48 protein-coding genes are annotated in these 52,488 nt (G+C 53.1%); 15 read left to right on the top strand and 33 right to left on the bottom strand.

Annotation, left to right across the window (positions count from 1 at the left end):
• Positions 1-48: 48 nt before the first annotated feature.
• Genes BLS94_RS14925 through BLS94_RS10980 form a run of 3 tightly spaced genes read right to left on the bottom strand, consistent with a single transcriptional unit; the run spans position 49 to position 1,746 of the window.
• Positions 49-330, bottom strand: coding sequence for a TraB/GumN family protein (locus tag BLS94_RS14925; protein WP_090960913.1), 282 nt, complete (start codon positions 328-330; stop codon positions 49-51).
• 9 nt (positions 331-339) lie between these two features.
• A complete protein-coding gene (locus BLS94_RS10985; RefSeq protein WP_090960910.1) occupies positions 340-1,032 on the bottom strand; it encodes a phosphoribosyltransferase in 693 nt (230 codons plus the stop codon).
• Positions 1,033-1,746 (bottom strand): dienelactone hydrolase family protein, encoded by a 714-nt coding sequence (locus tag BLS94_RS10980; RefSeq protein WP_090960907.1) that lies wholly within the window; start codon positions 1,744-1,746, stop codon positions 1,033-1,035. It abuts the gene before it with no gap.
• A 313-nt stretch (positions 1,747-2,059) separates the two neighbouring features.
• Between BLS94_RS10980 and BLS94_RS10975 the strand changes: the two genes are divergently transcribed.
• Complete coding sequence (locus BLS94_RS10975; protein WP_090960905.1) at positions 2,060-3,643, top strand: LodA/GoxA family CTQ-dependent oxidase; 1,584 nt, start codon at positions 2,060-2,062, stop codon at positions 3,641-3,643.
• Between the two features lie 170 nt (positions 3,644-3,813).
• Here BLS94_RS10975 and BLS94_RS10970 read toward each other — a convergent pair whose 3' ends face one another.
• The 17 genes from BLS94_RS10970 to BLS94_RS10890 form a co-directional block, all read right to left on the bottom strand.
• Positions 3,814-5,175 (bottom strand): sigma 54-interacting transcriptional regulator, encoded by a 1,362-nt coding sequence (locus BLS94_RS10970; protein WP_072766752.1) that lies wholly within the window; start codon positions 5,173-5,175, stop codon positions 3,814-3,816.
• A 13-nt stretch (positions 5,176-5,188) separates the two neighbouring features.
• Positions 5,189-5,707 carry a dihydrolipoamide acyltransferase gene (locus BLS94_RS10965; protein WP_256325395.1) on the bottom strand — a complete coding sequence of 173 codons (519 nt, stop codon included), beginning with the start codon at positions 5,705-5,707 and terminating at the stop codon, positions 5,189-5,191.
• A 5-nt stretch (positions 5,708-5,712) separates the two neighbouring features.
• Positions 5,713-7,218, bottom strand: a complete 1,506-nt coding sequence (locus BLS94_RS10960) for a sensor histidine kinase (RefSeq protein ID WP_090960903.1) — start codon at positions 7,216-7,218, stop codon at positions 5,713-5,715.
• Positions 7,219-7,599: 381 nt separating this feature from the next.
• On the bottom strand, positions 7,600-8,010 hold the full coding sequence (locus tag BLS94_RS10955) for a hypothetical protein (RefSeq protein ID WP_072766750.1): 411 nt from the start codon (positions 8,008-8,010) through the stop codon (positions 7,600-7,602).
• 188 nt (positions 8,011-8,198) lie between these two features.
• Positions 8,199-8,552, bottom strand: a complete 354-nt coding sequence (locus tag BLS94_RS10950; RefSeq protein ID WP_072766749.1) for an arsenate reductase family protein — start codon at positions 8,550-8,552, stop codon at positions 8,199-8,201.
• Positions 8,553-8,673: 121 nt separating this feature from the next.
• Positions 8,674-10,377, bottom strand: coding sequence for a cation:proton antiporter domain-containing protein (ybaL, locus tag BLS94_RS10945; RefSeq protein ID WP_090960900.1), 1,704 nt, complete (start codon positions 10,375-10,377; stop codon positions 8,674-8,676).
• A gap of 355 nt (positions 10,378-10,732) precedes the next feature.
• Positions 10,733-11,665 carry a matrixin family metalloprotease gene (locus BLS94_RS10940; protein WP_090960897.1) on the bottom strand — a complete coding sequence of 311 codons (933 nt, stop codon included), beginning with the start codon at positions 11,663-11,665 and terminating at the stop codon, positions 10,733-10,735.
• 64 nt (positions 11,666-11,729) lie between these two features.
• The gene (ald, locus tag BLS94_RS10935) at positions 11,730-12,842 is read right to left on the bottom strand and encodes an alanine dehydrogenase (RefSeq protein WP_090960893.1); all 1,113 of its coding nucleotides are present in this window, start codon (positions 12,840-12,842) and stop codon (positions 11,730-11,732) included.
• A 240-nt stretch (positions 12,843-13,082) separates the two neighbouring features.
• Entirely contained in the window at positions 13,083-13,841 is a 759-nt protein-coding gene (locus BLS94_RS10930; protein WP_090960890.1) for a dienelactone hydrolase family protein, read from the bottom strand.
• 229 nt (positions 13,842-14,070) lie between these two features.
• Positions 14,071-15,450 (bottom strand): NAD(P)(+) transhydrogenase (Re/Si-specific) subunit beta, encoded by a 1,380-nt coding sequence (locus BLS94_RS10925; protein ID WP_090960887.1) that lies wholly within the window; start codon positions 15,448-15,450, stop codon positions 14,071-14,073.
• Between the two features lie 3 nt (positions 15,451-15,453).
• A complete protein-coding gene (locus BLS94_RS10920) occupies positions 15,454-15,759 on the bottom strand; it encodes an NAD(P) transhydrogenase subunit alpha part 2 (protein WP_025041967.1) in 306 nt (101 codons plus the stop codon).
• A gap of 108 nt (positions 15,760-15,867) precedes the next feature.
• Entirely contained in the window at positions 15,868-16,995 is a 1,128-nt protein-coding gene (locus BLS94_RS10915) for a Re/Si-specific NAD(P)(+) transhydrogenase subunit alpha (RefSeq protein WP_090960884.1), read from the bottom strand.
• 267 nt (positions 16,996-17,262) lie between these two features.
• Positions 17,263-20,814 (bottom strand): FAD-dependent oxidoreductase, encoded by a 3,552-nt coding sequence (locus BLS94_RS10910; RefSeq protein ID WP_072766742.1) that lies wholly within the window; start codon positions 20,812-20,814, stop codon positions 17,263-17,265.
• Between the two features lie 249 nt (positions 20,815-21,063).
• Entirely contained in the window at positions 21,064-22,347 is a 1,284-nt protein-coding gene (gene cysN / locus BLS94_RS10905; RefSeq protein WP_090960881.1) for a sulfate adenylyltransferase subunit CysN, read from the bottom strand.
• A 150-nt stretch (positions 22,348-22,497) separates the two neighbouring features.
• A complete protein-coding gene (gene cysD, locus BLS94_RS10900; RefSeq protein WP_072767051.1) occupies positions 22,498-23,433 on the bottom strand; it encodes a sulfate adenylyltransferase subunit CysD in 936 nt (311 codons plus the stop codon).
• Positions 23,434-23,567: 134 nt separating this feature from the next.
• Positions 23,568-24,308 (bottom strand): phosphoadenylyl-sulfate reductase, encoded by a 741-nt coding sequence (locus BLS94_RS10895; RefSeq protein ID WP_090960877.1) that lies wholly within the window; start codon positions 24,306-24,308, stop codon positions 23,568-23,570.
• Between the two features lie 31 nt (positions 24,309-24,339).
• Positions 24,340-26,442 carry a nitrite/sulfite reductase gene (locus BLS94_RS10890; protein WP_090960873.1) on the bottom strand — a complete coding sequence of 701 codons (2,103 nt, stop codon included), beginning with the start codon at positions 26,440-26,442 and terminating at the stop codon, positions 24,340-24,342.
• A gap of 323 nt (positions 26,443-26,765) precedes the next feature.
• On the opposite strand from BLS94_RS10890, the gene cysB reads away from it, so the two are divergent.
• On the top strand, positions 26,766-27,692 hold the full coding sequence (gene cysB, locus BLS94_RS10885; protein WP_072766738.1) for an HTH-type transcriptional regulator CysB: 927 nt from the start codon (positions 26,766-26,768) through the stop codon (positions 27,690-27,692).
• Positions 27,693-27,737: 45 nt separating this feature from the next.
• Here cysB and BLS94_RS10880 read toward each other — a convergent pair whose 3' ends face one another.
• On the bottom strand, positions 27,738-28,043 hold the full coding sequence (locus tag BLS94_RS10880) for a hypothetical protein (protein ID WP_090960870.1): 306 nt from the start codon (positions 28,041-28,043) through the stop codon (positions 27,738-27,740).
• A 103-nt stretch (positions 28,044-28,146) separates the two neighbouring features.
• Here BLS94_RS10880 and mutL point away from each other — a divergent pair, with 103 nt between their 5' ends.
• From mutL to BLS94_RS10850, 6 genes are all read left to right on the top strand, one after another.
• The gene (mutL, locus tag BLS94_RS10875; protein WP_090960867.1) at positions 28,147-29,964 is read left to right on the top strand and encodes a DNA mismatch repair endonuclease MutL; all 1,818 of its coding nucleotides are present in this window, start codon (positions 28,147-28,149) and stop codon (positions 29,962-29,964) included.
• Positions 29,965-30,111: 147 nt separating this feature from the next.
• Positions 30,112-31,251 carry a cupin domain-containing protein gene (locus BLS94_RS10870; protein WP_090960864.1) on the top strand — a complete coding sequence of 380 codons (1,140 nt, stop codon included), beginning with the start codon at positions 30,112-30,114 and terminating at the stop codon, positions 31,249-31,251.
• 339 nt (positions 31,252-31,590) lie between these two features.
• Positions 31,591-31,815, top strand: a complete 225-nt coding sequence (locus BLS94_RS10865; RefSeq protein ID WP_072766735.1) for a hypothetical protein — start codon at positions 31,591-31,593, stop codon at positions 31,813-31,815.
• Positions 31,816-32,283: 468 nt separating this feature from the next.
• The gene (locus tag BLS94_RS10860; protein WP_090960861.1) at positions 32,284-32,502 is read left to right on the top strand and encodes a hypothetical protein; all 219 of its coding nucleotides are present in this window, start codon (positions 32,284-32,286) and stop codon (positions 32,500-32,502) included.
• A 176-nt stretch (positions 32,503-32,678) separates the two neighbouring features.
• Positions 32,679-32,966 (top strand): hypothetical protein, encoded by a 288-nt coding sequence (locus BLS94_RS10855; RefSeq protein WP_072766733.1) that lies wholly within the window; start codon positions 32,679-32,681, stop codon positions 32,964-32,966.
• 189 nt (positions 32,967-33,155) lie between these two features.
• Positions 33,156-33,362: a hypothetical protein gene (locus tag BLS94_RS10850; RefSeq protein ID WP_090960859.1), complete on the top strand. Its 207-nt coding sequence runs from the start codon at positions 33,156-33,158 to the stop codon at positions 33,360-33,362.
• A 187-nt stretch (positions 33,363-33,549) separates the two neighbouring features.
• Here the strand turns inward: BLS94_RS10850 and BLS94_RS10845 are convergent, their stop codons facing one another.
• Both BLS94_RS10845 and BLS94_RS10840 read right to left on the bottom strand, forming a co-directional pair.
• Positions 33,550-34,317 carry an MBL fold metallo-hydrolase gene (locus BLS94_RS10845; RefSeq protein WP_090960856.1) on the bottom strand — a complete coding sequence of 256 codons (768 nt, stop codon included), beginning with the start codon at positions 34,315-34,317 and terminating at the stop codon, positions 33,550-33,552.
• A 231-nt stretch (positions 34,318-34,548) separates the two neighbouring features.
• Positions 34,549-36,804, bottom strand: a complete 2,256-nt coding sequence (locus tag BLS94_RS10840) for an EAL domain-containing response regulator (protein ID WP_090960853.1) — start codon at positions 36,802-36,804, stop codon at positions 34,549-34,551.
• Positions 36,805-37,454: 650 nt separating this feature from the next.
• Here BLS94_RS10840 and BLS94_RS10835 point away from each other — a divergent pair.
• Entirely contained in the window at positions 37,455-37,865 is a 411-nt protein-coding gene (locus BLS94_RS10835) for a phage holin family protein (RefSeq protein WP_090960849.1), read from the top strand.
• Positions 37,866-38,100: 235 nt separating this feature from the next.
• On the opposite strand, the gene bioD is transcribed toward BLS94_RS10835, so the two are convergent.
• Genes bioD through bioB form a run of 5 tightly spaced genes read right to left on the bottom strand, consistent with a single transcriptional unit; the run spans position 38,101 to position 42,793 of the window.
• Positions 38,101-38,775, bottom strand: coding sequence for a dethiobiotin synthase (gene bioD, locus BLS94_RS10830; RefSeq protein ID WP_090960846.1), 675 nt, complete (start codon positions 38,773-38,775; stop codon positions 38,101-38,103).
• Positions 38,776-38,788: 13 nt separating this feature from the next.
• Complete coding sequence (gene bioC / locus BLS94_RS10825; protein WP_083569880.1) at positions 38,789-39,679, bottom strand: malonyl-ACP O-methyltransferase BioC; 891 nt, start codon at positions 39,677-39,679, stop codon at positions 38,789-38,791.
• 7 nt (positions 39,680-39,686) lie between these two features.
• A complete protein-coding gene (bioH, locus tag BLS94_RS10820; protein ID WP_090960843.1) occupies positions 39,687-40,493 on the bottom strand; it encodes a pimeloyl-ACP methyl ester esterase BioH in 807 nt (268 codons plus the stop codon).
• A gap of 43 nt (positions 40,494-40,536) precedes the next feature.
• Entirely contained in the window at positions 40,537-41,706 is a 1,170-nt protein-coding gene (gene bioF / locus BLS94_RS10815; RefSeq protein ID WP_090960841.1) for an 8-amino-7-oxononanoate synthase, read from the bottom strand.
• Between the two features lie 55 nt (positions 41,707-41,761).
• Positions 41,762-42,793 carry a biotin synthase BioB gene (bioB, locus tag BLS94_RS10810; RefSeq protein ID WP_090960838.1) on the bottom strand — a complete coding sequence of 344 codons (1,032 nt, stop codon included), beginning with the start codon at positions 42,791-42,793 and terminating at the stop codon, positions 41,762-41,764.
• Between the two features lie 189 nt (positions 42,794-42,982).
• Between bioB and BLS94_RS10805 the strand changes: the two genes are divergently transcribed.
• Positions 42,983-43,663: a ComF family protein gene (locus BLS94_RS10805; RefSeq protein WP_090960835.1), complete on the top strand. Its 681-nt coding sequence runs from the start codon at positions 42,983-42,985 to the stop codon at positions 43,661-43,663.
• Positions 43,664-43,676: 13 nt separating this feature from the next.
• Positions 43,677-44,141: a tRNA (uridine(34)/cytosine(34)/5-carboxymethylaminomethyluridine(34)-2'-O)-methyltransferase TrmL gene (gene trmL, locus BLS94_RS10800; RefSeq protein ID WP_072766721.1), complete on the top strand. Its 465-nt coding sequence runs from the start codon at positions 43,677-43,679 to the stop codon at positions 44,139-44,141.
• A 40-nt stretch (positions 44,142-44,181) separates the two neighbouring features.
• On the opposite strand, the gene BLS94_RS10795 is transcribed toward trmL, so the two are convergent.
• From BLS94_RS10795 to BLS94_RS10775, 5 genes are all read right to left on the bottom strand, one after another.
• Positions 44,182-45,183 (bottom strand): NAD(P)H-dependent glycerol-3-phosphate dehydrogenase, encoded by a 1,002-nt coding sequence (locus tag BLS94_RS10795; protein ID WP_072766720.1) that lies wholly within the window; start codon positions 45,181-45,183, stop codon positions 44,182-44,184.
• Positions 45,180-45,665, bottom strand: coding sequence for an SH3 domain-containing protein (locus BLS94_RS10790; protein WP_072766719.1), 486 nt, complete (start codon positions 45,663-45,665; stop codon positions 45,180-45,182). Before BLS94_RS10790 ends, BLS94_RS10795 begins: the two co-directional genes overlap by 4 nt.
• Positions 45,666-45,667: 2 nt before the next feature.
• Positions 45,668-46,159, bottom strand: coding sequence for a protein-export chaperone SecB (secB, locus tag BLS94_RS10785; protein WP_072766718.1), 492 nt, complete (start codon positions 46,157-46,159; stop codon positions 45,668-45,670).
• Between the two features lie 175 nt (positions 46,160-46,334).
• Positions 46,335-46,592: a glutaredoxin 3 gene (gene grxC / locus BLS94_RS10780; RefSeq protein ID WP_072766717.1), complete on the bottom strand. Its 258-nt coding sequence runs from the start codon at positions 46,590-46,592 to the stop codon at positions 46,335-46,337.
• Between the two features lie 10 nt (positions 46,593-46,602).
• Positions 46,603-47,019: a rhodanese-like domain-containing protein gene (locus tag BLS94_RS10775; protein WP_072766716.1), complete on the bottom strand. Its 417-nt coding sequence runs from the start codon at positions 47,017-47,019 to the stop codon at positions 46,603-46,605.
• Between the two features lie 319 nt (positions 47,020-47,338).
• Between BLS94_RS10775 and gpmA the strand changes: the two genes are divergently transcribed.
• The 4 genes from gpmA (at position 47,339) to BLS94_RS10755 (ending at position 52,181) form a co-directional block, all read left to right on the top strand.
• Positions 47,339-48,088 carry a 2,3-diphosphoglycerate-dependent phosphoglycerate mutase gene (gene gpmA / locus BLS94_RS10770; RefSeq protein WP_090960832.1) on the top strand — a complete coding sequence of 250 codons (750 nt, stop codon included), beginning with the start codon at positions 47,339-47,341 and terminating at the stop codon, positions 48,086-48,088.
• A gap of 120 nt (positions 48,089-48,208) precedes the next feature.
• Positions 48,209-49,441: a murein hydrolase activator EnvC family protein gene (locus BLS94_RS10765; RefSeq protein WP_256325394.1), complete on the top strand. Its 1,233-nt coding sequence runs from the start codon at positions 48,209-48,211 to the stop codon at positions 49,439-49,441.
• 37 nt (positions 49,442-49,478) lie between these two features.
• Positions 49,479-50,909, top strand: coding sequence for a S41 family peptidase (locus tag BLS94_RS10760; protein ID WP_090960825.1), 1,431 nt, complete (start codon positions 49,479-49,481; stop codon positions 50,907-50,909).
• A 483-nt stretch (positions 50,910-51,392) separates the two neighbouring features.
• Positions 51,393-52,181: a HesA/MoeB/ThiF family protein gene (locus BLS94_RS10755; protein ID WP_090960822.1), complete on the top strand. Its 789-nt coding sequence runs from the start codon at positions 51,393-51,395 to the stop codon at positions 52,179-52,181.
• Positions 52,182-52,488: the final 307 nt, after the last annotated feature.

The following is a 52,488-nucleotide window of genomic DNA, read 5'->3' as shown; positions in this document are numbered from 1 at the left end:
TTACCATATCAAGGTCTCCTTTTCGGTAACCTTCAATATGGCGCAACGTTATTTCTCAGAATACCTTTCGGTTACATTTAATTCGGCGCAATTCGAGTCCGCCTCGACTGCGACAGCGTCGAATCCTTCTTCTACAATGAGATGCTTGGTAATTTCGGCGCGAATTCGATAAAATTCTGCAGTGCCGTGAGAAGCCTCTCCGAGCAGAACAAGTTTTTTGTTTTTTGCGGCATCAATCAGTGGACGGTAATCGTCCCCCGCAACCTGCAGAGATTGCGCATGCCGTTCCAGTACGGCGATCGAGCTGTGATGAGAATCGAGGTCAGGCATGCTGAACCCTCACAATGTTTTTTCGGGTTTTATCGGGGCGCTGCCCTGGCTTTTGGCGGCACTTTCCAGGAGTGCGAGCACGCTTTCGTCTGGCGTCTGTGAAAAATCGCTATACCATTGTCCTACACCGTAAAAAGGCTCCGGTGTATACAGGCAAACAAGCTCATCCGCCTCCTGCTCGATTTTTCCGCAGGTAGCCGCGGCGCCAACTGGCACAGCCGCAATAATCCTTGCTGCACCGGCATGGCGGAGGGAAGCAATCGCAGCGCGCATGGTCGCCCCGGTAGCAAGGCCATCATCGATAATTATGATTGTCTTTCCTTCAATATTGGGTGACGGCCTGCCTTGGCGGTAAAGCAGGTTGCGCCTTTCCAGTTCCGCCTGTTCCTTTACTATTACAGCCTCAATGGTAGTCCTGTCGATATTCAAGACGCTGATGATGTCTCGATTGAGGACGCGAGTATCATTTCCTGCTATCGCACCCATCGCCAGTTCTTCCTGCCCGGGCACGCCCAGCTTGCGGACAAGCCACAGGTCCATCTGCACAGCCAGAGTCTGGGCCACTTCATAAGCCACCGGCACGCCGCCACGCGGAAGTGCCAGAACGAGGACATCGGTTCTTCTAGCATAGCCGGCCAGTGCTTCCGCCAGCCTTTTTCCAGCTTCTGCCCTATCCGCGAAATAGTGAACGGAGCCTGCCATCTAAACCTCTTCTTCCAACGGTCCGGAATGGGTTTGAAACCATTGAGCCGCCAGAAGGGCGGCTGCCTCGAGCGTGCCGGGCTCTTCAAACAAATGTGTTGCGTTTGGTACGATGTCCAATCTGGACCGGCCATTGGGATTAAGCCGCGCCAAGGCCGATTTATTGAGTTTCAGGACCTCGAAATCGTTTTCACCTACGATAAGAAGCACGGGAGCCATGACTTCCGGCAAATAATCACCCGCCAGATCAGGCCGGCCCCCACGGGAGACCACCGCCATGATATTTTCCGGGCGCCTTGCCGCGGCAATCAACGCGGCACCGGCACCTGTACTCGCCCCAAACCAGCCTATCTTTAAATGTTTCGTGCGCGGTTCACTTTGCAACCATGCGGCAATATCGATCAGCCTGTTCGCCAGCATGGGTATATCAAAACGCAAATGCCGTGTCCGCATATCGATAACTTCTTCTTCCTCGGTCAAGAGATCGGCGAGCAGCGTGGCGAAGTGATACCTGTTCAGTGTTTCCGCGACATAACGGTTGCGGGTGCTATGCCGGCCACTGCCGCTGCCATGTGCGAATGCGACAATAGCTCTGGAATCCGAGGGAATAGCCAAGTCTGCGCTCAACGTGACATCCCCTGCCGGGATTCGTACGGCTGTCACCTCAGGGGGCCGGTCATGCAAGGGGTTGCCATATTTGTCTTCCGATAACATCCTCAGCGCCTCGCGTTAATAAAATTGATGTGCCTGATCCTGAAATAAGGAAATACGAAAGTACGGTTATTTTTATAGAGCATCGTTAACGATGTTTCCGTACGCTTCCGAACATAGGTTTTCAACAAGGGCTGGATGATGGTCGGAACTCTTCACTGGTATTTTTCCGGTATATACGAGCACGACAGCGAACACGACGTGAACGGCATGTTCCCAGGAAAAAATAGCCGGAAATATTTTTGGTGGAGGCTATGATATGGATGTGGCCAAGATTTTTTCGGGATGAATTAAACTGGCAAAGGAGAAAATGCCGATGAAAGCGATCTACCGGATTTACCCGGCAATAGGCGTTGCGCGTATAGGAAACAGCGAGACCGGTTATTTCCTGGGCCCGGAGTCTCCAGGGGTTACTCCCCCGGGGCCATATCGTGACGACTCGTCACCGGGAAAAATAAAGCCGCAAGCTGTTCGATTCCGCATTTATAAATTTATTCGTGACGATTTCGGCAAGGAAGCACTCGACAGCGAGATTGTTCTGGATGAGAAGACAAGAATCAGATGGAGCGTGCATCTGGTCAACCGTAAAGCAGCAGGTGGAAATTTTCCGCCGGGAGGTCCGTCTTCTACTTCGCTCAGAAATGCTGAATACAGCCGAGCGGGGTTAATCGCGGATGCCGGAATACAGTCCATATCGGGCAAAAACCAAGCGGGTGGTCTTCTCGCCGGAGAAATCAACTTCATCAAAGGTGGAGATGTCGAAGGCAGCGCAAAAATTGTGTTTGGACGCCTCCTCACGGACGAAGAAGGACGGCTGATCGTTGTCGGCGGTCCAGGTAAATCGGGCTCCCCTATTGGTCGAGGCCTCGATAATTTTGCGAATAATGATGGCTGGTATGACGGCGTTTCCGATGGGCCTGTAAGTGCTGTCGTAGAGGTGGAAGGTGAACAGCCCATCAATGCTGAAGGCGGCGCATGGGTTGTTGTGGCACCCCCCTCGTACGCCCCGGAAATTGAAAGTGTCACAACCTGGTATGACCAGGCGCTGAATGTTGCCGTGCGAAATTTCTCTCCGCGTCTTATAAAAAGTGTGCCGTCATTTACACGGGATATCTACCCGATCCTTAAGCGGGTGGTACTGATTCACTGGGTGGCGGAGCAAAGAAACCGCCATCACGGAGATGCGGGAAATTTCCTCAATCCCGAGCGGCTGAGCAAGCTGGCAGACAAGACGGAAAATGGGAAGTCCGCGCGTGAAACGGTTTTGAGGTGGCTGATGAAACCCAATACTCGCGTCGATCCCAATTCTCCCCCGCCCCGGGTTCCGCCCAGCATGCCGAAAGTGAATAGCGGCCTGGATCCCGACAATCTGGAACGAGGCGAATACACTGCACTGACGGAGTATCAGTACGCCATGATGGAAAAATGGTCGCAGGGCGAATTCCACGCCGACTGGGTAACCGAGCCTGTACCTGTTCCGTTCGATGAATTGCCGCTCGAACAAAAGCCCGATGCGCTGACGCGAGCGTCATTGGAAGGCTGCATCGGCGCGCCATTTTTCCCTGGTATCGAGGTAACGTATGTCATTGCGCAGGCAGTGACCTATGAAGCACCGTTCCGGATCAAACGTACGCTTTCCCCTGGCTTCCTGACTGAGCGAATGGCATTGCCCTGGCAGGCTGACTTTCTGGCTTGCGGCGAACTGTGGTGGCCGGCTCAGCGCCCTGTCGATGTCGTTACCGCCTCGGGGCAGATACAACCATTTTCACGCGGCATAGAAGACTATAGTGATATGGTCAGATGGTGGTCAGAGCTGGGTTTTATCGTAAAAAAAGGCGGCAAATTCGTAGAGGACGAGCGCAACCCCATAGAGGGCCAGTCTGACGTGGCGGTGATGTGAAGTTGATCGTTATTCTGAATCCAGCAGTTGACAATTCATTTTTCAGCTTATTTGCCAACTAAGCGCTATAACCGAAAAGGATTTTTCGTAGCCTGGAAGCTTCACCTTTTGGTGAGTTCGCCACGGGGCGGCTTGAACAGCTCACTCCACCCCGACTGCCGAATTCAGGATCATGCTTGCGCCTGCTTGAAAACAGAAGGATCGAGCTGGTACCTCTGGAGCAGTTTGTAGAATTCTGTGCGATTTCGCTTGGCCAGGCGCGCTGCCTGCGTCACGTTGCCGCCCGTTATCTTCAGCACGCGTACAAGATAGTCTCTCTCGAAACTTTTGCGCGCGTCCTCGAAAGAAACAAGCTGTTCCTCTTCCCGGTGCATGGCGTCATACACCGATGCGGCCGAGATGAGGGGTGCCGTACTCAGGGCAACACATCTTTCGATGACATTCATGAGTTGCCGCACGTTGCCCGGCCAGGACGCGCTAATCAGCATCTCCATGGCTTCGGGAGAGAATCCGTTGATATTTTTCTGGTATTTCTCGGAAAATGTACTTAGAAAGTAATTTGTCAGTAATGGAATATCCTCGCGCCTCTGCGACAGGGCGGGAATTGTCAAGGCCACCACGTCCAGTCTGTAATAAAGGTCTTCTCGAAAGGTACCTGCGGCGATTTCCGCTTTGAGGTCACGGTGGGTTGCCGAAATAATGCGGACATCCACCGGCATTGCCTGCGTCGACCCGACCGGCCGCACTTGTCGCTCCTGCAGGACACGCAATAACTTGACCTGGAGCAAAAGCGGCATATCACCAATTTCGTCGAGAAGCAGCGTCCCGCCCTCGGCCAACTGAAACAGCCCCTTGTGGTCCCGGACAGCGCCGGTAAACGCGCCTTTGACGTGACCGAACAATTCGGATTCCAGTAACTGTTCTGGAATTGCCGCGCAATTTATAGCCACAAACGGATGATCGCGCCGTTTGGATGCGTCGTGTATCGCGTGCGCGAATAATTCCTTTCCCACGCCACTTTCGCCATAGATCAACACGCTCGCGTCTCCCTCCGCTACAAGTCCCGCTTTTGTAAGAAGGTCCTCCATGACAGCGCTTTGCGTAATGATATTTTTGCGCCACGCCGCCTGCGATATCTCTTGCTGTGACAGGGCGCCCGGAACGAATCTAAGAGCCTGGCTAATGTTGGCCAGCAGGGTTTTGCTGTCAAAAGGTTTGGCCAGATAACCGAATACGCCTTGCTGGACGGCCGCAACCGCATCGGGAATGGTGCCATGCGCTGTAAGAATGATCACCGGCAACGTCGGTAATGCCCGATGGATGTGCTCAAATAATGCCATGCCGTCCATGCCGCTCATCTGCATATCGCTGATGACCAGTTGCGGCCGTGATACATCCAGATAATTCAGCGCGGCCTCTGCACTTTGTACTGCGTCCACTTTGTAGCCCGCAGCGGTCAGCCGGATAACAAGTAACTCAAGCAGATCCGTATCATCGTCGACGATGAGGATTTTGGGCTTGGCATCAAACATGATTGTGCATTATTTATAACTCTCTGAGAATGAGATTCTTTTCCATGCTTTTTATGGCATCGATCTGGTTTTGCAAGGTCTCGACGCGTTTTTGCTCGTCTTTGAATTTCTGCGACAATTCTTCCACACTGTGAGTTAGCCGCTGCTGCTCTGCAAGCAGGCTCGCGAGCAAATTTCTGAAACTTTGCAGATTGGTTGCTGGATTCGAATCCCGCGGCCACTCGTTGAGCAGGTAGACCGCTGAAGTGATGTCGCGAAAGGAAGTATTGGGCAGTATGAGAAGCAATACGAGCCTGGCTCGGTTTGAGTCGCTCTTGTTCTGTACGAAATTCTGTTTTACCTTGTCATATACGCGGGCAAGCTCTGCTGATGGTTGCTTGCGAATGGATTCATAAAACTCCATCATATCATCCATCTGGCCAGTGACGACGGGATCAGCTGGCATGACATATGGCTGATCTTCAGGCAAGCCTGCGCACGCAGCTACAAACGTCAACATTATTGCCGGCAGGATCCGCAATTTTTGACGCATGCGATTCATAGAGGCCGTTCGAGGTCACAAATAGGTATGGTGAGGCGGAAATGAGCCCCGGCACCAATTTTCGGGATAAGCTCAATATTGCCTCCGTGCGCTAGCGCATACTCTCGCGCAATGGATAGTCCCAGCCCTGTTCCCCTGACATGACTGTCGAGTATCCGCCGCCCCTGGTAAAACGGCTCGAATACTTTCTCACGGTCCGCTTCGTCAACGCCCAGCCCCGCGTCAACAATGTCCAGTTGAACCATCCCGGCTGTCTTACTCGTCCAAATGCGGATACAGCCGCCCGGCGGCGAAAATTTCACCGCATTCGACAATAGATTATCGATGATTACCTTAATTTTCTGTTCATCGCAGTCAATAACCAATTCCGGGCAAGATAAGTCAATTCTCAAGCCTTTACTCATGATAATAAGATTCTGGTCCTGCAACACCGCATCCAGAATTTTTGTCAGATTAGCCTCTTGCTTCACCAGCGCGGCTTTTTCGGCCTGAAGAGCGCTATAGCTCAGTAAATCCTCGATGCGCCGCTGGAGCTGGATGCTGTTGCTATGAAGGATCCTCGCAATACGCTGCTGTTCTTCGGTTAGTTTCCCCGCCACGCCTTCCGCTAGCAAATCCGCCCCTTCACGCATGGCGGTAAGCGGCGTCTTCAGCTCATGAGAAACATGCTGCAGAAATCGGGTTTTCTGCTCTTCCAGCTTCAGCAGGCGGCGACGCATCCAGTCCAGGCGCTCACCGAAATACACCAGATCCTGAGGTCCCTCCACACTGATTGCCTTGAATAGTTCACCTTGCCCCATATTTCGGATGGCTTCATCGATCTGGCGGATGGGACGTGCGATCCGCACCGAAAAAAAGAATGCCAGCAAAATGGCAAATGGAATCAGCGCGAGTAGCTGCCACCCGACGGTAAAGCGCGCATACCCCGCCATGTCCTGCATTTCATCCACCTCACGCTCGATCAACGTATAGCCAACCCACGAAAAGGTTCGGGCCGAATCCCGGAGGAGCACGAAATTACCGATGAGATCGCGAAGCTTTTCCGGGGATTGTTTTACAGCCGATACTTTCTTGAAAATCGAAGCTTCCGACGTTTGCAGGTGGCTCAGCAGTTGTTTCTGTTCGTCATGCAATGACAACTCGGAAAGGCTCGCCGACATGCTCTCGAATTTGTTGTGCGCGCGAAAATAACCTTCGAGCAAAGAGGTATCGCCCAGGATATGGGCCTGGCGCACAGCCCGCTCCATAGCGGCAATCTCATCAGCCAGCGCACGGCTACTGTGCGCAATTTGCGCCGCCTGATACACAGCCTTGCGGCTCTGATCCGCCAACCGGTCAATGGAAAAAGCACTGTTGATCAGCGCGATGATCAGCGGCAAGCCAACAAGCGCAAAACCGAGCAGGATCAATTTGAGGAACGACTTCGGATCGCGCCTTAGCCGGGACAAAGATCCGACGCTAATGCCGCTGTCCTGCTTGGCAATTTCTGCGCGAGCACTCATTTTTTCCCTTCGACAGCCCAGGTTCGGAACAATTTTATTTGCGCTCGCCTCATGCTCACGTCAACAGTTTCGTTTAGAAGACTCTACAGCAGGAGGATAATAAGTCTGCCGGTCTGCTGAAGACACTGCAGTAGAGACCTACGCGCTGACGTATTGTCGGGCGTAGCCCGACCTACTTTATCCATCTCCGTATGTTTTATAACAGCCGCGTATGTTTGATGCCAATCTCCTTACGCAGGGTCGAGAGGAATAACCCCCCATTCCGATGGACCTACTGTTACAAAACAGGCGGTAGGTCGGGCTACGCCCGACGTGGTTTTCCAACCTGCGTACCTGCCCAGGTATTTGCCCCGCTTTGCTGTCGAGTGTCTCCATTGATCCTTATTTCTTCCGGGGAAGGTGAGCACCATCAGTATTTGCCTTGCCTTCCGCAATGTAGGGCTTGCAATAATGTTTGGAAGGAAATTCCTTGTTTCGGCGCGAATTCATAATCACGTCGCCGCCGTTTCTTACACACTCCATGATCGATTTATTCACGCTCTCATAATGTTCGTTCGGCTCTGTATCTTTTGAAATCGCCGTTACTCTCTCTCTGATTTTAAGACAAATGTCCGGTTCATCCGCGACTGGCGGCGCATTTTTTTGGGGCGGCAGCGGACACAGCTTGCAGGGGTTCCCGGGGCAGAGGCATCCAGCACACTCTGCCTGTACAACCGTAGCAGACCCTCCCAGAAGGATAGCAAAGGCAAATCGAAGTATTAGTCGCAAAATTCCAACAGACATCATATTCATTGTCAATTTCCTGTACGTACATTCGAATGTCATTACGTTGTCATTGTATTTGACGTTCTATCAGCACCAGTTTAAACGCTTATACAATTATTTAAAATAGTGCCCTTGGCTGAACGAGTGCTTCAGAGGCCCAGCAACCGGAACCATATCGAATCCTATTCCTGTTCATCGCATTTTCGGGAAAATCATTACAGCAATTTCATCACGTTTTCCGGCGGACGGCACAGCATTGCCTCATCGCCGCGTACAACAATTGGGCGCTGAATCAAATCCGGATTTTCCACCATGATCCTTATCAGTTCTTCATCCGGCAACGCTCGCTCAGCAAGCTTGAGGCTGCGCGCCAGAGGTTCGTCGCCACGCAGCACATCGCGTACCGGCAAGCCAAGCTTATCGATCAGTTCGCGTAAGCGCTCGGCGGTCAAAGGTGTTTCATAATAATTGACAGCGTCAAACTCTTGGCCGCTGCTCGCAACAAGCTCGAGCGTAGCTCTGCATTTGCTGCATCCGGGTTTCTGATAAACGACAATCCTTTCACTCATTTCAATCCTCCTTGCAATCTCATACCTGGATCAGTTCGTGTGCCGGCATTCAAGCAATGCCGACCGACTTGCCCGTTAAACTCCCATACTACCGATGGTCCTGCATATGATGTTGATTTCTTCACTTATCACCCGCAACTTTTTCCAGTATGTGTCGTGCCATGCTCCGAGCGAGCTCGTGTTCACCCAGAAATACCGCTCCGCCGCTTTCCCTCCTGAGTAGCGCCGCCTCTTCTTCATTATGCGTACGAACAATGATCTCAACCGGGGGGTTAAGTATACGTGCTGTTTCGATCATTCGCCGGGCACGTAGCGTATCGGGAACCGCGATCACGAGCATTGCGGCTCGCGCGATATGTGCCTGTATCAGTACAGCGGGTTCGGCTGCATCCCCGGCTACGGCATGAATTCCACGCTTGCGCAGTCCTTCAACCAGCTCACGGTTTTGTTCCGCCACAACAAACGATAATCCCCGCTCGACCAATGTGTCACTGATGAGCCGGCCGACACGGCCATAGCCCACGAGCACGACATGGCTCGTGACATGGCTTGACGCAACGGTCATCGGCAGCTCAGCCAGTGGGTCGTCGGAACGCTCCAGGATACGCGCAAGGTTGGAACGGGAGCGTATCCAAGCCTGCGCCGGTTCGATTACCCGAAATACGAAGGGATTAAGTGTGATCGAGATAAACGCGCCCGCCAATATAAGGCTCTGAGCTTCAACCGGAAGCAGCCCGAGTGACACGCCTAGCGCGGCAAGGATAAACGAGAATTCACCAATTTGCGCAAGGCTGGCGGACACGGTTAATGCCGTATTCAGAGGATAACGGAAAGCAAGTACCAATAAAAAGGCAGCCAGCGACTTCCCGATGATGATGATTCCGAGCGTGGCGAGAACATGGAGCGGTTGTTCTACCAGTACGCCTGGATCAAACAACATTCCCACGGAAACAAAAAATAAAACCGAAAAAGCGTCGCGGAGAGGCAGGGACTCCTGCGCGGCTCGATGGCTTAGAGCGGATTCCCTCATCACCATGCCGGCAAAAAAAGCACCCAGAGCGAAGGAAACACCGAAGAGCATTGCGGAACCGTAGGCGATGCCTATCGCGACCGCTATGACGCTCAAGATAAAGAGCTCGTTCGAGTTTGTGCTGGCGACGTGCCAAAGCAACCAGGGGAACACGCGTTTCCCGACAACAAGCATCAGTGCAATAAAGACCGCCACTTTGCCGAAGGTGAGCAGCAAAGTCGTCAGCAAATGGATGCTTGATACTCCCTCAGAGCCGCCCGCATTGTCGCCCAGCCATCCGGCAAGCGGCGGCAACAGAACAAGAACCAGGACCATCGCCAGGTCCTCGACTACAAGCCAGCCCACCGCAATAGAGCCGTTAACGGACTTGAGCAAGCCGCGTTGCTCAAGCGCTCGCAGCAACACGACGGTGCTCGCCGTGGACAACGCCACACCAAATACAATACCAACGCCCAGGTTCCAACCCCAGGAGGTAGCAACCATGGCACCGAAAGCAGTCGCCACCACAATCTGGACGATCGCGCCGGGTAAGGCGATCCGCCGCACAGCCAGTAGATCATTCAACGAAAAATGTAACCCGACGCCGAACATCAGCAGTATTACGCCGATTTCCGCCAACTGGGCGGATAGCTCCATGTCGGCCACGAAGCCCGGCGTATTGGAACCCAGAATGACACCTGCAGCAAGATAACCAACCAACACCGGCAACTTCAATCGGTTGGCGATGAGCCCCATCAGCAGCGCAAGACCGAAACTGACGGCAATGGTGGTGATTAGAGTAACACTGTGGGGCATTTGTGTTGCCGCGTATTTGCGCGTAGACAACGGATTTACTAACCGCGACGGGCGTATCGTACCGTACCGCGTGCAGCACCCCCCGAGAACGAAACTACGGCTCGGATTGATGCATGCTGATAGCAAAGATGATTTTAAGAAATTGTGATAACCAGCAGGCTAATTAAATAACGCTGATATGAACCGGCCACCGAGCACCCTGTCGGACTTAGAAGGAAATCAGCTGCAAAAGCTCTGGCCGGTTCAAATTTCGCGACTTTTTAGGCCAATAAAATAACTATTGGCCTTCAAAATCCGCAAAATGTGCCCTCACCCGGTCATTTTTTCACTGCGATTCTTCAAGTCCGACAGGCTGCTAGCTTTTACGTTCACTTCTTATACGTTCAGAACGGCGCAAGCGCGCGCCGAGCAGCCCCAAGCCGGCAGCCATCAAGGTCCATGTTTCCGGCTCTGGTATCGGCGAAACCTGCCAACCTATGTCTTTCATGGCGGCGTAGTCAAGTTCCGTGAAATGGCTGCGCTGGTTGGTTGCAATGCTCGGATCCATCGCAGCTTCCTGTCCCTGATAACTGAGCTTCGCTGCCCAGTGGCCGTCGGTGGTCAAGGGAGGATTCGAACCATACAGGTCATGAACAGCGGCGCCGGTAAACACGCCGCCGGCGCTCAGGTTCTTGAACGATGGAGCGCCGCCGAAACCGAGTACATGAGCAAGCTCATGTACTGCTACTGAATAAAAATCATACTTGTTGGAAAAAGGCTCATCTGTCGTGATATCGGTGTCAAAGTACCAATTGGAATTGTTATTGAACGAAATAGCGCCGCCCCACGGGCCAAAATCTGTCTGCATGGGCAAAAGCGCTCCAGCCTGGCCTCTGCTTAACGCATTGTCGAGGAAGCCCGACGCTCCGCCGCCCGCGACTCCACCGGGACCACCTGATGCTAGCATTCCACCCATATTATAGCTTCCAACAAAAACCACGATCTGATCAGGCGCGACACTATAATTGGAAAGACGGGTGTTGATACCGGTATCCGGCTGAAAGAAGCGCGCATCGAATCTATTCGATCCGGAAGAGGAGATTGCGGTCAGGTTATCCTGAAAACGTGTCTCGAATACAGAAGCGGCTGCATTCAGCAGATTCTGGGGTGAACTATTTTCACCCGTAAAAAAGTTCGAGCTATCATACCGGTAATCAAAAGTGATATAGATATTGGCCAGCGCCGGCTGACTGATAGCGAATAATGGGGCAACCAGTGCGCCAAAAAGCACGGTGTGTTTGAATTTCATCTTTCTTACTCCTATGTCTTTGCCTGATTAGTCGAATTGTTTAAGGGGAGCAACGCGTTAACCGTTATGCATCCAGCGCCTTCAACGGTTCAATATATTGCATGCCAAACTCCCTCGCGACAGCGAGATAAGTTACTGATCCATGGTGCGTGTTAAGGCCATATTGTAGCGCCCGATTCTTGCGTACAGCATCCAGTCCTTCCTCGGCCAGACGGAGCGTATAAACAGCGGTCTGTATATTGAGCGCGAATGTACTGGTTCGCGGAACCGCGCTGGGCATATTGGAAACACAATAATGTACGACTCCATCGAGCTCATAAGTGGGGTCGCTGTGAGTGGTAGGCCGCGTTGTTTCCACGCACCCTCCCTGATCAACCGCCACATCGACGATTACAGAACCTTTCCTCATATTTGGCAACATCCCGGCTGTGATCAGCCATGGCGCGCGTCCACCGGGTATCAAGACAGCGCCAATGACCAGATCGGCGCTATAGACCACCTCTTCGATATTATATTCGTCGCTGATACGCGTCTGCAGTTGGCCGCGATAAATGTCATCCAGATATTTAAGACGATCATGATTGATATCCAGTACAGTTACCTGTGCCCCGCATCCCACAGCTACACGGGCAGCGTTCGTGCCTACGATACCCGCACCCAGGATCGCGACATTAGCTGGAGCGACACCCGGAACCCCGCCCATCAATACGCCACGGCCGCCGCGCGTTTTTTGCAAATAGGTTGCACCGATCTGGGTCGCCATACGCCCTGCTACCTCGCTCATCGGCGTCAATAGCGGTAATTTTCCATCTTCGGTCTGGACCGTTTCGTATGCGATGGCTGTGGCGCCGCTCTCCAGCAGAGCGTCAGTGAGGGGCCTGTCCGACGCCAAATGCAGATAAGTGAAAAGAATCATGTCCCGACGCAGGTAACGATATTCAATCGCGGCCGGCTCTTTGACTTTAACTACCATTTGCGCCGCCCAGGCATCGTCAGCATGAGGAACAATCGTTGCGCCCGCTAATTGGTATTCTGCATCGGAAATAAAGCTTCCATCCCCTGCCCCGCTCTGTACGAGCACGTGATGGCCACGCCGCGTCAAGGCTTTGACCGTGCTTGGTGTCAAGCCCACCCGATTTTCGTGGTCTTTGATTTCTTTGGGTAGTCCGATCCGCATGGGTTTATTTCTGACTGTCGATGAGCAGAACAGAACCTTTCTTTAAAGAAGATTAATGTGAAATTGAGAGAATATGGATAGCGATCGGCTTCAACTTGAAGGTGAAACGCTTACGCTCCTTTTGGCTGTGACGCCTGCAACTCGACTTTTTTTAAGTATACAACCCGATCCCCGAACCACAGAAAAAATTTATCCTGGTAGGTATCCACTAAACCATTATTGGATGAGTCAAGGAACGGACTATCCGGGATCGAGCAGTTGCGCTTGCAAATGCTCGAGCACCAGTTCTCGTGTATCGACTCCCCGGTCAAGCGCTTTCTGGTAATCGAATGTAAGTGTCGAATGCCCTTCCCCGGGCACGACCACAGAACGGAAGCGCGACCGGGCGGATCCTGCCGGACCTTGCAGCGATGCTTCCAGCCGCTCGAATCGAGCCGCAGGGCAGCGAAAGTCGTCCTCGAAACGCAGCCCGAGCAATGACATTGTATCGGCACGATTGGATGCGAACGTAAGTTTTTCCGGCTCGACGTCCAGCGCTCCGGATTGAAAAAATGGAAGACTTGGCTGCGCCGCTACCGGTGCAAGGAGGGATGCCTCCACCATCATCGCGAAAATAAAGCCGCCGGTATAACACATGCCCACGGCGCCTACACCCGGTCCGCCACGCTCAGAATGTATTTTCCGGCACAATGCGCGCAGTACCATCGTGATGGGGCTTGATCTCCCCGCGCTGAGATTGTTGAATTCCTTTCGAATGCATAGGAATGGGGACTTCAAAAGGCCGAGCATCGGATGCTGAAGCGGACGGCCGAACAGGAGCGGCATGACAACGTGAAAACCGTGGCCCGCAATCCACTCCGCAAACTCGACTGTGTCCTGGGTAAGACCGGGCAATTCATGCAGGAGAATAACGCCCGGCCCATTCCCTTTTCCGTAGAGCATTAGCGAGTGATTGCCTGTCGCGAACGTTGCCTCGGAAAAGCCCTTGATCGCGCTCATGTACGCAGTCCATTATTTTGATGCTCTATCATAATAATGAACTTAGCCCTTTCGTCTCCGCATCCTGTCTAATGCTGCCGACGCTTCGTTGGAATTCGCTTCAACAAAGAAGCGACTATCCATTTACTATTTTGAATAAATAGCAGCGAGCAGCTTCTGAGGTACTCCGGTGAACGAATCACCATCATCATAACAGGCGGAGTGTGTTCCGATTTAAGTACCTCAAAACTTACAAAGCCTTGACCATCTCCTCGACCACCTTCTTTGCATCGCCAAAGACCATCATGGTCTTGTCCATGTAGAACAGGTCATTGTCGAGGCCGGCATAGCCCGCTGCCATGCTGCGTTTCACCACCATCACCGTACGTGCCTTGTGGGCATCCAGAATGGGCATGCCATATATCGGGCTGCCGGGAACGTTGGCGGCCGGATTCACTACGTCGTTCGCGCCCAGCACCAGCACCACGTCCGTGTTGGAAAAATCGCTGTTGATCTCATCCATCTCGAGCACTTGCTCATAAGGTATTTCTGCTTCCGCCAGCAACACGTTCATGTGTCCGGGCATGCGCCCCGCGACCGGATGAATCGCGAAACGCACGTTGACGCCCTTTGCGTGCAGCTTTTCCGCCAGTTCCTTAACGGAATGCTGCGCCCGTGCCACCGCCAACCCATAGCCGGGCACAATGATTACGCTGTCGGCGTTGCCCATCAAGAATGCCGCATCTTCCGCGCTGCCGCTGCGATGGGTTTTCTGGGTGCCATCGCCCGCCGCCGCGGCGCCTGTTTCGCTGCCGAAACCACCGAGTATGACCGAAATGAAGGGCCGGTTCATGGCCTTGCACATGATATAGGACAGAATGGCGCCTGAGCTGCCCACCAGCGAACCTGCAATGATCAGCATGGGGTTGCCAAGCGAGAATCCTATTCCCGCCGCCGCCCAGCCGGAATATGAGTTGAGCATGGAAATCACAACCGGCATATCGGCGCCGCCGATGGGGATAATGATGAGAAAGCCGAGCACGAAGGCAATAGCCGTCATTGTCGCAAAAGCGGTCCAGTTGGTAGTCTCGCTAAAGAAGAACCACAGGCCGAATCCAACCATCACGATTGCAAGGATCAGGTTGACCATGTGCTGCCCGCCAAAGGTGATAGGCGCGCCGCTCATGCGGCCGGACAACTTCAGGAACGCGATCACCGAGCCCGACCAGGTCATGGCGCCAATGAACGTGCCGAGGAACAGCTCCAGCCTGCTGCCCATCGGCAGCGTTTCAGGCAAACCAAACGAAGCAGGATTATTGACAGCGGCGATAGCGATAAATACCGCTGCCAACCCCACGAGCGAGTGCATGAATGCAACCAGTTCCGGCATCGCCGTCATCTGCACGCGACGGGCAACGATCGCGCCAATGGCGCCTCCCACCGCAATACAAGCGAGTATCAGCGCCCAGTTGCTGGTGATCGTAAGCGTGGTGACGACAGCAATCGCCATCCCGACCATGCCAAACAAGTTACCGCGACGAGCGGTCAGGGGCGAACTTAAACCTTTTAGCGCCAGAATAAAGAAAACCGAGGCGATAAGATACGCGAGTGCAACCGAATTTACCGACATTTACTAGCTTCCTTTTTTATCTTTTTTTCTGAACATTTCAAGCATTCGCTGCGTAACCAGGAAGCCGCCGAAGACATTGATTGCGGCCAGCGTGACGGCCACGGCTCCCAACCATACGCCCCAGTCGGTTTCAGCCGGTCCGGCGGCAAGCATGGCGCCCACCAGAATAATGCCGGAAATCGCGTTAGTGACTGACATCAGCGGCGTATGCAGGGCCGGCGTCACATTCCATACAACGTGATAGCCTACGAACACCGCCAATACGAATACAGTGAGATTAATAATGGTTGGATCAACTTCGCCAATCATGGCTGCTCCTTCTAATACGTTGACTGTTACTGTGAATAATGATTTATCTTCAAAGAACGGAAGCGGTGAAAAGCGTATATTCGGTTTTCGGTGTTCGCCATTAACGCTTCAAGCTTTCCGGACGACTTCCCCCCCGATGCAAACCAGTGTTCCGGCGATCACCTCGTCTTCACGGTTCAGGTTGTATTCTCCGGTCTTCGGGTCAAGCATCAGATTGAGAAAATTCATCAGGTTACGCGCGTACAGTGCGCTGGAATCTGCCGCTACCAATCCCGGCAGGTTGGCGATACCGACGAGATGGACGCCATGCTTCACTACGATCTTGTCCAGTTCCGACAAGGGGCAATTTCCCCCGGCCTCTACCGCCATATCAACGATGACCGATCCCGGTTTCATGGCTCGAACGGTTTCTTCCTTGATCAATACCGGTGCCGGCCTGCCCGGAATCAATGCCGTGGTAATGATGATGTCGGCTGCCGCGGCGCGTTGGTGCACCAGCTCGCCTTGGCGCCGCTGGTAATCATCGGACATTTCCCGGGCATAACCGCCAGCGGTTTCCGCCTGCGCTTTTTCTTCCTCGCTTAGCGGAACCTCGACAAATTTGGCACCCAGGCTTTCCACCTGTTCTTTTGCCACCGGACGCACATCGAACGCTTCGATCACCGCGCCCAGCCGTTTGGCCGTGGCAATTGCCTGCAGGCCCGCAACGCCCGCGCCGAGAACCAGCACTCGCGCCGCCTTTACGGTACCTGCCGCAGTCATCAGCATGGGGAAGAATTTCTGATAGACGTTGGCTGCCATCAGCACGGCTTTGTAGCCGGCGATATTCGCCTGGGAGGACAGCACGTCCATGCTCTGGGCACGGGAAATGCGGGGCAGTTTTTCCATCGCAAAGGCAGTGAGGCCGTGGCGAGCGAGCGCTTCAATGCCTTCGGCGTGATGCGGAGAAAGCAAACCCAGCAGCACGGCATCCTTGCGCATCAGCGCCAGTTCTGCGGGTTCCGGACTCCTCACTTTAAGCAATATTTGAGATTGTCCATACAGCTCCGCTGCGCTGGCCACGATGCTTGCACCTTCCGCCTGATACGCCGCATCGGGAATGCTCGCGCCGGCTCCCGCGCCAGACTGTACCAGAACAGTATTCAGACCTTTGGCGGTAAATTTCTTCACCGTTTCCGGTGTGGCCGCGACGCGGGTCTCTCCCCCGCGAATTTCCGCGGGTATGCCTATCTGCATTGCTAATCTCCCTTATTTTTTTAACGTGCGCTATTCTTCAGCAAACTGAAGCCGGACCGTAATGCTCCCGTTCGGCCCCCTGTTCGTCACGAAGCTCGGATTATAAATGAACCTGGGCTGGATGCATTGTCCGGATTAAGGAAAAACAGCTCATCCGGTAGAACTTCCTGTAGAGGCAGACATTGAGCGGTTTTGGAAAAGACCGCCGGAATCCCCGCTTTGCAGGAAAGACAACGATCCTTTCTGATGACCGGCTCCACAGAAACTTCAGGCGCTAACCGGATTCACTTGTTTCAAACAATGTGTAATCCACCGGGTGGTGAGCTTTTCCTGGACACTATTCTGGCGTAAACGCGACGCCAGCCCGCCGAAGTCGACCTGATCAAGTGGCTGATCCTGATTGAAACATGAAAAAACATAAGTAATCTCACCCGTAACCGGATCCTTATGAGGTTGCAGGCACTGCGCGCAAATCTCTTTCATCATGCACTGCATGGGCGAATTGATCGAGCCGATGGCGAAATGATCTGTTTTCAGGTAAGGCCGAAGCTTGTTATGACGTGCAGCGCCGACCGCCGCCATCATCCGGTCGGAACCGATGGCAATGATACGGTCGGCGTCAGACAATCGAACTTTCTGAGGACCCAACGCGCCGCTTCCATAAGCTGCCATCGCTTCCACGATATTTCCGACATAGCTGAGATCGCCCGGCCGTGAGGGTTTGAAACCCGGCGACTCGTCACAGCACCACACCACTATGTCGGCTGCCGCTTCGATTTCCGCTACCTTATAGCGGTCGATCAGTTTCTTGTAACCGGCAAAATACAAAATTTTCGATCCCGCGGCTCTTGCTGCCGCACCGATTGAAAACAACACCGCATTGCCCAATCCGCCGCCGACCAGCACAACGGTTTCATCAGGCAGAATTTCGGTTGGCGTACCGGTCGGGCCCATCAGGACTACCGGATCGCCGGGACTGAGCCTGGCGCACAAGTCTGCTGACCCCCCCATTTCCAGGGCAATCAGCGATACCAATCCACGGGATACGTCGACCGAGGCCCCCGTAAGGGCGATGCCCTCCATCGCCAGCTTCGTATCGCCCGCGGTAATGGCAAGTGTTGCAAAGTTCTGGAAGCGGTAGAACTGGCCAGGATGAAAACGTTCCACCGCCATCGGCGCATGCACGACCACTTCTATAATATTTGGAGTAAGCCGCTCGACCTTGTGCACCGTAGCGCGTAACTGTCCATTCATTTCGGCAAAAAAGAGCCAGGCGGGTTTCGTGGATGCCGGAGCCAGATGTTCAAGCACTGCGCTTACCACGGGATAACCCTGCTTGGCGCTGGACATCGCTTTTACGACGTTGCCGGAATAGGAAGGATGCAAATCACCGAAGAAGCTGATGAAACGTCCATCTTCGTTACGGCTCATCAGTACGCTGGCCGTTTCAGGCTTGGGATTGGCCCGCGGCGGACTGACCGGATCGCCATTTTCATCGCAAGCCGCGAAATAGCGGCCGTTCAGCTTGAAATTCTTATCGTCTTCTCTGGCGAGCACGGTGTTGGGTTGAGTGCCGGCCGCAACCAGAACGGCCCGCGCCGGCAATATGGTTTGTCCTGTCTTTTGCCATGATCCGGTTTCATCGAGGACCTGTATCGCGAACTGCACCGCTTCTGCATGTTCCCATTTATCGATATCCACTCGAACCGGCGTGAGGCCCTCGGCAAACCATATGCCTTCCTCCAGCGCTTTTTCCACTTCTTCGTGATTAAGGGTATACGAGGGGCTGTCGATGAGCCGCTTGCGATAGGCAATGGTGGCGCCTCCCCACGATTGGAGCAGTTCCAGGATACGCGGCGCCCGTCCTTCCTTTTCCGCTTCCTTGCGCTCCGCGCGAATGGCGCGCGCATGGCTGAGGAATTCCTCGGCAATCACACGCTCTTCCTCATCCCATGCAGCACGTATCGCGGCATCCCCCTGCACGGCGGTCAGAATTTCGTAACGACGCAGAAATTTGTCCACCTGGACCGGATAATAAGCCAGCGCCTCGGTAGCTGTATCGATGGCTGTCAGTCCTCCACCAATCACTACCACGGGCAAGCGCAACTGCATATTGGCGACCGAATTAACCTGAGCCGCGCCGCTCAACTGCAACGCCATCAGGAAATCGGATGCGGCACGAACCCCTCGCGCCAGCCCATTGGGCAGGTCGAGCACAGTGGGACGCCCGGCGCCCGCTGCAAGCGCCACGTGATCGAACCCCATCGCAAAGGCATCATCGGCGGTAAGCGTACCACCAAAACGGATACCGCCAAAAAGGGCAAACTCCTCTCGCCGCTCCAAAAGCAAACGGATCAGCTTGAGAAAATTTTTATCCCAGCGCACGGTGATGCCGTATTCGGCAACCCCACCAAATCCCCCCGGCATGCGCTCATCCAGATCTTCGGCAATTTCGTCGGCGTTTCGGATGGCTCTGAATGGAACATGCTCTCCCTGCTGGTTTACCCCGGAAATTTCCGGTGACAATGGCTCGATCTTGAGGCCGTCGACGCCTACCACGGTATGGCCGTCATTCATCAAATGGTGCGCCAGAGTGTATCCCGCAGGTCCCATGCCTACGACAAGCACCTTCCGGCCTGTCGGCGCCTTTGGTACCGGTCGGCGCAGATTAAGCGGGTTCCAGCGGGTGAGAAGGCTATATATTTCGAAGCCCCAGGGCAGTTCCAGTATATCCTTGAGCGTGCGCGTTTCAGCCTGGGGAATATCGACCGGTTCCTGTTTCTGGTAAATGCAGGACTTCATGCAATCATTGCAAATGCGGTGGCCGGTGCCGGCGCACATGGGATTATCCACCACAATCATGGCAAGGCCGCCGATCGCCACGCCTTGAGTCTTGAGTTTGTGAAACTCGGATATACGCTCTTCCAGCGGGCAACCCGTCAGCAGGACACCCAACTGGCTTTTCTTGAAAGCGGGAATTTCGTCGGGCGTTTTCGCCTTTTCCTTCATTCCCTTCGAGCACGAATCCTTTCCTTGTTCGTGGCACCAGATGCAATAATTCGCCTCATCCAGAGCCCCCACCAGATCGGTTCCCGGATCGGTGAGCGAAAAACCTTCCCGGCGCCGTATATGATGCAGCTTATGGACGGTATAGCCCGCGGTGCTATCGATATCCGTCGACAAAAGATGCAGAAAATCGAGCTTGGCCGGCGCCTTGAATAATACTCCGTCCCGGTTACGCTCTCGCCCCACGGATGTCTTCAACGCCCAAGCTGCATAGAGCAAAGCAGCCCTGAGCCGTTCTTCGTTCGCGTCTTCATCCAATAACCATTGGGTGACTTTACCTGCAAAGGTCAACTCAGAGAAAGGCGCTCCGAATTCAGCAACCAGTTTCTCTTCCAGCGCAATCCCATCTACCGCCGCTGCCTCCGCCTCGCTTACCTTGCTCATCGCCTTGCGTTGAACGAATTGTCTTTTGCAGGAATAAAGCGGGGCAAGCTGATGGTGACGGGCGGCAAGTGCACTGACCTCTCTCTCGATACCGAACAGTCTTGCAATAAAATCTTCCATCCATGGGGCAACCTCGATCAACAGAGCCGCTTCCGCTTTCCGGTCCAGACTATCAGGATGAGCACGGGCATGATCCAGACGAATGCGCAGTCCGGCTTCTCCTTCATGCAGAAATTCCAGGAATGCCTGATCCAGGCGCACAAGCCCTTCGCGGCGATATAGATCGGCAAAAGCCATGCCGAATCCAAGCACGGGAGAAGCTGCGGCATTTTCCGGTACAGGGTGGAGCGCCAATTGTAAACTTGTCATGATAAAGTCATCAAAAGTAAAAAGTGAATCAAAAAAGAGATGAAAAAGTTATAATGGATTATTAGGACATACCGTATAAAAAGTTTTACAGCGCCCTAAAAACCCTTTTCATCTTGTGCTTTTGCGTGGCCAAAAAATACAAAAGCGGCAAGGCCTCCTCTCCACCTTGTCCGCCCTTTTCAGCAAAATGACTCCGCGCACTGAAGCGGCCCTTTGCGCAGCACCATCAGAATCGATTGAAATTACCAGCTAATCTTTTGCCGGGCAGATCATGCCTGCAGCAACGGTATTGTTGTTGACTTCGTCAATGACGATAAAACTCCCTGTGGCATGATTACGCTGGTAGGAATCGTATGCCAAAGGCTGCTGTACTTTTAGCGATACCCGCCCGATGTCATTCATTTTCAAGGTATCTACCGCTTCATGATTCAACGTATTGATATCGACACGATACTCTATTCGGGAGACCAGCGCTTTTACGGTGCGCGTAGTGTGCTTGACCAGGTATTTGCGCCGCGGGTCCAGGCTCTGCTCCGACAACCAGCACAGCATCGCTTCAAATTCCCTCCCGACCCGAGGAACTTCGAGCGTCTTAACCAGCATATCGCCGCGGGAGATATCCAGGTGATCTTCTATGGTCAGCGTTACGGATTGTGGCGCAACCGCATCGTCGACACTCCCGTCATAAGTGACAATCTCCTTGATATGCGAAGTCAACCCGGAAGGCAAAACCTTCACCGCATCACCAACACTGATGAATCCAGATTCGATACGCCCCATGTAGCCCCGAAAATCGTGTAATTCCTCAGTTTGCGGCCGGCATACCAATTGCACCGGGAACCGGAAATCTTCAAGATTGATGTCGTGATCGATGGGAACGCTCTCCAGCAAATCCATCAGCGCCATGCCTTTATACCAGTTGAGCTTGTCTCCACGCTCGACTACCATATCGCCGTTCAAGGCAGACATCGGAATGTATGCGATATTGTTCAGTTTGAGTCCTGCGGCGAAAGCCGCGAAATCCTTGCAAATTCGCTCGAATACTTCTCGGGAATAGTCCACCAGGTCCATCTTGTTGACCGCTACCACCAGATGAGGGATGCCGACCAGGCTGGCGAGGTAGGCATGGCGGCGCGACTGGGTAAGCACACCCTTGCGCGCGTCGATCAGGATGATGGCAAGATTGGCCGTGGAAGCGCCCGTAACCATGTTACGCGTATACTGCTCGTGGCCCGGTGTGTCGGCAATGATGAATTTGCGCTTGGGCGTCGCAAAGTAACGGTAAGCCACATCAATGGTAATACCCTGCTCACGCTCCGCTTGCAGGCCGTCGGTAAGCAGCGATAGATCGACGCTCTCCATCCCGCGCCTGCTCGAAGTATGGGTAATGGCGCTCAATTGGTCCTCGAAAATGGACTTCGAGTCATGCAGAAGGCGCCCGATCAGCGTGCTTTTGCCATCGTCCACGCTCCCGGCGGTGATGAAACGCAAAAGCTCGCTATGATCGAATGAAATACTATCAATGGCTGACATTTAATACTCTTATGGAATTCTGGTTTCCGAAATATGCTGGTAATCGCGTCGGTGAAGAGAAACGCGAAGAAGGTCAGGTATTACCAGCATTCTACAAGGCTGAATTCTTGAGAAAAGCGGTATCACAACCTTATGAGGGAAAGATACACGTCAGAAATAACCCTCTTTCTTGCGCAATTCCATCGACGCGTCCGACGTCTGGTCGTCCATGCGAGTGGCGCCGCGCTCGGTAATTCGCGTAATGGCGGTTTCAGCAATGATTTCCGTCACGCTGACTGCAATCGACTCCACCGGGCAGGTGCAGCTCATATCTCCCACCGTCCGAAAGCGCACCATGAGGTTTTCCACTTCCTCGCCTTCCTTGAGCTCAACCAGGTGGGATACCGGCAGAAGACCGTTACCACGCCGGATGACATCGCGTGTGTGGGCGAAATAAATGTGAGGCACCTCTAATTCCTCGCGAGCAATGTATTCCCACACATCAAGTTCGGTCCAGTTGCTGATGGGAAATACACGAATATTTTCGCCTGGGTGCACGCGAGTATTGTAGATATCCCATAATTCCGGCCGCTGGTTCTTCGGGTCCCATTGACCGAATTCGTCACGGAAGGAAAATATGCGTTCCTTGGCCCGAGCCTTTTCCTCGTCGCGACGTGCCCCACCGATACAGGCATCGAAGCCAAATTCAGCGATGGCATCCAGTAGCGTCACTGATTGAAATGGATTACGGCTCTGGTTCTCCGAACGCAACACCACCCTTCCCTTCTTGATGGAATCGTCCATGCTGCGCACGATTAAACGCTCTCCCAATTGTTTGGCGCGGCGATCGCGGAATTCGATTACCTCGGGAAAATTATGTCCGGTATCGACATGCAGCAGCGGAAATGGAAAACGCCCCGGCCGAAAAGCTTTTTCCGCCAAACGCAGTAGTACGATGGAATCTTTTCCACCGGAGAACAGCAGGGCAGGATTGGCGCATTCGGCCGCAACCTCGCGCATGATATGGATGGCTTCGCTTTCCAGCGCATCCAGATGACCCAGATGCCTTGCAGGGCGGCGTTTAAGCGCCGCCCCCTCACTCTCCATTGCAAAATCCGGAACAGGGGTAGCAAATTCTTGTTTATCGTTCAATATGAGATCCATCAATCATCCCTCACGGTTTCACAAGCACGGACTTGATAGACGCCCGGCCCATGCCCTCTCTTATCCAAAGTTTTGACTTAACCCGGTGCGGGTAGATCCGTTACCCCGCCAAAAGCCGTTGTAGCGTTGTTAATGCGCCGTTTGTCCGAATGCAGACCGCACTCTTTGTTTTCCGGATCTTCCCACCACCAGCGGCCGGCACGCACATCTTCACCTGGGGTAATGGCACGGGTACAGGGCGCGCATCCGATGCTAGAGTACCCTTTGTCATGCAATACGTTGTACGGCACATCGAACTGTTTGAGATAATCCCAGACATCGGACAGGCTCCAGTCCAGCAACGGGCTGATTTTTTGTAAACCATTTCCCGCATCGAATTCCGATACCGCCAAATCCTTTCTGGTCAGCGCCTGATCGCGGCGTACACCGGTAATCCATGCGCGCTTGCCGCTCAAAGCGCGCTTCAGCGGTTCCACTTTGCGAATATGGCAGCATTTTTTACGCAGCTCCACACTGTCGTAGAAGCCGTTGGGCCCGTTGCGCGCGGTATATGCCTCCACCGCGGCGGATTCCGGAAAAAACACCGGCACATGAACGCCATAACGATCCGCCACTTTTCTCATAAGACTGTAGGTCTCTTCAGGCAGGCGTCCAGTATCCAGCGTGAACATTGCAATACCGGGATAATGTCGCGCAATGAGGTCAATCAACACCATGTCCTCAGCACCGAAACTGCAAGCGAAGGTGGCCGGCGCATAGTCTGCCTGCACGTTATCCAGCAATGCTCTCACTTCCGCAATCTTGTGATCCAGGCTCATATTACCGGCTCGATATGTGCATCAAAATTTATCAGACCATAACGGATGGCTGCGCTGCCCCGGATGCCGGCGATTTGGCTGAAGCAAGCGGAAAGGGCAACGCACCCGTCAGATCAAGCTGGCGATCGAAACCCAGGCAAAACTCTGCAACCTCCATTGTCCAGGCATCCAGGTCGGAGAACCATTTGGTCAGGTCATCGTCGTTCAACGCCTCGGCCGGGCGCGCAAAGTCCTCCGCAAACTGGGCCAACGCTTTGGCCAGGCGCGGCTTGGTAGGAAACACCCGGCGCAACTCTTCCGCCTGCATTTTCAAATCTTCGTGCTTCTGGCCGCCAAGCAATTCGGCCAGACCCTGGCCGATCAAGCGGGCCATCTCCTCGGCACACTTGGCCGAATCTTCGAATTTTCGCTGAAACTTGAGCGCATCCCGGTAATTCCGCTCATGAGCCGCTTCAAAGAAGATTGTGCCGATCTTTACCTGGCTCACCCCGGCGCACTCGCCCCCGCCCAGTTGCAGCACCTTGAAATCATTGTTGTTGCCATGATCGCGCAAGACCGACGCCAATTCTTCAGGCTTGACTTCCACCAGGTCCGCCAGCAGATCCGCGAAATAGGGTTTGTCCATCCGGTGTGCCCAGGAATAGAATGTTTCGCCCGATTCACGATTAGTATCAAAAGCGGACTGCACTCGCTTGATTGCCTCTTCGATGCGCGCGGTGGGTATGGACGGGCCTTTAAACGCCAGCGCGCCACGCGCCATGGCATTGCCGCCGAAATGCAGCTGATAATGCGGCACAAGCTTGCCGTGCATGCGCTTGCCTTCGCCGTATACGCCAATATCTCCAGCCTCGGGTTGGGCACAGCCGTTATGACACCCAGATACACGCATTTTAAGGTCATGCTTGCCGCCGCTTAGCTTGGGTCCGAGAATCGTGCTCGAAGTTATCCCCAAGCGGCAAGTCGATGTACCGGGGCAAGCCACCACATCATCACCCGCCTTAGGCACTCCCAGACCCAACGCAGCCAGTGCTGCACGCAAGGGTTCAATTTTAGCCTCCGGCACATCTGTCAGAAACATGTTCTGATCCTGGCTGGTACGAATGTCAGGCAGTTCGAGCGTTTCGCAAATATCGGCCAGACCACGCAAATGAGTCACACTCAGATTACCCATCGGCACACTGATCGGAAATACGTAATAGCCAAGCTGTTTTTGCGCGAAAATATGACGCGGCGCACCGAGACCGGGAACCTCGCTGTCGACACTACCATTACTCCATTCGCCTTTCGGATAATCCAGGGTTGCCAGTGCCGATTGAGTGCGCGACAACTCCTCACGGTATTTCTCGACAAAACCCTCGGGACCAAATTTATCCACCAGGAATTTAATTCTTGATTTAGCACGTTTAACGCGGTCGGAATAACGGTTGTGCAACTGGATAACCGCTTCCATCACGGGCAGCAGGTCCTTTTCTTCAATGAATTCTTCAATGACGATCGCTTCACGCGGCTTGTGCCCCAGGCCGCCTCCAGCCACCACCTTAAAACCGAATCGGGAACCATTACGTACCGCGATCACGCCCAGATCATGCATCATGCCTTGCGCACAGTCGGATTCACAGGCAGACAGGCTGATCTTGAACTTGCGCGGCATTTGTTGAGTCAGCGGATTCCGTAGCAAATGCTGGACCGTACCCTCGAGATGGGTCGTGACATCGACATTCTGGCGAGGGCATACGCCGGAAAGCGGGCAGGTCGTGATATTGCGAATGGTGTTGCCACAGGCTTCACGGGTCGTCAATCCAGCCTCGGCTAGATGGTGCAACACGGCCGGCGTTTGCTCGAGCGGCACGTAATGCATCTGGATATCCTGACGCGTAGTGATATGGACGACGTCATGGCGCGAGTAATTCTCCAGCGCACTGGCGATTTTTCTCAATTTCGGCGCACTCAGGCGTCCTCCCGGAAGCTTGATACGCACCATATTGACGCCTTCCTGCCGCTGGCCGTAGATCCCCATTTGCAGGCGACCCGCGGTAAAACGCGCGGCGTCCATATTCAGGTCCCGATACTCCTGTACCGACTGACCGTACGAATTGATTTCCTCATCATTAGCGAGGTGATCCAGCAGACTCATCTTATATCCTCCACAATTTATGGCTATCCGCCTGACGCCACAAGAACCCGAAAATGGATTACGTGCACGGCAGCATATTGGTCCATCTCTCCGCTGATTCGGCACTCCGCCTAGATTTCAGGAGAGGTGATATTCAAGCGGCCGAGTGAACCGAAATTCGCTTTTTCTTTTTAGCTCCCGCGCATCAGACCTGTCAAGACGCCCTGCCTGAAAGCGCAGTCGACGTCATATTGCGTCTCGAGGGCGACATAATAACAGGAACATATATATCGCGAAAGAATATTATGTTAGATTAACATAACCAAACCTTATTTAGACCGAATATGAAATTGCAACAATTGCGCTATTTATGCGAAGTCGCCAATCACGGCCTGAATTTATCCAAAGCGGCAGAATTCCTGCATACTTCTCAACCCGGGATCAGCAAGCAGATCCGCCTTCTGGAAAACGAGCTGGGGGTTGATATTTTTGTGCGTAACGGCAAACGCGTGGTTGAAACCACGCCGCCAGGACGAGCGATTCTTGAAATTGCCGAAAGAATGCTGAAAGACGCAAAAAACCTGAAACAAGTTGGACAGGAATTTGCCAACGAAGCCAGCGGCTCTCTTACCATTGCTACAACCCACACCCAAGCGCGGTATGCACTTCCCCCCGCGATCAAGGATTTTACCTTACGCTATCCCAAGGTGAAATTAATTTTGCGCCAAGGCAGCCCGACGCAGATCGCGGAACTGGTCAGTTCAGGCATAGCGGATATTGCGATCGCTACTGAAGCGATTGAACTGTTCGATGAACTGGTGATGCTACCATGTTATCAGTGGAACCGCTGCATTGTCGTCCCGCCGAGGCATCCGCTGCTTAAACTCAAGAAGTTGACACTGGAAGCCATCGCCGCATATCCGATTATTACTTACGACTTTGCTTTTACCGGGCGCTCGAGAATCAATCAGGCATTCGATGCAGAGGGATTGGTTCCCAATGTTGTGCTGACGGCCATAGACGCGGATGTCATCAAGACTTACGTAGAACTGGGACTGGGCATCGGCATCCTGGCGCAAATGGCATTTGAGCCCAAACGCGACAAGCACCTGAGGTCCATCGATGCAAGCCATCTCTTCGAGCCAAGCACAACGCGTATAGGCATAAGCCGCAATAGCTATTTGCGAGGATATGTTTATGATTTTATTGAAATATTTTCCCCCCATCTTGATCGCGCCACAGTGAAGGCCGCGATGATAGAGCGTTCGTGAGCACGATGATGCCGCCAACGGGCAGTTAATCCTAAATCCGGCAGTTTACCGCTTGTCTTCTGATTTAACGCTATAATCGAAAAGGATTGAAAGAATTTTTCGTACTCCGTGAGCTTCACCTTCTTCGTACTCGCTACAAGGCGGATTGAACAGTTTTTGCGGCACAGCGCTGCGTTGCAACTCCTTGGAATGGAATGGCGCCCCAAAGCGTCGCCCGAGGGACCCGCGAAGCGGGGATCGGGCAGCGGAGGGGATGCCATGATCGCGTTCCGCACGCAAGGGGGCGCCTGCATCCCGCTTCGGGGTTGCACCTTCCTGCGGAAGGGACTGCTCCGCCCTACGCGGTCGCATTCCGCGTCCTTGCGTCTTGCTCTGCACCCCAAAAACCGCTCACTCCACCTCGTCCAACTGCCGGATTTAGAATAATGGCAGTAAATTTTTGTTGAATTTGCTTATGAATGCAATCAAGCCGCTACCCGACCTGCTCATTAGCCAGATTGCGGCCGGAGAGGTAGTGGAGCGTCCCGCCGCGGCACTCAAGGAAATGCTGGAGAATAGCGTAGACGCGGGGTCCACCGAAGTCACCGTACAACTTTTCCAGGGTGGCATCAAACTGATCCGGGTAGCGGATAACGGAACAGGAATTTCCAAGGATGATCTGCAGCTTGCGCTTGCCCGACACGCCACCAGCAAGATCGATTCCCTGGAAGATTTACAAAAAGTAGCGAGCCTCGGTTTTCGGGGGGAGGCGCTGGCAAGCATCGCTGCCGTTTCGCGGCTTGCGCTGGCGAGCCGCAGGGCTGAAGAAAAGCATGCCTGGCGGATAGAAACCGAAGGGGGCCGGCTGTCAACGCCCGAACCCGCCGCACTTTCCCGCGGCACCACGGTGGAAATGCATGATCTCTACTTCAACACCCCTGCCCGGCGTAAATTTCTAAAGACCGAAGTTACTGAATTATCCCACTGCGAGGAAGTATTCAAGCGCATTGCCTTGTCGCGCGCAGATATCGCGTTCTCGCTACAACACAACGGCGTCGTACGCAACCACTTACGTGCGGCGGACGCACGACTTCGCATCGAGGCGATACTGGGCAATGAGTTCAGCGAAACTTCGGTAGTCATAGAGGAGCAGGCGGCGGATTTGCGTCTTTGGGGCCTTGCGGCATCGCCCGCCTATTCCCGGTCTTCTCGAGACGCCCAGTATTTTTTTGTCAATGGACGGTTCGTGCGTGACAAATTGATCGCGCATGCGCTACGTGAAGCCTACCGGGATATACTCCATCTGGATCGGCACCCGGCTTTTGTCCTATTCCTCGAAATGAATGCCGAGGGCGTGGATGTGAATGTGCATCCCACCAAGATCGAGGTAAGGTTCCGCGATCCGCGCGCGCTGCATCAATTCGTCTTTCATGCAATCGATAAAGCGCTGGCATCGCCGCAGCCCCTATCCGCCGCGTCTTTCCCCGCGGGCGGAAGACGGCAGGAAAGCAGTGACCACAGTGAGACTGGCGCTGGCGCTCCAACCGCCGCGTTTTCCGCTTATTCGCGACAAAATACCATACCGCTTGCTCCGCCTTTAGGCATAGCCCAATCACAGGCGTTCTACCCTGCGCTGTTCGGTGCCGATAGCCGCAACCCAGAATCGGCGGAAACTCCGACAGCACTTCCCGGTACCGGGAAGTGCGACGTTCCGCCATTGGGTTTCGCCTTGGGGCAACTCCTCGGCATTTACATTCTTTCGCAGAATGAACGCGGGTTGCTTATCGTGGATATGCATGCCGCGCACGAGCGGATTCTGTATGAGAAACTCAAATCAGCGCTGGATAACCATACGCTCTCGATGCAGCCCTTGCTGATCCCGGCGATATTTCACTCGGATAGCCTGGACGTTGCCGCGGCTGAAGAAAATAGCGCGACTTTACGAGAACTTGGGTTTGAAATCTCCGCACTTTCGCCAACCATGCTGGTGGTGCGGTCGGTACCGGCCACGCTCAAGGATGCTGACGTAGTGAAGCTTGCACGCGACTTATTGACCGAAATCCGCGAGTTCGGCGCCAGCCGCGTACTGACCAGCAAACGTAACGAGATTCTTTCCACCATGGCTTGTCACGGCGCAGTTCGCGCCAACCGCGTATTGACCGTCACGGAAATGAATGCCTTGCTACGTGAAATGGAAGCAACCGAACGCGCCGGCCAATGCAATCACGGCAGGCCCACCTGGTTCGAAATCAGTCTTGCGGATCTCGATAAGATGTTCATGCGCGGCAGATGAGCCTGATGCCGGCGCTCAGACCGCGTCTCCGCATGGCGCCTCGCCTGGAAAGGCTGGATTGCCAAATTTGCCGGCAGGATGGGGTGCGTAAAGAACAGGAAAACCAGGCCATTTTTATGGAAAGCCCATATCGGATTGTGACCGGTAATGAAAAGTAAGCTGCTGGGGGATATTTCGGTGGGAAATTTTCTCCGGGATTACTGGCAAAAGAAACCTTTGCTCGTGCGCGGAGCCCTGCCAGGATTTCAGGGTCTTCTGACTCGCGAGGACCTTATCAATCTCGCCTGCCATGACGACGCGCAGTCGCGTCTGATAACCCGGAAGAAGGGAAAATGGGGGGTTAGGCATGGGCCTTTCACATCTCGCGTTTTTTCACGTATGCCGGCAAAAGACTGGACGCTGCTGGTGCAGGACATCAACCACTTCTTACCGTCAGCCCGTGAATTGCTACTGAAATTCAATTTCATCCCGCACGCTCGTCTTGATGATTTGATGGTCAGTTATGCCCCTGAGGAAGGGAGCGTCGGGCCTCATTTCGATTCATACGATGTCTTTTTGCTCCAGGGCATGGGGCGCAGAAACTGGCAGATCTCAGCCCAGCAGGATAAAAGGCTGGTGACGGACGCACCGCTAAAAATCCTGCGGGAATTCAGACCTGAACAGGAATGGATGCTGGAACCCGGCGATATGCTGTATCTGCCCCCCAACTATGCACATCATGGGGTCGCTAAAGGCCATTGCATGACCTATTCCATCGGTTTCCGAGCGCCAACCTATCAGGAGCTCGTTATTCAATTTCTCGTTTACCTGCAGGATCACACCGAAGTTGAGGGAATTTATCATGACCCGAATCTTGACTTCCAATCGCACCCGGGACGCATCAGCCCGGATATGTTGCAACAGGTGGAAGCAGTGCTCAGCAAGATCAGCTGGGGCTCGACTGATATAGAACGTTTCCTGGGAATCTACCTGACCGAGCCTAAACATCATGTTTTTTTTACGCCACCGTCGAATCCCGTAACTCAGCAGGAATTCGCGTATCAGGTTAAAGAAGGAAAGCTGCAACTGAATCTAAAAAGCCGAATGTTATGCAGAGGCAAAAATATTTTTTTGAATGGCGACGCGTATACTGCAGGCGCCGCGGCATGCAGGCTGCTTGGAAAATTAGCCGATCACCTTGCGCTGCCAATGGTGGAAGAGCTCGACGATGAGGCTCTGGCCCTGCTTTACCCGTGGTACCTCTATGGTTATGTCGAAATAGTAAAGGTACCGGCAGACGTGGCATAATTTCACTAGCTTATAGGCTAGCGGCGGAACGGACGAGCTTATCCGGACTACAAATTTTGTAACGGCGAAAGCGTAGTCTGGGCCATCAAAATTTACCGCGCTGTAGAGGTAAAAACTGTTGGCCGGCATTCCGCCAAATGCCTGTAAGGCTCGCCCATCGACGATTTGCCGCTATTTCTTGGAGCTCTGAGAGGCAACGACTAGACAACATTTCTGAATTCTGCTATTAAGATAGTGGCTATTAAAAATGGTCGTTTCTCAGATTTATGGTCGTTTCTCAGATATGGCCGAAACGCTCGTATAATTTATTCGTCTAAACCTATAAAGGAGATTAAAACAATGAAATACTCGCTCCTCGCCGCCGCCTTGGTGACACTGACCTTTAGCGCTTGTGATCAAATGAGAGAGAAAACCCCGGGGGAAGGAAAACCGGGGCAATATCCACCCAGCCTTTGGGATAAACGTGAAGGGCAACTTAGTGATGCGGAAATTGATGCGGCACAGAAAGAAAGCGCTGCTGAAGCCGAATCAAAAAAATCCACTGACGACAAGCCCGCAAATTAATCGTAATGGGGCAGAATTGATAATGCCGTCCTCCGGGGCGGCATTTTTCATGTGCGCCTAGCATGGGCACACTCTTGTGGGTGAAAGTCCCACCGTAAGTTGATCACAGCGAACGAAGCAAAGCACAACTGCGTGAGGGTGACTAAGCGTGGGGAGGAAGCGTGAAGCGAAGCTGCGATCCGATGAAGAAGAACCGGATGGAAGACGCAACCGACCCAGGCGAACGAGCATGAACCGCGCATCCCCGACGCTGGAGTAATCCGGCTGATCCGGGCGTATCTGAACAGCCGCATCATGAGTGAGGGCGTGGTACAGGAACGGTATCACGGGACGCAGACTGATTTGGCTGCCCCTACGCCGATCGGTAAATGATTTCCGGAAAACGACCTACTTCGTATGGCTAGTTTGAATGATCCGGGAGCTTTTGTTACACTACGGTTTCTCTTTGAAACTATAGGATGAATTAATATGAAATACATGCTCCTCGCCGCTGCCGTAACGGCATTGACGCTGACCGCTTGTGACGGCAAAAAACATCCTATGGATAAGCCGCCTCCCTCCGCTTCGGTTGAACGTGACTCAGCGCCCAATTTTGACGAACTTGATAAACCTTCGGCCGACGTTGCGGCGGGCGGTCAGGGCGCGACAAGTGATGGTGATGTAAAAAAAGAAGAACCTGCCAAATAAAAAACTGATGTGATTATTCATCAATAGGGTCTACAAGATCAATGACTCAATCGAAAGCTCGCGGATACCAAACTCAGCCACAGTTTTGAGGTAATTTCGACTTGTTTGGGGGTATTTTTGCTATATAATATGATCCGCGACAACCTATTTCTATTTTTATTAAGGACTCCCCGATAATGAAACTATCACTTCTTGCCGCTGCTTTGATGGCACTTGCTCTCACAGCGTGCGACAGACCAAAACAAGCCTTGCCTGAGAATTCCACTACATATGGAACCAGAACAGAAGAAGGCACGACGATGGATCAAGAACGTGCCGCTGCCGGTACCCCAACTGAACAAACTGCCGCTGCTCCGGATGGCGAGGACGAATTCTCAGGCCAAGCCGTTCTCCCCGGGCACGCGCTTGATGGCAATGGCAACCCCATAAAGGAAGGTCAAAGCGCCATCCCAGCCGCTCACTAATAAAGTGCGCAGGCAAAAAAAAGCCATCCTCAGGATGGCTTTTTTATTGATCAGAAGCGCACTGGATAACCTCGCATCAACCTCCATATCATCCATTTGCGGAACTCGTTGTCCGGCCTGCGCCTGAAAAGCAAAACGTTTTTGCCACATTAAGTTTAAGTTTTAAATCAACTTGGAGAGAATTAGATAATGAGACTCACATTACTTGCTGTAACCCTTGCGGTACTCGCCATGACCGCCTGTGGCAAGCCAAACCAGGCACTTCCCGAACAGGAAAAAGATAATTTCGCCAAGATTACATCGCAATCGGCCGCCCCTGCTGAGCCGGATTCCGCTGCTGGAGAAAGCACAGGCGATTCTGCTGACAGCGGCCCTTCGTCCACCGAAGCGAAATAGATACCAGGGTCGAGTCCGCCTAAGAAAGATAGCGTTATGTTGGCGACACCGGCGAAACAAAAAAAATGGTTTTGAATGTGCTGAAGTAAGCAATATCCCACCGAAAAAAGCCGCCCTCCACTTGAGATGGGGCGGCTTTTTTCGTTCCACAGGTTGTATCTACAAACTGAACCATGCAATGAGTCTTTCAGATCAGCTGGCGCCAGCTAAAGCCATCGCTTTGATCCGCGACGCCAATCCAGTCTACTTCACAGTTCAAGGCGCTGCTCAGCATTGTTTGCGCAAGCAGCGGAGTATTGTTTTTTTGGCTCAAATGCGCCGCGATCACGTGTTGAAGGCGGCTGCAGTCAAGACTTGCCAGAAGATTCGCTGAGGCAGTGTTCTCGAGGTGGCCCAGACGCCCCCCTACGCGTCGCTTGAGACTTTGCGGATAATTGCCGTTTGCGAGCATCTGCGCGTCGTGATTGCATTCCAGCACCAGCGCATGGCAGTGGCTCAAGATCGCCTCGATGTGGGGGGTGGAACACCCGGTATCGGTCAGAACGCCCAGCCGCGATGCGCCATCGCCAAATACAAACTGCGCGGGTTCCTGAGCGTCGTGTGGAACCGGATAAGGCTCAATCTCGATGTCCCCGATGGAGAAACGCTGGTAGTCCTCTATAACATTAACTCCCGGCAATAACGCAAGCGCCTTCTCTGCACTGCGCAGGGTACCGTGCGTAAGCCATACCGGAGTGCCAAATTTGCGCGCAAAGCGTGCTACTCCACCGATATGATCGTCGTGCTCGTGAGTGACGACAATTGCATCGATCATGCCGGGCTCGAGGCCGAGCCGTGCAAGCCGAATGACGGTTTCCTTCAATGTAAAACCGCAATCCAGCAGCAATCGGGTATCCGCTACTTCGACTACAAGACCGTTACCTTGTGAACCGCTACCTAAACAGGCAAAACGCATGTTTGATCAGAAAGAAAAAGTTTTGAAAAAAAACAATACAGAGACATGAGAGAGCCGTTCGGTCTTTTCGGCATACAGGTCGACCTCCGGATTTGTGCCACCCATTGAACCTGAATCCAGTCGGCCCACTGTTTTCCCCGGGCTGGCAACGAGGCCCGATGATCGAAAGGGATTTTTTGTACCCCGTGAGTTTCGTTTTGTTGGGGTTAGCTTGCTCAGGAGGATTCAGGATTATACGTTAACGGGGGGCCCTGGCTTGAGAACCCTGTTACTACCTGAAAGTAATTCGAATATTTTATCCGGGGGAAGCGGCCGCGCAAAATAATAACCCTGGATTTCGTCGCACCCGCGCTCACGCAGGAAATCGAGTTGTTCAACCGTTTCCACGCCTTCGGCTACCACCCTGACATTAAGGCTGTGGGCCATGTCGATAATTGCGGTTGTGATTGCAGCGTCCGCCGAATTTGTAGTAATTTCCATAATAAAGGAACGGTCGATTTTCAACACATCGATAGGGAATCGTTTTACGTAGGCGAGGCTCGAATAGCCGGTCCCGAAGTCATCAATCGAAATCTGGACCCCCAGTATTTTCAATCTCTTGAGAATACCGGTTGTTTTTCTGGCGTGCGTCATCAGCGAACTCTCGGTCAGCTCTAATTCCAGCAAATCGGAATCGATACTGTTCTCCCTCAGCGCTCTTTCTGTTTGCAATTCAAATTCAAGCAATTCCGGATGCACATCGTTCTCCTGCGTCGCCCGAATGACGTCCTCGTTGAGCGTACTCTGAAGGAATTGCCTGCCGGACACATTGACCGATATCGGAATTTCCCCTGCTCCCGCGCGACGCCACTCCGCGATCTGCCTGCATGCACTATCGATAACCCAGGCGCCCACCCGGTTGATCAATCCGGTTTGCTCGAGATCTGGTATGAATTCCGCAGGCGCGACGAAACCGTACCCTGGACGCTTCCATCTTATCAGTGCTTCCACCCCCGTGATCCGGCCCATCGAGAGCTCGACTTTCGGCTGATAATGTAAAACGAATTCATTTCGGTCGAGGGCCTCCCGCAGCGCATTTTCCTTATCCAGCTTCTCGATTGCCCGTGCGTTCATTTCTGCCGTAAAGAAACGATAAGTATCTCTGCCAGCCCTTTTTGACCGATACATCGCGGCATCGCCATTTTTGATAAGGGTGTCCGCATCCATTGAATCCGACGGATAAATGCTGATTCCGATGCTTGCTGTTACTGTGATTTGATGACCCTGCAAGGTGAAAGGTTGGCGTAATGCTTCCCGGATCTTGCTCGCAACCATGCTCGCATCCCCTGAACCGTCAGGAGTAACGAGTATGCAGCCAAACTCATCGCCACCCAGCCGCGCAACCATGTCGGTGATACGCAAGCACTCCAGTAGACGATGGCTGAACTGACGCAGCAATTCGTCCCCCAACGCATGCCCCAGCGCGTCGTTTATACTTTTGAAATTATCGATACCGATAAATAGCAGGGAGATGATACGGTGATTCATTTCGGCTTGTTTGATGATCTTCTGGACCGATTCATCAAACAGAATACGGTTGGGGAGGCTGGTAAGAGCGTCATAATGCGCAAGCTGCGGTAGCTGTTGGTCAGCCTCCCTGCGAAGCGTAATGTCTTCCATCATCCCTACAACTCGATATACCCCCATCGAATCCTTTATCGGAAAGGTGCGGGAATGCATCCAGCGTATCGTATTATCCGGTAGGAGCAGCCGATAATCATGATCGGCTCCGCCGTGCGGCAACTCGGCCGCTTCACGAATGACTCGTTCCATATCTTCCGGATGAACCGCCTCGAGAAATTTTTCCGGCGTGTCGGAGCGCGCGATACGCCGGCCCGTCATCTTCTCCCAAGCGGGGTTGACGTAACGAAACGTTTTATCATGGATATCCCATATCCAGAAGATTTGAGGGAGGTTGGCGGCAAGCTGATCGACCAGCTCTCCCGTTTCGTTCTGGGCAGCCGTCCGCACGTTTTGCGTGGCGTCAAGGCCCGAAATAAATCGTTGCAGCTCTTTCTGCAGCAATTTGATTTCCAGCACATCATGGATATGAGTCAATACGTTGAGGCGGTCAAAGGGCTTGGTGATAAAGCCTTTCGCACCGGCACGCAATGCCCGCTCCTTATGCTCCGGCTGGGCAGTGATCACCAGAACAGGGAGACGTCCGTCCGATTCAAGCCGGGGCCCGGCCTCGCGATCTATTTCTGATTCGACCAGCCTCAGGCCTTCCATTACCTGGAATCCATCCATTTTTGGCATCATCAGGTCGAGCAGAATGAGATCATATCGATTAGCGCGATGGAGATCACAAACTTCGAGCGGATCCACTGTCGAAGCAATTGATGTGTAGCCAGCGGCAGAGAGCATGGCACGGATCAGTTCGACATTAACTCTCCTGTCGTCCACGATCAGGATGCTGGCATTGAGAATATCGGAAGAAGTCGTCATGGAGCTCTACTTAATGTTTTGTCAAAACCATTAGCAATGGTTTATCCGTATTGGTTGCCCATCTTTGGCCCATCTTAACGCTTGATAATTCGATTTATGCTCGTCACCTGTCGCTCGTCACCTGTCTTCCCTTCGCTCGCACCTAGGACGCATCATTCGCTTAATGGATCAAGAAAACGCCCATTTCGAGTGCGGCGCAATAGCTACGCGAACGCATCATAGTCCTGTTCATCGTAAGCAACAATACTGGATGAGAAACATCGAACCATTGAACATGAACGGGGACTGGAACCGGCCTTTAGCCAGAGGATGCACTATTGAACATAAGCAGAATTCGTGCCAAATTCTTAAAGGCACTGTTTCCGGGCATGAAGGGGTTTTTACAGGGGGACAGTAATATCTATTGTAAAATTTGCCGATAAGCAATCAGGCCAACGTGGAAATGACATCCTCGTGCAGTAGCGCCGTCCTGGCCGGTAACCTTCCAATGGAGGACATCTTCTTCCATGTTTGGAGTAGCAAAAAATCAGTATAAACCGAAAAGGTGATAATTGTAATCTCGTCCAAGCGAATATCGGCACTCTCGCTCATCCTCATCCGCCAGCAAATCGTACGATATACTACCCGTCGAATAAATTCCGGACCGACCCATGCTACACAACATAACTGTATTTCTGGCACACTGGGCAATAATCGCGATCTCGCTATGGCTAACGAGCTTTCTCTTTCACGGCATTTCGTTTACAAGTAAAAAATCCCTACTCATATCGGCGCTGCTGTTAGGTTTTGCTAATGCTGTCATCAGACCTGCCGTCATCGTTTTAACAATTCCATTGACACTGATCACATTTGGTTTTTTTTTGCTGGTCATCAATGCCCTCATGATGCTTCTGGTATCGACGCTCGTCCCGGGGTTCAAGATTTCCGGCTTTTGGACCGCATTTTTTGCGAGTATCGTCGTAACGATCATTAGCATATTCGCAGGTATGCTTATTTTCCCATCAGAAGATACGCTGCTCAATGTCCCCGCGGTCCCCGCCCCTCAAGGCATAATGATCTGAGACAGCAGAATGTGAGTGGATGGGTATGTGTACATTATCCATCCACTCCGAATAAAGTATGAACGAGAGTTCTGGCAGCCTGTCGGACTAAAGAATCGCAGCGAAAAAGTGACTGGGTGAGGGCAGATTTTGAGGATTTTGAAGGCCAATAGTTATTCTATTGGCTGAAAAAGCGGCAGAATATAAAACCAGCCAGACGCTTTTGCAGCCGATTTCCTTTAAGTCAGACAGGCTGCTAGGCTTCCGCCTCCATCTCCGCAACGTTCAGCAACATCGACAATTTTTCGGTATCGGCATTGGGCTCAAATGGCAGAACGCCCAAAAGTGGGCAGCCCAGCCGCTGCGTTAAGGCGGACACATTCTCATCGAGCGCGGTCATTTGGAAGTCGATCTGGTTCGCCACCCATCCAACGAGCGGCAGCCCAGTCGCTCGCACAGCCTGGGCGCTCAGCAGCGCATGGTTAAGGCAGCCAAGCTGCATCCCTACGACCAGAATCACCGGTAAACCCAATGCTTTCGCCATGTCGGCACTGTCTTGATGGTCATTGAGCGGTACGAGAAAACCGCCGACGCCCTCGACAATCACTACATCGGCAATTTTTTCCAGTTCCAGGCAGGCTTGAAGAATGATATTGATGTCGATGTCGATGCCCGCCCGGCTCGCCGCAATATGCGGTGCAATCGGTGGGACTAATGCGTAAGGGTTTATCTGTTCGCGTGGTGCGGTGACATTGCTTGCGGCTGCAAGTAATTCCACATCCACCCATTTACCGTTCTCACAACCCGCCGCCACCGGTTTCATGCCTATAGCAGTTTTGCCCTGTGCCGCAAAAGCATGCAGCAACGCACAACTAACCAGGGTTTTGCCTACACCCGTACCGGTACCGGTAATGAAATAACCTTTTGACATAAGAAGTCGCCGCTCAGGCAAGGCCGAGTTGCCGTCTGAGCTCAGGTGTAACGATGGTTGTTCGCGGCTGGGGTTTCCAGGCATGGCCATAAACTACTTCAAAGGTCGCGGGTAATTTTCCTTCTTTCCGCAAAATCTCGTACTGGCTTATCGCTTTTTGCCACGCGTTTTTCCCGGTTAACCCCCTCCGCCTTCCCTGGGTGACATTATGGGCGCCGATGGCTTTGAGATCGCGCATTACGCCGATCACGTCATCATAGGTCAACGTAATATATTCCATATCCATGACAGGCGTAGCGAAACCGTTATGTACCAGCATGTCGCCGATATCGTGCATGTCCGTGAAGCGATTGACATGATTGTAGTCATCCATGTGGCGGAATGCCTGGCGCAACTCTTTCAACGTATCTGGCCCAAAGGTGCTGAACATGAATAAACCGCCGGTTTGCAGGACTCGACGTACCTCGGCAAATGTCTGCTTGAGGTCATTGCACCATTGCAGCGCCAAGTTGGACCAAACAAGACCCGCACACGAATCCGCCAACGGTATCTGTTCTATGTCGCCCACGATATAGTTGGCATGATGCCCACGCTTGTCTCCAACAGACTTCAATAATTGCCGCCACCAGGGTATCGCAGGCCGGGCCTGCAAATGCATTGCCGGGGCAATGTCGATCGCCAACAGGCGGGCCGCCGGATAGCGCATGAGTAATTCGCGTGTGCCGTAACCCGTGCCGCTGCCGGCATCGAGGATGACATCCGGTTTGTATTTAATGTATTCGAGACGCGCCAGCATACGATGGCAAATTTCGCGCTGCAACACCGCCGCCTGGTCGTAATGCGGGGCTGCCCGTCCAAAAGCGTTGCGCATCTGGCGCTTATCGATGGTATGGTCGTAGTTCACTTGGTTTTCAATGCCCATACGTTAGCGGATGAGCCAGCCGAAGCATGGCGGTCACAAATCGATCGGGATAAGATAAGAACGGGGCATGGCCGCAGCCTGGCAGCATGATCAGCTCCGAATTTTTCAGCTGCTGGTTCATCCATCTTGCTGCATCAGGATGCGTAATGACATCATTCTCACCCTGAAAAAGTAAAACCGGCTGCCTGATATTTCTGATTTTGCCACGCAAATCGCTCGATAACAGAATCTGTAATCCCGCCTCCAACGCGGCATCATCCGGTTTACTGCGTTCGAACAGGCTCTTGCGCAACTGCACCAATGCTGAGGCTGTGCCGCTGCCGCCGCCACTTATCTGCAACGTCAGGAATCTTTTCATGGTAACGGAATAATCCCGTTTCAAATTTTCCGTGAATAATTGCAACGTGGCGGCCTCCATTCCCCATTGCCAGTCGCTATGTCTGACAAAGCAGGGAGTGGTGGAAATCAACGCAAGTTTTCTGACACGTAATGGTTCTCGCAATGCAAGTTCGATGGCCACCTGTCCGCCCAGCGACCATCCGCAAACAATAAAGCTTGCGGGCAAAACATCCGCGAGCATCTCAGCCATGCCTTCAAGCGTAGCACTTTGCGAACCCGGTGCATGAGCCGGACTGGAGTTCCGGCTGAAGCCGTGCCCCGGCAAATCTACCAGATGCAGCCGGAAATGCTGGGCCAGATGATCGGATACGTCCCGCCACATACCGCTGTGCATGGCCCATCCGTGCAGCAGAACAATATCGGGACCCGATCCGATCGATTCAATATGAAGGTTCATTGGCCACGGAACCCGCGACCATCGGGAATCATTATTCGGCGCTTCACGAGTTGCTATCCAGTTCTCTTAGCGCTTTCCCCAGCCGTGCAACGTCTTCCATTCCATGTGTAGCGGACAATGAGATCCGCAGCCGGGCCGCGCCTTGCGGAACGGTAGGCGGACGAATTGCCGGAACCAGGATTCCGTACGCACGTAGCGCCGCGCTGATTTGCGAGGCCTTTTCGCTTTCGCCGATGAGCAGGGGCTGGATGGCAGTATCCGACGGCAATAGTTTCCAGCGCAACGATTGCATTTCTCGTTTAAGCGCTGCGGTAAGTTGCACGAGGTTCTCGCGCCGCCACTCTTCTCGCTCGATCAACTCCAGGCTCGTGAGCAAGGCGTGGGACAATAACGGGGGAGCCGCCGTGGTATAGATGTAGCTTCGCGCATACTGAACCAGGGTTTCGATAACCTCCGCTTCTGCGGCGACGAAAGCGCCGAATACACCTGCCGCCTTGCCGAGAGTTGCCATATAGATAATGCGCGGCGAACGGATATTGAAGTGTGCCGACACTCCCCTCCCCTGCGGGCCAAGCACGCCAAACCCATGCGCATCGTCGAGCAACAGCCAGGCATTGTATTTTTCGCACAACGCCAACAGATTGGCCATCGGGGCAATATCTCCATCCATGCTGAACACCGCATCGGTCAACACAAGTTTATGTTTCGCCTGAGATGCAGCGAGTTGGCGTTCCAGCACAGCCAGATCAAGGTGCGGGTAGCGGATAAACTTCGCGCGAGAAAGCAGTGCGGCATCGTTGAGCGAAGCGTGATTGAGCTTGTCGGAAAATATCGTATCGCCACGCGCCGCCAATGCTGTGATCACCCCTGCATTAGCCATATATCCAGTGGAAAATAGTAATGCCCGGGAAAAGCCGGTGAAGTGCGCCAGCGCTTCCTCCAGCGCATGGTGTGCCGAGAAATGCCCACTGATCAGGTGGGAAGCGCCTGCGCCGACCCCATATTTCCGGGCTCCTTCGCAGACCGCTGCAATCAACTGTGGATGATTGGCGAGGCCGAGGTAATCATTGCTGCAAAACGAGAGATATTCTCGTCCTTCCACACAGACGTGCGTGTTTTGCGGGCCCTCCAGCGTCAGGCGGCGACGGTACAGCTTTTCCCTCTCCCGGCCGCGTAGTTGTTCGCGCAGGTGTTCAGCGAGGTTGTTGCGCATCTGGGAGGCTTCGCAGCTAAGCGGCAGGAGATCTGCTATTTTAGGGTTGAGGAACCTATATCGGGCTCAACCCCAATTTGTCAAATAACGCCTTGTCGCGTTCGGCTTCCGGGTTGCCGGTAGTGAGTAATTTGTCGCCATAGAAAATCGAGTTGGCGCCGGCAAGAAAACATAGCGCCTGCACGGCATCCGACATCTCCTGCCTACCGGCGGATAACCTTACCATTGCGGTAGGCATGGTAATACGCGCAGCCGCGATGGTACGTACAAATTCCAGGGGATCGAGGGCCGCGGTACCATGAAGCGGTGTACCTTCCACTTGCACCAGATGATTGATGGGAACGGATTCCGGGTAAGGATCGAGGTTGGCCAGTTGAGCTAACAGACCAGCGCGGGCATGACGCGACTCGCCCATGCCGACAATGCCGCCACAGCACACATTTATGCCCGCACGGCGCACTTTTTGCAAAGTGTCCAGCCTATCCTCGTAATGACGGGTCGTGATGACTTCCCCATAAAATTCTGGAGCCGTGTCGAGATTATGGTTATAGTAATCCAGTCCGGCTTGCCTGAGCTGCTCTGCCTGCCCCGGCTTCAGCATACCAAGCGTGGCACAGGTTTCGAGCCCCAGCGCTTTGACAGCACTAACCATTTGCGTCATTTTCTCGATGTCTCGCTGCTTGGGCCCGCGCCATGCGGCACCCATGCAAAAGCGGGAGGCCCCCTGTGCCTTCGCCGCCGTCGCTGTTGCCACCACCTCGTCAAGACCCAACATTTCCTGATTCTTGACATCCGTGTGATAGCGCGCTGCCTGAGGGCAATAACCGCAGTCTTCGGGACAGCCACCGGTCTTGACCGAAATCAATGTCGAGAGTTGCACTGCGTTGGCATCGTGATGTTGGCGATGAACCAACTGGGCTCGGTGAATCAAATCGTTGAAAGGTAAATCCAGTAATGCCTCGATCCGGGCAATATCCCATCGCGTTGATTCAGCTGCCGTGCCGGTAAGCTCGTCAGCGAATTTGCCCCCAGTGTTATCCGGACATCGTTCCAGATTAAAGATTACGTTGGAAGTAAGCTGGCTCATACCACATCCTTATCACGTTATATTTTCGTAAGCGTTTGTCCGACTCGCCTACGCTACAATGAACGAAGGAGCGGAAGCGCGGGGGAAGCGCCAAACCAATCCCATCATTCAGAATGACCTGTATCATTATGGATTGCGCTTTTCTTGTCAATTTTTTAATAGAAATTTTTGGACAACAGATTAAATATTATGCAGGCGTTATTCAAAAATAACTGCCTGCTCTGTGGCGCCAGCGCCACTGGCGACTTTTGTGCATCTTGCCGGGACAGTTTGCCTCATTCGCCACCCCATCAGTGTGCCGTGTGTGCATTACCCTTGGCGGAATCTCGTATCTGCGGTGCTTGCCTTGCAAAGCCGCCGGCATTCGATCATAGCGTGGCAGCGATGAGTTATGCCTTCCCGGTGGATGCACTGCTACACTCGCTAAAATATCAGGCGAACCTTGCCATGGCCTCGGTGCTAGCAGATTTGCTGATAGCGCGGATTGATCCCGATGCACTACCGGACTTCATCGTACCGATGCCGCTGCATCCCGCCAGACTGCGCGAAAGAGGCTTTAATCAGGCACTCGAAATTGCCCGGCGCGTATCGAGAAAATCCGGCGTCGCGTTACTGCCGGGTATCTGCCGTCGCATCAAAGATACGCCCTCCCAAACCGGGCTGCCATGGAAAGAACGCGAGAAAAATATTCGTAACGCATTCTCATGCGAGGCGGATCTCGGAGGCAAGCACGTTGCCATGCTGGACGATGTTATGACTACCGGTGCGACATTGAATGAACTGGCGAAGGCATTGCGTAAAAGCGGGGCTGCACATGTGAGTGGATGGGTGGTAGCAAGAACGCTTTCCAGCCACGATAAATTTCCATGATTCCCGAACCCGAATGATCGACGTAATCCTGTACCAGCCTGAAATCCCACCCAATACCGGCAACATTATCCGGCTGTGCGCCAATACAGGTTCGAAGCTGCATCTCATCCAGCCCCTGGGCTTTACTCTGGAAGATAAGCAGTTACTGCGCGCCGGGCTGGACTATCACGAGTTTGCCAGCATGACGGTTCATGCAAGCTGGAAAGCGTGCGCGGAGCAACTGGAGGGTCGCCGCGTTTTTGCTGCCTCTACGAAGGGAAAACATCGCTATGACCTGGCTTCATTCGAGAGCGGAGATGCATTTCTTTTCGGCGCGGAGAGCCGGGGACTGCCGGCTGAGATATTGGAAAGTTTTCCCGAGCAACGCCGCATCCGCGTGCCCATGGTGTCCGGTAGCCGCAGCCTCAATTTGTCCAATACGGTTGCGGTGGTCGTTTATGAAGCCTGGCGCCAGATGGGCTTCGGGAAAGCCAAATAAAACCTGGGTCAAGAAGGGCTTCTACCCACCCTCCAGTGGTTCAATAATTTTCGGTCTTCGGCTCGCGGTTAAGCAACGCTTCCACCGCTTCTCGTGCCGGCACCCCATCATGAAGTATGCTGCATACCGCTCTGGTGATCGGCATTTCGATTTTCAACTCCTGGCTCAGCCGCAATACTTCCCCCGCTGTATGAACTCCCTCGGCGGTATGTCCTAATTCCCGCAGTATTGCCGGCAACGGACGCCCTGCTGCAAGCGCGAGTCCCACTCGCCGGTTGCGTGACAGATCACCGGTGCAGGTCAGTATCAAATCGCCCAGGCCGGTCAATCCCATGAACGTTTCCATACACCCGCCGAGTTTGAGGCCCAGACGGGCAATCTCGGCCAGACCTCGCGTAATCAACGCCGCTCGGGCATTGTAGCCAAGTGCGAGGCCGTCGCAGATTCCTGTGGCAATCGATATCACGTTCTTGACTGCCCCACCCGTTTCCACGCCAACGATATCGCTGCATGAATAAACGCGCAATCTCGCGGTATGCAATTGGGCCGCAACCCTCCGTGAAAAGTCCACATCATGAGATGCCAGAGTCAAGGCGGCAGGAAGGTTCTGCGCGACTTCCTGCGCGAAACTGGGGCCCGACAAAACGCCGCAAGGCGCCATCCCATCGTATTCTTCCTCCGCAACCTGATGAGGAAGCTTCGCGGATCCTGCCTCGAATCCCTTGCATCCCCATATGATCGGTACGGGTTTTCCGCAGGCAACAATTCCACGTAATGTCGCGCGCAACCCTGAAACCGGAACAACGATCAGAGCGAGTTCCGCCGCTTCAACAGCCACATCGAGAGCTGACGTCAACCGCAGAGAGTCGGGCAAGGGAAAAGCGGGGAAATAACGCTTGTTGACACGCTCGGAAACAAGCTCGGCAACATGCTGCGGATCCCTGGACCATAAAGTGACTTGGTGAGCGGAGTTGGAATTCGCACTGAGACTGATCGCCAGGGAAGTTCCCCAGGCGCCCGCGCCCAAAACGGTTATTCTCATGAACCCCAGACCTGGTTTGCTCTGACGTAACCGCTTTGACCATCGCGATGGCGCACTCTGACCCAACCATTGGCTGCTGACTCGAGCCATTCCATGATGACGCCTTGCTGCGCCTGGAATACAAGCGGCGAACTTGTATTCTCAGCCTGATACACCTCTGCGAGAGGGGCAGTAACGATGACATGGCGTTTTTCGCTCAATGCTTTTGCTTCTACCCAGGCCAGGGTACCTTCGCTATCGCGAATCTTGACCCAGCCTTCGACTTTCACCACGGCCTCTACCGGTAGATCACGACTTGCGGCATATAGCTTAACGGCCTTGAGTGATGGCGCGTCGTACATAATGACGGCATCATCGTTTATCGAGAAAAACTCCAGCGCCGCAATGGCAGGCGCCGGAAACGTCAGCACCACAATCCACAATTGCGTCAGAGCCCGCTTCAGCAGGACCATTCTCAATAATCCGGCCCACGGATATTTCATATCTAATGCGTTATTTTTTGTGTTTCTTCCGTTTTTTCCACCTTCTCTGCCGTTGCTGAATTCTGCTCGGCTTGCTGTTTACCTTGATAGTAAAGCGCTTCAAAATTGACAGGGCTTAGAATCACGGCGTGAAATCCGGCACGGGTAACAATATCGGAAACCACTTCACGCAAGTAAGGGAAAAGAATATTAGGACACGCAATGCCCAGCACGGCGTCCATTTCAGCTTCAGGCACATGGCGAATCTGAAAAATGCCCGCTTGCTGCACCTCTACCAGAAACATCGTCTTTTCCTTGACTTTCGCGGTGGCGGTTATCGTCAGCAATACTTCATACATGCCTTCATCAATGCGCTCACTCTTGGTATGCAACTGAATGTTGACCTCGGGCGTTTCGCGATCAAGAAAAATTCGTGGCGCATTAGGTATCTCAAGGGACAAATCCCGAACGTAGATTTTTTCAATGCTGAAAACCGGCTGCTGCTGGTCGCTCATATGGGGCCCATAGGATAATCAAAAGGATAATCAAGAAAGAGTAATCGAAAATATCGTGTTAGCGTAAAGCATGCTCGCCGTAGGCGATACAGATTCTGGAATCTTGAGCTGGCATCGGCTCAATGTTCGCTTTACCAAGGCTAAGCTCACTTTATTTTTTCTATCGCAACGCCAATCAGATTGCAAGGAGCTTTACCAGTCCATCGGTGCGGTCAAGCTTTGCGAGGTCATCGTAGCCACCCACATGAGTGTCGCCTATGTAAATTTGCGGGACGGTGCGGCGTCCCGTTTTTTCCATCATCTCGGCACGCCGTGCGGGGTCCTGATCTATACGAATTTTTTCTATTTCCGTCACCCCTCGGGCACGCAACATTCGCTCCGCCATTATGCAGTACGGGCAGAAAGCCGTGGAATACATGACTACCCTCGTCATCGGCACCCCTTTATTTTTTTACTATCGGCAAGTTTGCCTGCCGCCACGCATCGATGCCGCCTGCAAGGTTATATACGTGCGTAAAACCATTGCTGCGCAAGATAGAACGAGATTTGCCCGACGAATTCGTTCCGGTGCGATGTATTAATACAATCGGCTTGTCCTTGAATTTTTCAAGCTCGGAGAGCCGTTGCTCAAGCTTATCCGCAGGGATATGCTTTGCATTGGGTAAATGGCCCGCTTCGTATTCACTACCTTCGCGCACGTCCAGCGCCAACCCGTCCTTGTAATTGATCATTTGAACCGCTACCAGTGTGTCCACCTCGCCGCCGGAGCGGCGCGTCAGCATCGGCCACAACAGCATGCCACCGCTGGCCAGAGCAGCCACGATAAGCGCTATATTGTTTTGCAAGAATGACACGTCCATACTCCTTGATATACTTGACCGTGGATTTTATCAGAGACGGGAACATTGAGGAATTCTCTTGTTCCGCGGATAAAGAAGTACACATTCCCATGACTGGTCGGCGCAGAGTCCGACTGGACCACCAGGTTATGGGCGCCATGTATTGGCAAATGTGGCGCCGGGCGGCAAAAATCAGTTCGTTTCGTCTTGGGAACCCTCTGGTATTCAGGGTATTCAGGCTTGAACCTCTCTCCCATGCTGCGGCCGTGCCCGAAATACATTAAAATACTATAGCATTTCAAACCGCTTTGCGGAAAATCTCATCCTTTCTATAAACAATATGAAAAAACTCATCCTCCTGCGGCATGGAGAAAGCACGTGGAACAAGGAGAACCGGTTCACTGGCTGGACCGATGTGGATTTATCTCCAAAAGGTGTGGAAGAAGCGCAAAATTCCGGGCGCTTGCTGCGGGAAGGCGGGTTTACGTTCGATATTGCATATACTTCAGTATTGAAGCGTTCGATTCGCACCTTATGGATCGTGCTGGACGAACTGGATCAGATGTGGATTCCTGTTAACTTAACGTGGCGATTGAACGAGCGTCACTACGGTGCGCTGCAAGGCTTGAACAAGCTTGAGACAGCACTCAAGTATGGCGAAGAGCAGGTGCAGATCTGGCGGCGCAGCTATAATGTTCGACCACCCGCGCTCAGCCCGGAGGATGAACGCTACCCCGGCTTCGATCCCCGCTATCGTAATTTAAAGAGAGAAGATGTTCCGCTGACAGAATGCCTGCAGGATACCGTCGCAAGGTTTCTCCCCTACTGGAACGAAACCATCGCACCCCAGGTCCAATGCGGTCAGCGCATACTCATCGCTGCTCACGGCAATTCGCTACGAGCGCTGGTGATGTATCTCGACAATCTTTCCGAGCAAGATGTCATGCAACTCAATATCCCTACAGGAGTTCCGCTTGTGTACGAACTTGAGGAAGATCTGAAACCTATTCGAAGTTACTATCTCGGCGATCAGGCAGAGATCGAACAAGCGATGCAGGTTGTAGCAAATCAGGGGAAAATATCACCTTAGCCATGAGTTCTACTCATCCGTTTCATTTGTACGTACGATAGTCTTCATCGTAGCTTGGCAGTTTCTCCAGGTGAATCTGTATCGCGCCCGTGGCGTATGGCTTCTTCGGTAAAGATACGGTTGAAAATTTCATTCCTGCGCGATATCAATATATGGTTGAGTGTGATTTGCAAGCTTATTCTGGCTGGGGCACTGATACTGCCGCATTCGCTTCATGCAGCTCCCAAGGTTGAAAAGGAAGAGCTGAAGCAACTGCGCAGTCGAATTGAAAGCTTACAGGAAGAACTGGCGGATACGGAGGAGTCGAAATCGGGAGCGGCTGGTGCACTGCGCGAAGCGGAGCAGGCTATCAACGCCGCCAATCGTAAGTTGATAGCGCTTGCGCGGGAGCAACATGAAGCCAATGGAAAGCTAAGCCAATTAAAAACACAGTCCGGGCTGGTCGCGGAGGATATCCAGGCGCAACAGTTGCAATTGGGCAAATTGCTTTACCGGCAATATTTGGATGGAGGTAGTAAAAAAGAGTATCTGGGCCTCTTGCTCAATCAGCAAGACCCGAATGAAATTGCCCGTGATCTGCATTACTACGGCTATCTCTCCCGCGCACGCATGGAGGAAATAGATGCTCTCCGCGCAAATCTTCAACGGCTTGATGCGCTCGCCACCCAAAGCCGCGAAAAAACTGCGGAAATAACTGCGATCCAGGCTAAGCAGGCCGAGCATAAAAAACACCTTGAGAGAAAAAAAGCCGAGCGCGCAGAACTGCTCGCACAGATTTCGCTCCAGGCCGATCAGCAGCGGCTTGAAATCAGCAAGCTCAAGCGCGACGAAGATCGTCTGGCTCGGCTGGTAGACAAAATCGCTAAAATGCTCGCGCGGAAAAAACGGAGCTCCTCGCGCGGTCCCGGTTCCCTTAGCAACGAGAGATTGCCCGACGCTTCTACCCATGGAAGCCCGTTCTCGTCGTTGAAAGGCCGCTTGAGTTTGCCGGTACTGGGGGAACTTGCGAACCGCTTCGGTAGTCCACGTGCTGATGGGGGTATTACATGGAAAGGGTTATTCATTCGTTCGGCTATGGGTGGAGATGTGAAAGCCATTGCCGGTGGGCGCGTCGTATTTGCCGACTGGCTGAGAGGATTCGGCAATCTGATGATTGTAGATCACGGCAGCAGCTACATGAGCCTCTACGGTAATAACGAAACCGTCCATAAAAAGGTGGGGGATTCCGTTCGCGGAGGGGATACGATCGCTACGGTGGGAAACAGCGGTGGTAACCCCGAATCCGGTTTATACTTTGAATTGCGCCATCAAGGCAAACCGTTTGACCCTTTGAACTGGGTCAGAATAAAATGAGTAACGACACTGCGTGGACAAATGTGGAGAACGTTTAATGGGTAACAAGATGCGGCACTTTGGCTTGGTCATCTTCGGCGTGATCACCGGCGTGATGCTGAGCCTCAATTTTTCTGCCAATGCCGACAAGGAAACCCAGGGGGTGCTGCATCCTCTTCCAATCGAAGAGCTCCGCGCATTCACTGAAGTATTCGGTCGCATCAAGAGCGATTACGTCGAGCCGGTAGAAGACAAGAAACTTATCACAGAGGCGATCAACGGAATGCTGACCGGCCTGGATCCACATTCAGCCTATCTGGACATGGACGCCTTCAAGGAACTGCAAATCGGTACGCAGGGTGAGTTTGGGGGACTGGGCATTGAAGTCAGCATGGAAGACGGATTCGTCAAGGTGATTTCGCCAATCGAAGACACGCCCGCGTTTCGGGCAGGCATCAAACCGGGTGACCTTATCATCAAGCTGGACGATACTGCAGTCAAAGGCCTCTCGCTTACCGATGCCATCAAGCGTATGCGGGGCAAACCCAACACCTCGATAACCCTCACCGTGTTGCGGAAGGGTGAGACCAAACCGCTGGTGTTCACGCTGGTACGGGCAGTCATCAAGATACAGAGCGTCAAGTCGAAGCTGATTGAACCGGGTTATGCATACATACGCATCACGCAGTTTCAAGAACAAACGGGCGAAAACCTGACCAAGGCCATCGATAAATTGTTTAAAGAGAGTACCGTGCCGATGAAGGGGCTGGTACTGGATCTGCGCAACGATCCCGGAGGCTTGCTGAACGGTGCCGTAGCGGTGTCTGCCGCCTTCCTGCCGGCCAATTCGCTGGTGGTGTATACCGATGGCCGTACTGAAGATGCCAAGATGAAGCTCAAAGCCAGCCCTGAATTCTACCTGCGCGATACAAAAAGCGACTATCTGAAGCGGCTACCGGCGGCGATCAAGACGGTGCCAATGATTACGCTGGTAAATGGCGGCTCGGCCTCTGCTTCGGAGATTGTCGCAGGCGCGCTTCAGGATCACAAACGGTCCGTCGTGATGGGCACGCAAACATTCGGGAAAGGGTCGGTGCAAACCATCCTGCCGTTGGGTAACAACACGGCCATAAAGCTCACCACTGCGCGTTACTACACGCCTAACGGACAATCCATCCAGGCCAAGGGGATTACACCCGATATCCTCGACGAATCCGCGAAAGATGAATTTGAGCGTTTGCGCGAAGCCGACCTGGACCGCCACCTGTCCAATGGAAAACCACAAGAGGCCAAACCTGCGACAGAAGCGATAAAGGTAGCACCCAAGCCCGAGGCCAAGATACTCAAACCGGAGAACGGAGAGGATAAAAACAAGAAACAGGAGCCCCCAGCGGAATTTGGCTCCAGCGGCGACCTGTTGCTGACCCAGGCGATGAATTATTTCAAAGCTAGCCCAGCGAACAAGAACTCGGCAAAAATAACGAATTGATTCAACCGGCGATTGTCACAAAGCGGAGGAATTAGAGAAGCTATAGATAATTCCTCCGTAGATCGCGTTACTGGCAATTGGAAGCTTGCTCAGGTTATGTAGAAGCACGCCGGCTGTAAAAGAGATCGTCATTCGGCCTAGCACGCTTTTCTTATTGCACGCCCTACGTTGTATATTGGCAGTTTGCGGCCTGCAAAGGATCAGATACCTAGTTCCATCATAAGGCAATAGATGTCGTGTCGATGCGAGCTATTTTTATAGCTCAGCCAGCCTGCCCTATTGCACACGTGCTTACACTGAGCAATAGGGCATCAACAGCAAAGTGCATCTCATCGCATGAGAATTACATCCCCAATAATTCCGCCGCCATACTAGCAGGCAATGGGCATATATTGTCGTCCTGTAAGCCGTTTTGCCGTCCATCTCTGCCGGCAACAATGAATCTTGCTCCAGTGCCTCAACAACCGCTCGCCATTGTGACCAATGAATGACGACCAACTGCTGCGCTACAGCCGCCACATTTTATTGCCGCAAATCGGCATACAAGGGCAGGAAGCTTTAATTCGGTCACATGTACTTATTGTCGGTGCAGGCGGGTTGGGTTCGCCTGCGGCGATGTATCTCGCCGCAAGTGGTGTCGGCAAACTTACCATTTGCGACAGTGACGAAGTCGACCTGACCAATCTCCAGCGCCAAATCATTCACACCACTGGTCGTATCGGCACGACCAAGACGAATTCCGCCAAAAAGACACTTGCCGGAATCAATCCCGAAGTCAACGTGATTACGCTAAATGAGCGCATGGATGAGGAGAAATTGTTGAAGGTGGTTGCGAATGCCGATGTCGTGGTAGATGCGAGCGATAATTTTTCCACCCGGCTTGCCATCAACCAGGCCTGTATCATTCGTAAAAAACCGCTTGTATCGGGCGCAGCAGTGCGCTTCGATGGACAGGTTGCCGTATTCGACCTACGCCAGGAGCACAGCCCCTGTTATCAATGCCTGTTTCCTGAAACTGGTGAAAATGAGGATATGCGTTGCGCTATTATGGGTGCGTTTGCGCCACTGGTAGGGATTATTGGTTGTGTGCAAGCAGCCGAGTCGCTAAAGATCCTGCTGAATATCGGTGAAACGCTGAATGGGCGTCTCCTGCTGCTCGATGGTTTGATGATGGAATGGCGTTCAGTCAAACTGAATAAGGACCCGGCATGCACGGCATGCGGTACGGATGAGCCTGCACGCAATACAACTGAGCCAGTTATGACCGAATAGGCACGCACTCGAGCGCCGCCTAACAAATCCTCACTGATCTCACGGTGCATCGAGTCATCCCTATCTCACAAGCTTCTATATGAGGAAGACGATATTTATATTTTCTCAGCCGGTCTTAGGCTTGGGGATTATTATTTCACCCGTTCGGTCGTTCCATATTATTGGGCTGCAGCGATTTTCGTGTGCCATCCTTGTATTTTTCACGGGTAGGGCGCGTTGCGCCATAGAAAAAGGTTACCGAAACAGTTTTGCAGTTAACGTTGTGCCATAAGGAAAGGAATTCATTTTAGTGCATCGAAGATGATTT

Source organism: Nitrosospira sp. Nsp18, assembly GCF_900103145.1.
Taxonomy (GTDB): domain Bacteria; phylum Pseudomonadota; class Gammaproteobacteria; order Burkholderiales; family Nitrosomonadaceae; genus Nitrosospira.
Note: the sequence above shows the minus strand (reverse complement) of the source record. Positions and strands in the feature narration are given on the sequence as shown.

What these genes read in the sequence shown, in the direction of transcription:
- BLS94_RS14925 (WP_090960913.1), bottom strand. Translation starts at nt 330, where the DNA reads ATGCCTGACCTCGATTCTCATCACAGCTCGATCGCCGTACTGGAACGG.
- BLS94_RS10985 (WP_090960910.1), bottom strand. Translation starts at nt 1,032, where the DNA reads ATGGCAGGCTCCGTTCACTATTTCGCGGATAGGGCAGAAGCTGGAAAA.
- BLS94_RS10980 (WP_090960907.1), bottom strand. Translation starts at nt 1,746, where the DNA reads ATGTTATCGGAAGACAAATATGGCAACCCCTTGCATGACCGGCCCCCT.
- BLS94_RS10975 (WP_090960905.1), top strand. Translation starts at nt 2,060, where the DNA reads ATGAAAGCGATCTACCGGATTTACCCGGCAATAGGCGTTGCGCGTATA.
- BLS94_RS10970 (WP_072766752.1), bottom strand. Translation starts at nt 5,175, where the DNA reads ATGTTTGATGCCAAGCCCAAAATCCTCATCGTCGACGATGATACGGAT.
- BLS94_RS10965 (WP_256325395.1), bottom strand. Translation starts at nt 5,707, where the DNA reads ATGCGTCAAAAATTGCGGATCCTGCCGGCAATAATGTTGACGTTTGTA.
- BLS94_RS10960 (WP_090960903.1), bottom strand. Translation starts at nt 7,218, where the DNA reads ATGAGTGCTCGCGCAGAAATTGCCAAGCAGGACAGCGGCATTAGCGTC.
- BLS94_RS10955 (WP_072766750.1), bottom strand. Translation starts at nt 8,010, where the DNA reads ATGAATATGATGTCTGTTGGAATTTTGCGACTAATACTTCGATTTGCC.
- BLS94_RS10950 (WP_072766749.1), bottom strand. Translation starts at nt 8,552, where the DNA reads ATGAGTGAAAGGATTGTCGTTTATCAGAAACCCGGATGCAGCAAATGC.
- ybaL (WP_090960900.1), bottom strand. Translation starts at nt 10,377, where the DNA reads ATGCCCCACAGTGTTACTCTAATCACCACCATTGCCGTCAGTTTCGGT.
- BLS94_RS10940 (WP_090960897.1), bottom strand. Translation starts at nt 11,665, where the DNA reads ATGAAATTCAAACACACCGTGCTTTTTGGCGCACTGGTTGCCCCATTA.
- ald (WP_090960893.1), bottom strand. Translation starts at nt 12,842, where the DNA reads ATGCGGATCGGACTACCCAAAGAAATCAAAGACCACGAAAATCGGGTG.
- BLS94_RS10930 (WP_090960890.1), bottom strand. Translation starts at nt 13,841, where the DNA reads ATGAGCGCGATCAAGGGCTTTTCCGAGGCAACGTTCGCGACAGGCAAT.
- BLS94_RS10925 (WP_090960887.1), bottom strand. Translation starts at nt 15,450, where the DNA reads ATGTCGGTAAATTCGGTTGCACTCGCGTATCTTATCGCCTCGGTTTTC.
- BLS94_RS10920 (WP_025041967.1), bottom strand. Translation starts at nt 15,759, where the DNA reads ATGATTGGCGAAGTTGATCCAACCATTATTAATCTCACTGTATTCGTA.
- BLS94_RS10915 (WP_090960884.1), bottom strand. Translation starts at nt 16,995, where the DNA reads ATGCAGATAGGCATACCCGCGGAAATTCGCGGGGGAGAGACCCGCGTC.
- BLS94_RS10910 (WP_072766742.1), bottom strand. Translation starts at nt 20,814, where the DNA reads ATGACAAGTTTACAATTGGCGCTCCACCCTGTACCGGAAAATGCCGCA.
- cysN (WP_090960881.1), bottom strand. Translation starts at nt 22,347, where the DNA reads ATGTCAGCCATTGATAGTATTTCATTCGATCATAGCGAGCTTTTGCGT.
- cysD (WP_072767051.1), bottom strand. Translation starts at nt 23,433, where the DNA reads ATGGAGAGTGAGGGGGCGGCGCTTAAACGCCGCCCTGCAAGGCATCTG.
- BLS94_RS10895 (WP_090960877.1), bottom strand. Translation starts at nt 24,308, where the DNA reads ATGAGCCTGGATCACAAGATTGCGGAAGTGAGAGCATTGCTGGATAAC.
- BLS94_RS10890 (WP_090960873.1), bottom strand. Translation starts at nt 26,442, where the DNA reads ATGAGTCTGCTGGATCACCTCGCTAATGATGAGGAAATCAATTCGTAC.
- cysB (WP_072766738.1), top strand. Translation starts at nt 26,766, where the DNA reads ATGAAATTGCAACAATTGCGCTATTTATGCGAAGTCGCCAATCACGGC.
- BLS94_RS10880 (WP_090960870.1), bottom strand. Translation starts at nt 28,043, where the DNA reads ATGCGACCGCGTAGGGCGGAGCAGTCCCTTCCGCAGGAAGGTGCAACC.
- mutL (WP_090960867.1), top strand. Translation starts at nt 28,147, where the DNA reads ATGAATGCAATCAAGCCGCTACCCGACCTGCTCATTAGCCAGATTGCG.
- BLS94_RS10870 (WP_090960864.1), top strand. Translation starts at nt 30,112, where the DNA reads ATGAAAAGTAAGCTGCTGGGGGATATTTCGGTGGGAAATTTTCTCCGG.
- BLS94_RS10865 (WP_072766735.1), top strand. Translation starts at nt 31,591, where the DNA reads ATGAAATACTCGCTCCTCGCCGCCGCCTTGGTGACACTGACCTTTAGC.
- BLS94_RS10860 (WP_090960861.1), top strand. Translation starts at nt 32,284, where the DNA reads ATGAAATACATGCTCCTCGCCGCTGCCGTAACGGCATTGACGCTGACC.
- BLS94_RS10855 (WP_072766733.1), top strand. Translation starts at nt 32,679, where the DNA reads ATGAAACTATCACTTCTTGCCGCTGCTTTGATGGCACTTGCTCTCACA.
- BLS94_RS10850 (WP_090960859.1), top strand. Translation starts at nt 33,156, where the DNA reads ATGAGACTCACATTACTTGCTGTAACCCTTGCGGTACTCGCCATGACC.
- BLS94_RS10845 (WP_090960856.1), bottom strand. Translation starts at nt 34,317, where the DNA reads ATGCGTTTTGCCTGTTTAGGTAGCGGTTCACAAGGTAACGGTCTTGTA.
- BLS94_RS10840 (WP_090960853.1), bottom strand. Translation starts at nt 36,804, where the DNA reads ATGACGACTTCTTCCGATATTCTCAATGCCAGCATCCTGATCGTGGAC.
- BLS94_RS10835 (WP_090960849.1), top strand. Translation starts at nt 37,455, where the DNA reads ATGCTACACAACATAACTGTATTTCTGGCACACTGGGCAATAATCGCG.
- bioD (WP_090960846.1), bottom strand. Translation starts at nt 38,775, where the DNA reads ATGTCAAAAGGTTATTTCATTACCGGTACCGGTACGGGTGTAGGCAAA.
- bioH (WP_090960843.1), bottom strand. Translation starts at nt 40,493, where the DNA reads ATGAACCTTCATATTGAATCGATCGGATCGGGTCCCGATATTGTTCTG.
- bioF (WP_090960841.1), bottom strand. Translation starts at nt 41,706, where the DNA reads ATGCGCAACAACCTCGCTGAACACCTGCGCGAACAACTACGCGGCCGG.
- bioB (WP_090960838.1), bottom strand. Translation starts at nt 42,793, where the DNA reads ATGAGCCAGCTTACTTCCAACGTAATCTTTAATCTGGAACGATGTCCG.
- BLS94_RS10805 (WP_090960835.1), top strand. Translation starts at nt 42,983, where the DNA reads ATGCAGGCGTTATTCAAAAATAACTGCCTGCTCTGTGGCGCCAGCGCC.
- trmL (WP_072766721.1), top strand. Translation starts at nt 43,677, where the DNA reads ATGATCGACGTAATCCTGTACCAGCCTGAAATCCCACCCAATACCGGC.
- BLS94_RS10795 (WP_072766720.1), bottom strand. Translation starts at nt 45,183, where the DNA reads ATGAGAATAACCGTTTTGGGCGCGGGCGCCTGGGGAACTTCCCTGGCG.
- BLS94_RS10790 (WP_072766719.1), bottom strand. Translation starts at nt 45,665, where the DNA reads ATGAAATATCCGTGGGCCGGATTATTGAGAATGGTCCTGCTGAAGCGG.
- secB (WP_072766718.1), bottom strand. Translation starts at nt 46,159, where the DNA reads ATGAGCGACCAGCAGCAGCCGGTTTTCAGCATTGAAAAAATCTACGTT.
- grxC (WP_072766717.1), bottom strand. Translation starts at nt 46,592, where the DNA reads ATGACGAGGGTAGTCATGTATTCCACGGCTTTCTGCCCGTACTGCATA.
- BLS94_RS10775 (WP_072766716.1), bottom strand. Translation starts at nt 47,019, where the DNA reads ATGGACGTGTCATTCTTGCAAAACAATATAGCGCTTATCGTGGCTGCT.
- gpmA (WP_090960832.1), top strand. Translation starts at nt 47,339, where the DNA reads ATGAAAAAACTCATCCTCCTGCGGCATGGAGAAAGCACGTGGAACAAG.
- BLS94_RS10760 (WP_090960825.1), top strand. Translation starts at nt 49,479, where the DNA reads ATGGGTAACAAGATGCGGCACTTTGGCTTGGTCATCTTCGGCGTGATC.
- BLS94_RS10755 (WP_090960822.1), top strand. Translation starts at nt 51,393, where the DNA reads ATGAATGACGACCAACTGCTGCGCTACAGCCGCCACATTTTATTGCCG.